The organism is Clostridium intestinale DSM 6191, assembly GCF_900130055.1.
In the GTDB taxonomy this organism is placed as follows: Bacteria; Bacillota; Clostridia; order Clostridiales; family Clostridiaceae; genus Clostridium_T; species Clostridium_T intestinale.
Genome location: NZ_FQXU01000006.1, coordinates 1 through 57,671, shown reverse-complemented (window position 1 = coordinate 57,671; position 57,671 = coordinate 1). Strand labels below are relative to the sequence as shown.

Below are 57,671 nucleotides of genomic sequence, written 5' to 3'. Positions count from 1 at the left end.
TATGGACTATTTTATTTTCTATTTAGTTAAATATAGATATAAAAGTTTAATAGTATTTTCTAAAGCTTCGCTGTGAGTTCTCTCCATTCCATGAGATGCATGAACTCCAGGTCCAATTAAAGCCCCTCTTATATTGTTTCCTCCATGAAGAGCTGCTCCAACATCTGATCCATACATAGGATAAATATCAACTACATACTTTAAGTTATTACCTTTAGCTAAATTCACTAAGTTAGTTACCATATTATAATCATAAGGTCCACCTGAATCTTTTGCACAAATAGAAACATCATATTCTGTACAGCTAAGGTCATCACCTATACATCCCATATCTACAGCTATCATTTCAGTTATATCACTTGGAATATATGATGAACCATGCCCAACCTCTTCATAAGTAGAAATAAATATTTTAGTAGTGTATTTAGGAACAATTTTTTCCCTGCTCATCATTTCAAGCAAGGTCATGAGACAAGCTACACTTCCCTTATCATCTATAAATCTAGACTTAATAAAGCCACTTTCTGTTATTGTTGTCTTAGGATCAATAAACACAAAATCCCCTGGACATATACCCAGTTTTTGAGTTTCTTCTTTATTAGTTACTCTTTCATCTATTCTTATATGCATATGCTCAGGATCTCTAGGTTTAGTTTTACTATCTACAAAAACATGAGCTGCTGGACTATCACTTAAAAAAGTTCCAGTATATATCTTGCCATCTCTAGTTCTTATACTACAATATTCACTATCTAAAGTTGGAACTGTAGGAGAACCTACCAAAGTAAACTTTAAAGTTCCACTGCTAGTTATTGATCTTACCATAGCTCCTAAAGTATCAACGTGAGCCGATAATCCAATTACCTTACCTTCTTCCTTACCTGGTACAGTGATAATTCCACAACCTTTATTAGTTGTCTCAAAATCATATCCAAATCCCGCTGCCCATTCCTCTATTACCTTCATAATATCAAAACAAAATCCACTAGGACTGTTAAACTCCAACAAAGTTTTTGCAGTCTTTAGCATATACTCTCTATCAATCGTTTTATCCATTGTTACCTCCAACTGTGTTACTATATTTACTTTTTATTATACCACTTCTATTTAGTAAGAATTTATTTTTCTTTTATACTTTTAAATTATAGTGAAATAGCAGGAATATCTTTTACTTTTTAAAATCATATTAAATAAAGCCTTGAACTAATCCTCTTGGCTTCCGCCTTCTTCCATAATGTATTTATAGTAGTGTTTTATTGCTTTTTCAACTATCGAATTAAATCTTGCATTGGCATTTGGATGAACAAGCTTCAATTGATTAATCATTACAACAATTGACTCCTTTAGACTAAAAGTCTTTTTTAATACAGCCTCATCATCTTTAATATCATAGTCTATCATACTCAACTTTCTATTGAATTGAAGAAATACTCCTTTTTTATCTTCACCATCATGTTCACGACTAACAACTTCCCCAGGATCAATTTGAAAATTTTTAACCGTTCTCCCATAGCTTTTCTCCCCATCATCCCAAGTACCCCCAACCGTTATTTTATCATTATTACCTTCCAATCCATCTGCTAATCCCTTTTTATCCTTGTTTAAATCTTCTTCCACCAATACTTCCCCCTATATTATTTATTTATTCTATATTATATGCCTCCACTATCTAATATAACTATATGGTTATTCTACTATACAGCTATTCCACTTTATGGTTATTCCACTATACAGCTATTCTACTTTATGGTTTGTCAACTTTATGGTTATTCCACTATACAGTTATTCCACTTTATGGTTTGTCGACTTTATGGCTATTCCACTATACGGTTATTCCACTTTATGGTTTGTCGACTTTATGGCTATTCCACTATACAGCTTAAAATTTAGTAGGATTATATTGAAGTTCTTTGCACTTCTACTGGATATAGGTTAAAAGGATTAGATTGAAGCTTAGGAACACTTCTACTGTAGATTTCAAAAAAAGTTGAAGCAATTTTTTTGAAGTGCTAAGTAAAAAATACTGACTACTCATTGATATGGTGTTTTTACATACAAAAATAGCCCTAACCTATAACTTCAATGGTTAGGACTAAAAGCTCAATTACTTATGGTACGGCTCACCGTATCCGTTGTAAGTGAGGTTTTTATCTATCATACAAACTACAATTTGTATCATTACTTGGATGAAAAGAATTCAATTTTTCAATCTAATAGTTTTATAAAACTATTAACTATACAAACAAATCATTCTATCCACCATTATTTTCGGTTAATTATAATAGCTGAATGGTCTGTAAACCCATCTTTTCCTCTAGTATCATCCACAATCTTTATGTTGTACGAATTCCATGAATCATCAGATATCAACGCATAATCAATTCTCGAACCTTCTTCTCCTTTTTTGTACGTATGATGATTATTGAGCTTATTATTTTCAATCCATAAATCTACCATACCTACAGATAACAATCTATTAAATAATCTTTTTTTCTCAGTGCCAGGAACATATACATTTAGATCTCCAACAATAACTATATCCTGTATTTTTCTATTAATCCCATAAAAATTTAAACACTTATAGGATACAATATTTTTAATCATATCAATTAAAGATTCCCAAAAATGAATAACAGATGAATCTTCGTATGCTTTATTGCCTGCAGGAGCATGTATTCCTATTATTAAATCTGTAACAATCGGATTTTTTTTAGTTCTAGATTGTAGCAAAAAAACTGTCCTATTCTTTTGTGATAATATAAAAGGTTGCAATTCTATATTCTCAATATTCTTTTCGTTTTTTACAATAGCTATTGTTTTAAAACGTGCAGTATCTGGATAATAAGGTGCTAAATACGTTAGTTCTTCATTCTTTAATTCTTCGATTCCTGAATTTGTAACTTCATGTAAAAAAACAATATCATCTTCACCCTGTAAATATTTATTTATAAATTTAATTGTATCATCGCAAATCTTCTGATTAATATTTAAAGATGTAATCAACTTTTATTCCTCCTCGTCCTAATCATTCACAAGTAAACTACTTGTGATAAAAAGATAATTCTCTTCTTCCTAACTAATTGGAATTTGTGAGTTTGGTATTATAAACATAATGTGAAGTTAGTTCAAGTGCATTTGCAAAAAATTATTTTTACGTTTCTCTTCTTCACGCAGACCTTCAAAAGTATGTATATCTAGCATATAAGTATTTTCACAATATTTTATAACAATATTTTTGATTTCATTTATGATTGTATAAGCACCATCTTCATTTAATTGCAAATCAATGATCGATTTACCACTATGTAAAAGTGGATTTCTTATATTTTTCCTCAAATCCTCTAAATACTTTACTAGCATAGTTTTTTCTGTTTGTGTATTGCAACAAAATGTAGCAATACGTTTGATTAACTTATTTCCATCATATGTGGTTGGGTAAAGCATATCCATAGCATCAAATATAGTAAGAATTGTTTGATTAGTATCCTGAAAGTAAATACTTTCTGCTATTCTATTTAAAGCATCACGGTTTGTAGAATATACTTCATCAGAACGTGAACCAAAAAAACAATTATAGAGTGTTTCAGAACAATCAGTTAATGATGGAATAAATGGGGTATTAGGCTCGATATATTCTCCATAAACACGTCCGGGAAGAAAATATATTTGGCTACTGCCTGGAGGATTGATATATGCAGCTCGGATTTTAGTATCATTGATTCCAACCTTAGACGGCAATATAGTATCTTTTTTTATTTCACTTGATAAAATTAAATAATTCAATGCTTTCTGTATAGTATTGCAAATAATATCGGAAAATTCACTGTAAAATGAAGAGCTAAATCCATTAGTTGGGCTCTTCCAATAAGATTGATTTTCAATTATTGCGAAAGGAGCATCAATGCTAATTTTTCGTAATAATGTTGTCAATATTACATCTACATCCCATACAGTAAATGACTTCTCCTCTATATTAAATTTTGAAAACAAATGATAGTTTGGGAAATAGCTATCTACTTTAAGTACTTTTTCATCTAAACCATATTCCAGGCAAAGTTCTAAGCCATGCTCATACACTTCATAAAACTCTTTAACTTTATCTTTACTATTAGCCGGCAAAAATAATGTTTCACCAATTTTTAAACAAGTGTCTATATTTAAATTATTCACTTCAGCAAAATAGTCACATTTTCCGAAAACAGTAACTGGCATTTCACTGATAGCGATATCACTATTAGGAGAAGAGTATAAAAATTCATTACACTTTTCGCATATTTTTTCGTCTAGTTCAGAAAAAGTCGTTGCACCAGATTTAATTGAAGCCATACAAAATTTAACAACAAGCAGGTACAAATTATCCAGTAAATTATATATTTTTTTCCAAGGAAGGATATCATATAATGATTTCCCTGCATGGATTATCTCAGTGCGAACTGTTTTGGAGTAAAAATAAAATTGTTGCGAAAGAATATCAAATTCATTTTGATTTTTGACAATGAAAGAGAGAATTCGTATCTTTTTAGTTTGGAAATTATATGAGGTGCTACAGTCTAGCCCTTCAATTGTTGAAAACAAATATGCAAAGCAAGTGTTTACATCATAAATCTGTATTGCCTTAAAAAGTCTATGCAAAATATTTCTATACTTGGTATAAACCTCATCTTCTCTAAAATGTAATAAAATATCATTTTCATCCGTATAGAATCCAGTAGCATCACATCCGATTCCTTCTGATAATTCATAATAAAGTTCTTTTCCTTTAATAATTTTATAGGATTCAAAATTGTCACCTAATACTACTGCTACTTTATTTCCTTCATAAAATCCAGGGGTTCCTATTACTTGTTCATGAAAGGCAAAAGTATTCAAAGATATTCTCAAACTATCCAGGGCGTAATCTACGGGTTTTATTAAGTAATCTACTAGTTTTATTGCATCTTCACAAGTATCTAACTCATCAATATGGTATATTGCAAAGCATTCATTGAATAAATCTAAAACATTTGATTTATTCACCAAGCTTATTGAATACTCCTTACTATTTATGAATATATTGCCGCTTTCATTTATGGCAATATTTGAACTTATAGTAATATTTTTTAGTACGACAGAATGCTCTATATGTAACCTTTCTATTGGAATAAGAATTAACAATATAAACACCTCTTCTTCCGAATCATCTCTGACTCTATTACGCACATATATAATAATTTATATTATTACAATGCAAACTAAGCTAAACCGTCAAATTCATGTTTATCTTTCACTTTAACCTTATTCTCTCTTCTTACTATAACATATTTTGTAAATACATTTCTACTTGTGATACGGTATTTTCGCCTATAAAAATAGCCTTAGGCAAGTCATATCAATACCTAAGGCTAAAAACTGCACTCATTTATGGTACAGTTCAGTTAATCATATTTTAAAATTATTAATCCACTAGCTAACTATCTATCAAATTCACTGTCTCAAAATTTGCTTTATAAAATACAGACCAATTATTGAAGACATAAAGTAATTCCTTTGCTTTGCATCAGCAAATTTCCATACCCTTTTCCTGCCTTACAAATTACTATTTAACTATATAATTTAATTCCGCATCATCTTACAATTATAAGTAAATTATATCACATTTATCCAACACCATATTATTCACTTTTAAGCAACCATTTGCTTCTCACTTAATTCATGTTTTGAGCAAAACTTTTTATAAACCTAGAGATCAGCAGTGAAAGGATTTAATGAAGCTGGGGAACGCTTCTACAGAGCATTAGTTAAAAGGATTAGACTGACGCTGAGAATCGCGTCTACCGAATAGCGGTGTACGCCTTTTCTTCCCTACGACTTTCCTTCTCTACTCCTCTACATCTTTCCTTCTCTATTTCTCCACGGCTCTCCTTCTCCACTCCTCTACATCTTTCCTTCTCTACTTCCCCACAGCTCTCCTTCTCTACTTCCCCACAGCTCTCCTTCTCTACTTCTCTACGACTTTCCTTCTCTACTTCTCCACGGCTTTCCTTCTCTACTTCTCCACGGCTTTCCTTCTCTATTTCTCTACGTCTCCCCTTCTCTACTTCTCCACGGCTTTCCTTCTCTACTTCCCTACAGCTTTCCTTCTCTACTTCTCCACAGCTCTCCTTCTCTACTTCCCTACGGCTTTCCTTCTCTACTCCTCTACAGCTCTTCTACTAGTTAATAGGATTTTATGAAGTTCTTAGAACTTCTACAGGGCAGAAGTCGAGAATATTAGATTTTTTCAACTTAAATCAAACTTTTTTCACGAAAAAACGCCACTTTTTTATTTATTGTTTTACTTATATAGTATAGGCAATTTTTAATAGGAAGGAGGTGACTATATTAATGGAAGCTAAAAAAGAACCTAAAAGCACTTCTTTAGTAATAGAACTAAAATCTGGAACAAATGATTCTGGAGCAGATACTTTCAAGAAAAAGAGCTTTTCTAATGTTAAGGTGGATGCACCTATAAACAATATATTAATTGTAGCTACTGCTATTGCATCATTACTTGATGCGCCTATAAGAAACATTATGCTAAATGAAGTTTCTATATTATCTGAAGCTTAGTATATTCTTAAAAATAATTTAAAAGGAGGGATACCAATGAATTATGTTCTTAGCCTTATATTTTTAACAGCAAGCGGAGATAAAGCAACTTTCTCTGTTTCTGATGTTAGACCTGACCTTCCTAAATCAGAAGTAGTTAAATTAGCTAATGCCATATTAGAGCAAAACATCTTCACCACTAAAAATGGAGATCTTGTGTCTCTATATTCTGCAAAATTGGATGAAAAGAAAAGTACTAAATATGAATTAGACTAATTCCTTTAAAAGATTTGAGAGGCTGAAATATTTCAGCCTCTCTTTTTACAAATTTTTAATTAGTCCCTATGGTTTTTTAATTCCTTATTTATAAGCTTTTTTAACTTTTCAAGAACAGCTTTATTACGCCTAATGGCAGTGCTATAATCAATGCATTTATCTTTAGCATAGGTTTTTAGAGTCTTTTTTTCATAATATCTATACCTAATTAGCTCAAGTTCCTTTTCATTTAATGATCTTAGAGCCTTTCTTAAAACCTCTATATTAAACTTTTCATATAAAATATCTTCTGGATAATCCATTTCATAAAATAGCACATTCTCTAGTTTTTCATCTATAATCAAAGTCTTTTTTCCATCTTTAAATTCACCTTTTTTAGTGGCTTTTAATAAATTTATAAAGTGATTGTTTATACATCTTCTTATAAAAGGAAAAAACTTTCCTCTCTTTACATCATAATCCTTGATGCATCTAAACATAATCTCATAACCTTCACTGACTTTATCTCTACGCCTATAGGAATTGATATGATACTTTTTAACTATGCTTCTAATAAAGTATTTAACGCTTCTAGCTAATTGATCTTTTGCCTCAATCTCACCATTTTGAACTCTATACACAAGCTGTTCTATATATTCATAGTCACAGTCATCTTGACTCATAAAATCACCTCAATTTTTTTTATCTTTTGCATAATTACTAAGCCTTTAAATCTTCTATTAGAGGGAGGTATTTTTTCACTATTTATTCAATTGGGAATAATTTTTACCTGAATAAATTTTCACTTGATATTAATATATATATGTCGAAATATAGAAATCCGTATGGTAAATATAGTTAAAAAGAAAGGTAGTAACGTCTAAAACTAGACTATTACTACCTTAAAGCAAATTTATATTTTTTTATAAATTAATCAGTTCATACTTTAGTCCTTTAGATACTCTATATATTTGAGTATCTAAAATATCACCTATCGAGTTGCCTATTATGCATAAAGCCTCATCAGAAGCATCTTCTTTTATGCCTATAAAGCTCTGCTTCTTAAACACATCTTTTCCTTCTTTATCTAAGCCAGCTTTATATTCCACTTCTAAAGAAATACGTGTTAATATGCTCTCTGTCATTTATATTACCTCCTTTCACAAAAAATGAAACTTAGTAATATAATATGTCTAAAGGTGGGGGATGGTGTGGGTTATTTGTTTTTGAAAGGTTGGTTGAGTCGGACTTAATTTGTGTATATTCTTCCAACAAACTATGCTTTAATAATCCACCTTTTGTAGTTCTTATTAAATATTTTCCTCCTCATATATCTTATCTCTTATAATTTTGAATTTTTTTATAGCATCATATTCATCATCATAAAAATCTTCCCAAAAACTAAGTGTAGCCCATTGTTTCGGCAGCAATGAATATGCTTCTTCGCTCTCAGTATGTAACACCCAATGTTTAGATAACTTATCGGATGTGATAATGAATAACTTTGATGGAATAATCTTTATAAGACCTTCATCATCTTCAAGTCTATAAAAAGCATAATCACCCATTGTTTTACCAAAAAGGGATATATTCACATTATAAAATTCTATAGCTAACACTATATATTCCTTATTAGGTGTAATATTAGAATATATTCTGTCACCTTCAATTGTTCTATTACTTATACATTTCACTTTCATAACTTACTCTACTTTCTATTTATTAAATTTTACTTTCATCTCAAATATAGATACTACTCCATTTTCTAAGTTTTGATAAAAGTGTACTTGGAAATTACCACTTGGGCTTCTAAATGTTTGAGTGGACATTTTTGCCCAACTACTTATAGAGCTACCATCAGAAGTTAGTGCTTGTATTACCTTAGGATTTCCCAACTTAATTCCTGAGATTATTGGCTGTGAATTCTTAACGACTTCTGGATGCAATCCACTCTTAGTAAAAACTGAACTAGCTTCTTGGTATGTTAATTGTTTATTCAATTTTACTGCATTAGCTGCATTGCTTGCAACGTTTTTGCCACTCGAAGATATCTTTTCAGCTGCTTTTTGAGTAGTAGTTGCAACCACCGTTCCTACTCCTATAATTGATGCATATGCAGCCTCAGCAACATATCCAAGCCCAGCTCCTACTAGAGCTCCAGCAACAGCTCCTCCAGCAACATATCTCCAATCTACTGACCCTGTTGACTTATATGAATATATAGCACCTGCTATCCCACCTACTACAGCACCAACTCCAGCTCCTATAATCCACCACGCTATATTTCCATTTGGATCTTCCATATTTACTGGATTATTCATACAGTATGCAAATACATTATGAGACAATATAGTACCTATTTGTCCACCTAGTGAATCAGCATTAATAAATCTTCCCCACTCAGGATTGTAATACCTACTCTGTAAATAATATAGTCCAGTTTCGTTATCATACCTATAACCTCTATATCTATATGGATTTTTAACTCCTATACTATCCTTTAAACTTCCTTCTATAGATACTAGTTTTCCCCATGAGTCATAGTTATAAGTTACTACTTGCGCACCTGTCTTATCTATTAAGCCTATTATATCACCTTGTAGATTTCTAATATAGTAATATTCATCTGTTTTGTAGCTTATTTTACTGATATAATCTCCAGAAGTTACTGCCCCATTAAGGTATGCTGTATTGCTATTAGTACTATTTTCATATTTATAAACTCCAACTGTCTCAGTAGGATTATTTAGTACCCATAAATATTCTCCTGAAGTCTGGGCTGCAAAGCTTATTTCTAGCCATTGGTTATCAGTAAAATTGACAAATTCCTTCTTCACAACTGGACTTGCTGAAATAGTAGTATTATAGTCCGTATTCCATTTGTATAAACTTAATGTTAGATTACCTATATTGTTACTCCAACTTGGGCAGTTTACACTTATTTTATCAAATAAATCAGTCGCTTTAAATTTCTCCGCTGCACTGTTTGTACCTGATAGCTGAACAGGTGTATGACTACCTACCTCTTCATACAGTTCACTGCTATTTCCTCCACCCAAGTTCATTGATACAAGATTGCCTGAAGTGTCATAAGTATAATATATTTTATCATTTCCACTTTCTTCATAGGTTACTTTATCCCCTACTAAGTGATATTTTGTTAGTACACCATTTACAGTTTTTTCTGTTCTTATTCCAGAATCATTATATTTATAAGAGATATTCTTACTGTTTCCACTTATCCCTTTTAACTGTCTTCCTCTTTCCCAGGTATAAGTATATCCACTATAGGTTGATGGGTTTCCAATAGAATCATAAGTTATATTACTTCCATTATAAGATGTTAATTTATCTTTCCAATTAGCATCTCCATAAGCATAAGCTACTGTATTAGTTACAGTTCCTGGAGTTCCAGTTGTGTAATCATATTCTCTTTTTGAGGTTATGTTTCCACCTGCATCATAGTTGTATATTATTGTTTTTCCTAATGCCTGATTGTCTTCTCTTATAAGCTCATTAAGTTCATTATACTGATATGATGTTGTTTTACTAGCTTGCTTTACCGTTGCAATATTACCACTTTTATCGTATGTGTATTCTATTTTATTTCCGCCATTATCTATTGAGGCAATTTTGTTAGTTGTAGTAGATACTTGATTCATGTTAACAATTCTTATTTGTAAGGCTTCCATTCTGATGCCTTGACTTTCTGTTCCCGCAAGTTCTCCATCCGAAACCCAATTTTGCCATCCTACATTTGTTACATGAGCTCTATACTGAACCTTGTATCCTGGCATATTAACTAGCTGTATCTTTATACCTTCTAACCTTAGTCCTTTGCTTTCAGTTCCACCTAGTTGTCCTTCATTTACCCAACCTAACCATCCAGAATTCTCTATGTGAGCTTGATATTTTATAGATGCTCCTGCTGGTTTGTTAACTAGGTTTATTTTTATACCTTCTAATCTAAGATTCTGTCCTGTTGTTCCGCAGGTCTCTCCTTCTTTTACAGCGGCTATCCAGCCTGAGTTTTCTATATGTCCTTGATAGGCAACTGATACATTATCTTGATTAGCTATATTTTTATAATCAATATCAGTTTTGTATTTTGATGAGAATGTTCCATCGGCTGCTACAGTACCAAACTCTTTATAATCTATACGTCCTAAGCTGTCATATTTATTAACTGTTTTTAAACTATTAAATAGTACCTCTGTAGGTCTATTATCTGAGTCATGTTTATAACTAGTTGCATAACTTCTACCTGATATTTTTTCAATAACTTTGTTAGTATTATTATTTGCATCATACTCATAACTTAATTCATTATTGTTACTATCTGTAGTCTTAGTCAGTCTATCAGCACCATCATATACATATCTATATTTAACATTATTAGTTATGTCATTTAAAAGTGCTAAATTTCCACTGTTGTCATAACTATATTCAGCGTATGGTGTCCCATTAGACTTTTTATTTGTTGCTCTTCCAATGTTATCGTAATCCGAACTTATTATGTTTCCATTACCATAAGTTGATTTAGTTAAATTTCCTGTAGAATTATCATAATCATTATCTATAAGAGTTTGACTTCCAACAGATACTTTATCAGTATTTCCTAAAGAATCATAAGTAAAATTATATTTTACCTGATCATTATTATGAGTAATACTTTTAAGCCTATCATTTTCATAGGTATAACTATTTTTATGAACTACTCCATCAGCCGTCTTAGAAACATCTAATAATCTGTTAAAAATATCATAGCTATATGATGTAACCTTTCCATTAGCATCGGTAGAATTAGTTAAAGTACCTTTAGTTTTATCATAATTATACTTAGTGGTATTACCTTCTGCATCTTTTAATTCACTAATAAAGTTTCCGTCATCTGTATAAGTAGCACTACTTTGAATAAATGTAAGCTTATCTCCTACTCTTGATGTTATTGGATTACCATACTTATCATATTGGAATGAATATACAGTATTTGTAGAAGTCTTAGCCTCTATAATGTTATTTTTCCCATCATATTGATAAGTAAATTTATTACCTTTTGGATCTGTTGCTTGAATTAAGTTATTATTACCATTGTATTCAAATTTACTATTTTGTTTGTTTAAGTCAACTGCTGATACTAAATTCCCTTTAGAGTCATATTGATAGGTCTCTCCAAACTCTTCTTTATATACTTGTATTCCATCAAACATAACCTCATTGGCATTATTAGAATAAGTTAAATAAAGATGAATTTCACTAAAATCGCTCTTAGCTTTTATTACGCCATTAGCATATTGCCAATTTTTAGAGTCTCTATTAAAGCTTATAGTTTCCCATTGAGCTCCACCTGGAATTATAAATGCTGGCTGAATAGCAAAAGTACCATGTGGAACGGCTGCTCCTTTAGCCCAACCACTTACTACAAATGTATCTCCAGCTTTTCCACTAATTTTTATCTCTTGATGTATACGCGTATCTTTACCTTGACGTCCAGTTAATTTAAACACGTGTCCATCAAGGTATGGCGGATGGTTACTGTCATCAATAGTTAGTCTAGTATCACTTGCTTCTGAAGTAGTTGCTCCTCCATTCATTGTGTCATACCAATAATCTGGTATTTTAGCTCCACCTGACATGTCCGCATTTTCAATTAAATTATATCTATTAGCAACAGTACCTTCTTCTAATTGAAGTGCATCGTAGTAAGCATTGCCTGATTCTTCTTGTAGCTCGCATCTTGCAATGACAAAATTATCAGTTGAATCTGATGGAAGAGTAAATGTAGTTTCTAATCTTGTCCAATCATTATTTCCAGTTAGAAACTTAGAGCGTATTGGAATATAGGTTCCAGTTTTATCTTTATAGTAAACAACTAAATGTGCACCCTTGCCCATAATATTAGATATATTAGCTGTTTTAACATAGGCTGAGAAAGTATAAGTTTTTCCTTTCTGTAGCCATACATTTTGATCTACATATCGGCTTCCAACATTATCATTTTTATAGACATTTAAACTGTTATTTCCAATATACTTTACGCTAGAAGTAAAACCACCACCACCAGTTCCACCTCCGCCTGAGGCAAAAGCAAAATTTCTACTAGTATTCTCAGCACTTCCATTATCAATAAAATTATTTACAGTTTTCTGTAGCTTTGACTCTAAAGTCATCTTATTTACATTAGTCCCATCCCCATACTGATAGGCTTGCGCATATCCTGCTGCATCTCTAATACTTATAGTTTTACCAGCATTATCAAACTGATAGTAATTTACATTACCTTTATTATCAGTAAACTTGGTACTATTAAAGCTGTATTCATAGGACATTGATGCTCCTACTGTACCATCTGTATTTCCTTCTGTAACCTTTTTAATTCTGTTAGGCGACTGAGAGTAATACTCGTAGTTCATTTTATAGCCATCTATATTAGTTACAGATGTTAAGTTATTTTGTCCATCATAATCATATACAGACTGCTTTCCATCTGCATAAGTAATCCACTTCATTATATTTGTATAATAGTCAAATCGAACTTTTGTATTATCAGGATAATATATTTCTTGAAGCATATTATGAATGCTATATTCAAGTCTAGTTGTTCTTCCCGCTCCGTCTACTACATATTTAAGTTTTCCATCATAATATTGAAGATCAATTTTGTTTCCATTTGAATCTGTTATTTCTTCCAAGTCTCCAATATTATTAAAAAGCAAGGCATTATTATCCTTATCCTTAATAGTAAAATTTCCATCTGAATTTTTTATTAAGGTTAGCTCGCCACCATATTCTTCTTTCATTTCCGTTCCAGTATCTTCAAAATATCTTCTAGTTCCATCCTCATCAATATATTGATAATACCATTTAGTGCCTATCTGCATGCGCTTAACTTTTTGACTTAAATTTAATCTCCAACCTGGTCCAAAGCCTATGTCTACGCCTCTATCGTTACTATTATATACATGCTTAATTACTGTTGGAAGTCTATTACCATTAGTAGAAACATCATCATGAACATGAATAACATTACCATTATAATCATTTATGTTAGTAGTTCCTGCTCTACCCACTGATTGCGAATGGTATGTCCATTGCGGCTGTAATCCAGAGTTATTTATATAGCTAAAATATACTCTTGGGTAGCCTATTGAGTTAGAGGTGTCTGAGGAATAATAGGTTGAGTGCCCTGATCTTTCATCATTTTTCTTTACACATAAACCATAATTATTTCCTGTAGTGTACCACTCTTTTGCTATATCTGTTATGTCCCAATATTGCCAGTTATCATTTGCATAGTTTTGATAATCTTTTATAGTCCAATCTATAGCTGGTTGGGTAGCCCATCTTAATCCAACATTATTCCAATCATTTGTTACTTTATGTACATCAATCTGTCCATCAGCACCACTTTGATTTGGTTCTTTTAATAATGATAACTTTGCATCTATTATCATATCTCCCATACTAAGCTGAGGTAGATTTACAAACTTTATAAATGTTCTAGTTGCTCCAATTTGAGGAGTATTTCCTACTCTTAAGTACATGTTAGTAGCTTTATCCTCTGTATCATTAGATGCTACAAATGTATCTCTTATATCTGAGGATCTTACAGATGATTCAAAAGATGGGTCTACTATAACAGGGTATTGTCTATCTTTTGAGTTTAACCATTCTTTATCCAACTCCAATGTAAGAACATATCCCTTTCCTTTTTTATCAAAAGAAAGTTTTACTCTATCCGTTTGCTCTCCTTTGGCATCTACCATAAATGGAGCTTGCATTCTCATTATTTCTTTTCCAGTATCTTTATCTGAAAGAATAATCTGATTATCTTTTAGTTCTGGTTTTAAATTCTTCATATTGAAGTTAAATGAAAACTTCTTTATATCAGTTGGTTTATTAATTATTATGCTTTCTTTGATGCTATCTGAAATAAGCTTGTACTCTAAATTTATATTAGGTTTAACTTCTTCAAATACTACTGATGATGTTGTTTTTATTAATGTTGCTTTTTTACTATTTTCAAGCTCTGCTTTCTCTTTTTTACTTAACTTATTTTCTTGCTCCTTTGTAGGTCCTAAAAGCTTGTTTACATCTTCATCCGTAGTTTCTTTTTTATTTACCTTTACATTTTTATCACTCTTTATGTTCCAAGAAACTTCGTATTTATCTTTGTTTATAGAAACTAACTTATCTGCATTAATGTTTTGCGCTATAGATATTTTAAAGTCATTACTTTTATTCTCTAAGACTTTATTGTTTTTACCTTTGTTTATTTCCTTATCTTTAGCTACTTTTTCAGTTGATTTACTATCAGTTTTTATCTCTTTGTTTTCAACTAAAATCTCTTTTTCTTTTGAAACACTTTCATCAGATTTTACTTGCTCTTCAACTGATCCCTTAGCTTCTTCTACTGCCTCTATAGAATTCTTACCATCATTACCTTCTATAGTTTTGCTAGTTGTTTCACTAGTAGATGCATCGCTAAAAATTGTAGCTTCTTTTAAAATATCATCCTTAGATTCAACTAACCCCTTAGCATCCTCTTTTTCTACTAGAGTATTATCAATATCTTTCCATTCTGAACCTTCCTTATAATGTACTGGATTATTGTACATCATTGCTACAAAGGTTCCATCATCCTTCATAAAGTGTTTAACATTTTCTTCTCTTTTTTCTACAAGTTCTCCTACAATAAGTCCGTCTGACTCAGTACCTTGCTCAGAACTTGATTCCTCAATGCTACTTGTACTTTTTTCTTCAGCAACCACCCTATAACTAGGTATCATAGTTGCAAGAAATGTCATTAGTATTGCTAAAGTCATCCCTTTGATATATTTTTGCATTTTTCGTCCCCCGCTTTGATAATACTTTAATTTTTTCACATAATTATCACATAATAATCGTATCATCTCTATATAAGACTAGAAAATAAGAATAATAACAAAAATTCCGACAACCAAATTTGTTTAAATAAGGAATATATACAAATGAAATTTCTTCTCTTTGCTGTTGTATCAATGCTTTCATAGAAATCTATAAATTAGGTTCTTATTTATTCTTATGGTATAGCCTTCCACTATTTATTCTAAAAAAATAGTTTATTTTAACTTTATTGTTCAAAGAAATAATTACCTTATTTTTTATTGATAGACCCATGAAAGTTCTTTTAGGAAAATCTATTAGTCTAATTTTATAAATGAAAAAGCACTGACTCTTTTGAATCAGTGCTTTTAAAAATATTCTAACATTTATAATATATTATCTACGTTTACCAAACCTGAAGTTTTGTTTACATCTATTATGAATACTATTCCTTTGCCAGGTTCATCTATATCAACTTTTTCTCTAATTGCTGTAACAACATCATTTGTTTTTGATTTTTCGATGAGTATGATGACTATTTCTTTTTCTGGTTCTATGGTCATTCCAAAGAATTGGCTGTTTTCGTGGACTCCAGATCCTCTTCCATTGACTATAGTTCCACCTTGTGCTCCAGCTAGTGTAGCGGCTTCTACAACATCTTCTGCATTTCCTCTATCTACTATGGTGAAAATAGCTTCATAATCATTTTTTTCCTTTAAATCTTCCATAGATCCTCCCTCTTGTTTTTCACTATTTGCACTACATACCCTTGATCCAAATACTTTGTTAACTTCAATTGAGAATAGTATTCCATGATTAGGTTTATGGAGAGCAAATTTTTTGGTTAGTACATCATGAACCTTATTTTCAATATCACTACAAGAAGCCATTAAGACTACTTCTTTTTTCACCTTATCTAGTCCTAATAGTTCTAGCATATGATTTTTTGCTGCTCCTTTTCCTAAAAATATGGTTCCGCCTGATACTCCTTCTTTTTTTGCTTCTTTCAATATTTTACTTCCAACTCCAAAGTTAACTATCGCTATAAACATTGAATACCCAGAGTTTCTTGGATTACTTACCATCTAACTGAACTCCCTCCTTCATGGTCTTACGTTTATAAATCAACCCTAAAATTTGTATGGCTATAAGTGGTGTTAATGCTACCATTGCTATTACACCAAATGCATCTATAAGAACATTTGCACTATCTATGGCATCTGCTGCCCCTTGTGCAAAGGCTAAAATGAAGGTTGCAGTCATAGGCCCTGAGGCTACTCCCCCTGAATCAAATGCTATTCCTACAAATATTTTAGGAACCTTATATGAAAGAATTATAGCTATTATATATCCTGGTAATAGATAGTATGCTAATTTCATCCAAGGTACCATTATCCTTATCATAGATAATGAAACTGCAATTGCTACTCCTATAGATAGTGTATATAATATAAATTCTTTCTTTATATGACCACTTGTAACATCTTCAACTTGCTCATTTAATACGTGAACAGCTGGTTCTGCAAATATAACTGTAAATCCTAGTATAAACCCTATTGGTATAAGAATCCAATTATTTTCTAATAAAGCTACTGCTCTTCCTATTTCGCTTCCAACTTCCATAAATCCTGCATTTACTCCAGTCAAAAACAAAACTAATCCAATAAATGTGTATCCCATTCCCTTTAGTATTTTCATAAATTTCTTTTTTGATAATTTAAAATATATTATTTGAAATATTAAAAATAGTACTACTAATGGTAATAAGGCTACTGCTACTTCTAATAGTATCTTTGGTATCTCATGTATATAAGGAGAAAGAATTCCATTTACAGCTTCATTATTATTATTAGAAAGTTCTGCTGAAATTTCAACTTTTGATATGATACTCATTATGAGTACAGATGCTATAGGTCCAATAGATGCTATAGCTACTAGCCCAAAGCTATCTTCTTCTGATGTTTTTTTCCCATTTACAGATGCTATTCCTAAACCTAAAGCTAATATGAAAGGAACTGTCATAGATCCTGTTGTGGCTCCTGCCGCATCAAAAGATATTCCTAAAAAACCAGATGAAGTAAAGATAGATAGTAATAATATTATCCCGTAAAGAATTGTTAAAATTTTAGATAAGGCTATATTAAAAACTACTCTTAATAAACCTATTACAAGTAGTACTGCTACTCCTAAAGAAACAACTATCAATAATACAGCTTGTGATACTGCTCCAGATGTAACTTCGTTTACTTGTTTTGCTAGTATTTGCAAATCTGGTTCTGCTATGGTTATAAAAAATCCTAGAACAAAACCAAATAAAACTATTATTGGTATTTTTTTAGTTTTTGTTAGTGTTGACCCCATTAAAGTTCCTATGGGTTGAATTCCTAAATCAGCACCAAATAAAAATATTCCTAATCCAACTATTATAAATACAGCCCCAATTAGAAATCTCCATATTAGATCTGACTCTATAGGAGTAATGGTAAAATTAAGTATTAACACAATTATAGTTATAGGCAATACTGATACTGTAACTTCTTTGAATTTACTTAAAAGCTCCCTCAAATAATACTCACGTCCTCTCTTAATTACTTTCGCATATATTTATATTGTAACAAAAAATTCATAATTGTTTTTTCATTAGAGAAGCCTTCTCATTAATTTATTTCTTAAATACTACTTCATACAGTACCATACTCAAGTTTTCACTTTATTTGTTTTTATATATTAATTCTAATAATAATCGCTTAAAGATAATATTTTAATAATATTTTCTCTCTAAATTAGTATTTTTGAAATAAAGTGAAAACTTATGTAATTTTAGTTGTCACTTTTATGATTTATCTCTAACTATAGGCATGCTCATACACCTAGGGCCTCCACCGCCTCTAGACAGCTCGTAAGATTCTATTTCTAAAACCTCCACGCCATTTTTTCTTAAAGCATTATTAGTTATATAATTTCTGTCATAACATATAACTTTTCCTGGAGCTACAGCTAAAGTATTGCTTCCATCACTCCATTGCTCTCTGTTAGCAGCTATCGGATCTCCATCTCCACATTTTATTAAATTAACTGTACCTAAATTAAGATGTTTTGCTAATATTTTTGCTAAATCATCATGTTCATATATGATTTTTATTTTATTATTTTTATCCATAGTTATACTATAAACATCTAGTGGTTCCTGTATTTGTGGATATATAGTGAACTTATCATAATCAACCATTGTAAATACTCTATCTAAATGTATATAGGCATCTTCTTTAGGTATATCAAAGGCTAAAATCACTTCAAAAGATTCTGATGATGACAGTAGTTTCTCTGCTAACTTTTCTATAGCTATTGGATGGGTTCTTTGACTTATCCCTATTGCAACTACTTTATCAGATAAGATTAATATATCTCCACCTTCTATGGTGTGTGCTTTTTGCCTATGGTACCACATCTCTGTACCTTTAAATCTTGGATGATATTTAAATATGTATTCAGGTAGTAAAACCTCCCTATCTCTCACTTTATTTGCCATTACACTTAAGGAAATTCCTTTTCCTACAGAGGCAAATATATCTCTTTGATAATATAAATTAGGAATAGGGTCTATGTAAAAAGGATGAGCATTTTTCACCATATTTTCGAGATTATTTGCTCTTTTATCTTGTATATCTCCTCTTTTTATTCCTCCAATACATTTCTTTATTAATTCCTCTGGTGAAAACTGATTTAAATATTCAAGGATGTTTTCTTTTAAGCCAGTTACATCTGCATTTCCTTCTTTCAAAAAGTCATCCAAAAATTCTTTTTTTATCTTATTATCTTTTAAGACCTCAGCCATAAGTTCTGTTATATAAAGAACTTCGACCCCTTCTTTTTTTAGAATGTCTGAGAATTGATTATGCTCTTTTTGAGCTTGGTTTATATATAAAATCTCGTTAAAGAGAAGCTGTTGCAGGTGTGCAGGTCCTATATTCTCTAACTCCGATCCTGGACAATGTAGTAAAACAGTTTTTAGTTTTCCGATTTCACTATAAACTGATATTCCATTTGTATTATTCATAATTAACATCCTTTCTATTGGATTTTCTAAAAATTAGTTTGCCAAGAGGAGAGTATATTATACAAATATATTTCGCCATTCCTAATTGTATATAAATGTATTTTCTATAAATATTTTGTATTTTTTTGTAACAACATAAATCTTTCGCTCATAATATATATCAAGATACTTTGTCTCATATCATTAAGCTTAATGATAAATTTATTACAGAGGAGGAAATTCAAAATGGCTAACGGTTCAGATTGTAATTTTGTAGCTCATATGGCTAGATATATAGGTGAAACAGTTACAGTATTCACAACAAGTGGAGGTTTATCTGGTCAAGGGTTTACAGGAGTACTTTTAGCAGTAAACCCAACTTTCATAAGGCTATTAAATGAAACAGGGGCTCCCCCAGCATGCCCTTTAGGTAGCGCTTGTGATGAGTATTATCAAATAAATTCAGGAAATAGCAATCAATGTTGCAACCATAATGGTAATAGAAGACCTTTTAATACTGGTGCAGTTAGTGATATACCAGTTGATAGAATAGCATCCTTCGTTCACAATGCAGTATAGTTTTAAATAAATCAGTTTACATTTTATTACCTTGGATTTAATATTTAACCAAAAGAAGGTGGAGAAAATAATTTATTTCTTCACCTTCTTTTATTGATATATAACTATAAATTTAGTATTATTAGAGAAAACTTTATATAGGAGGTGTAGAAAATGATATTAAGTACATTAATTATCTTTTTAGCCAAAATTATAGAAGTGTCCTTAACCACAGTTAAAACTATATTTATAACAAAAAAAGAAAAAACTATTGCTTCAATTATTGCTTTTTTTGAAATTATGCTTTGGTTAGTGGTTGTAAGCAGAATAATTGTTGATATAACTAGTTATCCAAATAGAATGATAGCCTATGCTTTAGGTTACGCCTTAGGACATTTTGTAGGCTTATCTTTAGAGGAAAGATTAAATTATGGGTTAGTAACTTTAGAGATTATTTTAAATAAGGAAGATGGCAATAAGCTTGCTCAATATTTAAGAGATAAAAAAATTGGGGTTACTGAAATAAAGGCCTATGGAAGAGTGAATGAAAAGCGTATACTCATGATTCATCTAAAAAGAAAAATAAAAAATGAAGTTATAGATTATGTTAAAAATAGTTATCCAGATGCTTTTATAACCATTAGGGATGTGGCTTCTTTATATGGAGGTTATGGAGTAAAAAAGTAGTTCTCAAAATAAATTGAGAACTACTTTTAAGGTTATATCTTATATTTATCCATATCGTCATTAAATTGTTCTGCTAACTGCTTAAACTCTTGTATACTCTTAGTAAGATTTCTAATATCTTCTGTATACATTAATACACTAGAACTTACTTCTTCTGATGCTGCAGTATTTTCTTCTGCTATAGATACTAGAGATTCAATCTTACTATATACTTCAGACATAGAGCCTGTCTCTTTTTCAAGTAGGTCTGAAGTTTCAATCATCTTATTTGCTACTAGGTTTATAGTTGTATTAGCACTATCACTATAGCTAACAGCTACATTTAATTTGCTGTTTTCTTCTTTTAAAACATCAAATTGAGTTCCTATGTCTGTTACTACATTATCTATTTCACCAATTATTTGATTTAAACTTCCAGTTATATCATTAACAGCTTGTTGTGATTGTTCTGCAAGTTTTCTAACTTCTTCAGCTACAACCGCAAATCCTCTTCCAGCTTCACCAGCTCTAGCTGCTTCTATAGATGCATTTAAAGCAAGTAAATTTGTTTGTTCTGCTATTGAAGATACTAATGATACGATTTGTGTTATTCCTTTAGCCTTTTCTTGTAATTCTAAGCTATTAGTTTTAACATTGCCGAATTCTACTAATACATCATTAAGCTTGTCTGATGTAGCTTTAGTGTTTTTATAACTATTAGTAATTTTAGCTACAGCATTTTCTAATTCACCTTTATTTTCATGTTCCTTTTTAGTTACATATACTATAGATTGAACACTATCTTTTAGCATAGCTACTGATCCTTCTATTTCAGAGGTTTGAAGTATTGCAGCATTAGCAACTTGTTCTACTACTCCACCAATTTCTTCTGAAGTAGAGTTCATCTTGTTAGCTATATTACTTACCTCGGCACTAAAGGTGTTAATCTCATCTGTAACTCCTTTAAATCCAACAAAATCTTCTGTAATTACTTTCTTATAATCTTTTATTAAATCATAGAATTTTTCATAGGAATCATTAGTTTCAAGATATAAATCATCCACATAATTATGTTGCTTAAGTCTTTCTAAATCATTGATTATGACCTTCATAGGTCTATGTAATATATAGTTGGCTACAAATGAACCAATTAAACCACTTGCAATTGAAGTGTATATAAGTAAATCTTTAGCTGTAAAATAAACTAATAAATTTAATATAGCAATTATAAGTGTTGATAAAATTGTTACCTTTGCTCCTACATCCTTTAGGAAACCAAAAGATAATATCTTATTTATTTTATAACTTTTCTTAACATATATATCATTTTCAAAAGTTAATTTTAATTTAAGATTATCAGGGGTTCTAGATATTTCTTCAGTACTTAATTTTTCATTAAAGTGCTTACTCGCTCCCTCTATTAATCCTTGAAAGTAATCAAACATACCTCTTTTAGAAGAATACTCAAATATAGCTTCTCTTTTAGATATTGGTTCCAAGTTTAATAGTGGCGGTTTTGCTCCTGGTATTCTTTTAACTACAATAACGTGAACATCATACATTGATTTTAAAAACGTATATAGATTTTCATGTTTAAAAAATGCTGGATAATCCTTAAAAAATGCCTTTATATTATCAACACCTATTTTTCTCCATAGTTCAGAAATAGATACCTTATTAGCCTGAGCTATATTAGATATTAATTTATTAATTATTGCATCATCTACATCTTCTAACGGAGAAAAAATCTTATGTCTGTCAAGTCCAGCAGAGGCTAAAGCATCTTCAACGCATTCTTTACTATACATATTACTACATGTTTTCATCCAGGTACTTACAACAGTTCCTTTCATTTTTCCACCCCTATTTTTATGAATTTTTTTATACTTAATTATATCACTAACTTTCTTATTACTCTACTTAATTCTTCATAAAATTATTTATTAATAATTATTATTGTTAAAATTATAATCTAATTTAAAGTCCCATTATAGCTGGGTTTGTAGAGGTTTTTCTTTTGCTTTTAAATACCATTTATACTTTTAATATACAATTTTATGGGTTTAAAAATAAAAAAAACCATACATTTCTCTGTATGGTTTATAATACATCTATTAATCTTGAAATAAATCAATAGCTCCCAGTACTACATGAGCTAATCCAAAGCCTAATACAGCTGTTTCTAACATTGGCACTATATCTCTTTTACCCATGCTGTGATGTCTTGCATCCATACAACGAGCTGCTATTGCTCCTGCAGTTACTGCGGTACCTAATGCTGTAGGAATTAATCCTTCTTTTATTTTATGATTTCTTCTGTAATTCATAATATATCCCTCCTTAATGTTTACAAACATATTGTGTCCATTAAGCATTTAGTTTTATTACATTTTTTACGTTCTATACAGATGAAATCATACCCACTTAAATTAATAATTTCTAAAATATAATATTTATTGTAATTATATTAATTCATTGGCTTTAATATATGGATTTCTGTATCTATTTTTATTTTGTGTGCTTTTTCCAAGGTTTATAGCCTTACTTGGACATATATTTATGCAAGCCATACAGTCTATACATTTTCCCGTCCATTTAGGATATCCTTCAACCATTTCTATATTATTTACTGGACATATTTTTTGACACATAGAACAAGATATACATCTTTCGTCAACATTAAAGTTTTTGTCTTTTTCTTTATAGGAATCTTTCCATAAACTATAAAACTTTTTGTGAATTAAAGAATATCTTTTTGGTAAGGCTTTTATTTCTTTAGCTTTTAGTGTTTTTATAAATTCTTGAAGCTTAGAGGTGTTTTCTTCTATAGCCTTTTTAGCTCTTTCTTCTGTAGGATTTTTACCCATTCTGGTATAGTTTGAAATATATTTTATTATAACTGAATTTTTTATTTCACCTTTATCCTCTAGAAGTTTATCTATTTCTATTAATGGAAAATTTGACTTACCTCCACCAGTAACCTCCACTGCAAATATATAGGCATCTTTGTTAATCTTTATTTTTTCTATAAAGTCTCTAACTATAATTGGCAGTCCATATGAATGTAGTGGAAATACAATTCCTATCCTATCTCCTTCATACTCAAATTTTCCTTCCTTCATAGCTTTAGGTATTGATATTATTTCACATTCATCTAATTCATCTTTTATTTGCTTTGATACATACAAGCAATTTCCCGTAGATGAAAAATAAAATATCTTATTCTTCATTATTACTCCTCCAAAATTCTTTTACCTGTTTATTTATAGAACTGTTATCTTTGACTACTTTAAAATCTCTCCAACCTTCTGGCATAAGTTTAATATACTTTTCAGTTAAAAACCTATCATCAATTAATAAAACTGCACCCTTATCTTCTTCTCTTCTAATAACTCTCCCTACAGCCTGCATCACTTTATTGATTCCTGGATAAACATATGCATAATCGTACCCTGTTCCCACTTCATTAAAAAAGTCTTTAATTAGATTTTGCTCAAAAGATAATTGAGGTAGACCTACCCCTACTATTATTGCTCCTATTAAGGAATCCCCTTTTAAATCTATCCCCTCTGAGAATATTCCTCCCATAACACATAAGCCTAGTTGTACCTTCTCCTTTGGTTTTTTAAACTTATCTAAAAAGTCTTCTTTTTCCATCTCAGTCATATTTTCTTTTTGAGGTATATATATAATTTCATCACTAAGCTTAGTTAAAAGTTCCTCTGCTTGCTTCATATATCTATAAGACGGGAAGAAACACATATAGTTACCTTTTTTACCTTTTACAAATTCTATTATCATAAGAAGTATCTTTTCTATTGTTGCCCCTCTATGTTTAAACCGTGTAGATATAGGCGCTATTAAGGTTAATAGGTTTTCTTTTGGAAAAGGTGAAGGTAAACTCATCTTATAGCTATTTTCCTCTCCTCCAAGAAGTTCTATAAAATAGCTACTTGGTGATAATGTTGCTGAAAATATAACCTTACTTTTAGCTCTATTCATTCCAGTTATAAGATTGTCTCTTGGATTAATACAATAAAGCTTTAAGATTAGTTCATTTCCATCAATAATAACTAGGCTTAAATAATTTTCATCATATAATTCACTCATATTTATAAAAGTATTTAACTCAAAGTAAACATCTAAAACCTCTTGATAATATTGAAAATCCCTATTATTTATTAGAAATTCATCACACTCTTTTAAATAGTCTCTAATATATTCGTATACCACATTAGGTTCTTCTGTTATAAACTCATTTTCGCCTTTCCCATCTCCCTCTTTTCTCAAAGCTATCAAAAAATTATTTATCTTATTTAATCTTCTTGTTAGCTTTTTTTCTCCCTTTAAAAGATTTTTAAGGTCCAAAATCTTTCTTTTACTTATAGCTGCTGAAAACATCTCTCTTCCTCTAGATACTAGATTATGAGCTTCATCTATTAAAAATATATAATCTTCTGTTCTTTCATCAAAAAATCTTTTTAAGTATACTCTAGGATCAAATGCATAATTATAATCCCCTATTATTACATCACACCAAATTGATATTTCTAAAGAAAATTCAAATGGACATATTTCATATTCCCTAGCATATTCTTCTATTTTTTCTCTTGTAAATTCATCTTCATTGTTAAGTATTTTAAATAAAGCCTCATTAACTTTGTCATAATACCCTTTTGCGTAAGGACATTCTTCTGTATTACATTTTCCCTCTTCACTAAAGCAGATTTTATCTTTAGCTGTTAAGGTAATGCTTTTTACTCTTAAATCCTCATTTCTTAAAATACTTATAGACTCTTCAGCTACAGTCCTTGTAATTGTCTTAGCTGTTAAATAAAATATTCTATCTGCCTGCTCTTCACCTAATGCCTTTATGCTAGGAAAAAGTGTTGATATGGTTTTTCCTATTCCTGTAGGCGCTTGTGCAAAAAGCATACCATTATTTCTTATGGTATTATAGATAACAACCGCAAATTCTCTTTGTCCTTGTCTATACTTAGGAAAGGGAAATGTTAAATCTTTAATGGAATTATTCCTTATCTCTTTCCACTCTAAAGTAAACTTTGCCCATTTTACATATTCATCTACTACACTGTTTACAAATTCCTCGAGCTCCTTAAGGTTGAACTCTTTAAGGAAGCTTTTTACTTCACTACTTTCTAGGTTTATGTATGTGAGTTGTAACTCTATGTTTTCTAAACTATTTTCTATCAAATACATATATCCATAAAATTTAACCTGAGCCCAATGTAGTAAGTTATCTTCCTCTTGTATATCAATTAAATCTCTAGTTGTACTTTTTATTTCATCTATAATTATCTTTTCATCTAACTCTATTATCCCATCAGCTCGTCCTTCTACTGTTAATACTATATCTTCTCTACTAAATACATGCTTTAAATAAACTTCTTTTTTATAGGTTTCATAGGTTTTGCTATTCTCTTTTTGTAAATATTGATGAGCTTTAGTTCCTTCTTGTGCCCTCTTGTTACCTGTATATCCGCTATCTATACTTCCTCTTCTTAAAATGAATTCAATAAGATTTCTTACAGATATTCTTAGTTCTTTTATATCCATGGTTATCCTCATTTAAGTATATTTGATCTGATGTCTAGCCACTGTAGCACTCCCATCCTCTATTAGGTCGGGAGCTAACAGTGGCACGACCCTAGATAAGTTCAACTAAGATTCAGTTGGAGATAAACCCTCCCCTGAATCAAGTTTCACTTGATACTTAATATTTTACCCTAAATAATAGCTATTAAAAAGGAAACGTACCAAAAACTTTTTGATACGTTTCCTTTATTAAAATTTATTCAAATCTCAGTGCATCAATAGGATTTAATTTTGATGCTTTATTGGCTGGATATATACCGAACACTACTCCAACTAAGAAGGAGAAAATAAATGCCCCTATTACTATGTTGTTAGAAATACTTACACTTAAATTAAAGAAGTTTTGAGCCACATAAGCACCTAAAAATCCTATTAGAACTCCAAAAATTCCACCTAGTGTACTTATTGTAGCTGCTTCTATCAAAAATTGTGTTAAAATTACTCCTCTTTTAGCTCCTATAGCTTTTCTTATGCCTATTTCTCTAGTTCTTTCTATAACAGAAACCAGCATAATATTCATTATACCTATTCCACCTACTACTAAAGATATTGCAGCAATTCCTCCAAGCATTGTAGTTAAGCTAGAAGTAGTTGAACTAGCAGTTTCTAAAAGACTTGTCTGATCCATTATTCTATAACTGTTTGAATTATTATTATATTTTTTATTAAGAAATAAAGTTAAATATGATATTGCTTCACTTACACTGTCTTTATCCGTAGCTTCTGCATAAAATGTTTTTACGGTTGTAGTTTGTAACAATCTTTGAGCTGTTTGTAATGGAATTATTACCCTATCATCACTTGAACCTGTAGCACTTGTTCCTTGGGACTCAAGAACTCCTATTATTTTAAACTCAATACCACTTATATACATTGTCTTTCCTACAACATTTGTTGTTGAAAATAGGTTTGTAGCTGTTTCTGAGCCAATTACTGCAACCTTATATCTATTCTCATCGTCATTATCATTAATGAATCTACCACTTGCAACTGCTAGTTTCCTTATATCTGCATAGTTAGCTGTTGAAGCTTCAAGTGTAGTAGTTTTAGATATTGTTCCTGCTTTCACATTTACATTTCCTTGACTTAATGCGGGAGCTATCTCTTTAATCCCTGGTTTAGTTTTTAATTCTTCAAGCTCCTCATTGGTAATTGCCTTAGTTCTATTTCCAGTTATACTAACTGTTATAAGATTGGTTCCAAGGCTTTCAATTTGCTCAGTTACCTGTTTCTTAGTTCCTTCTCCTATTCCTACTAAGATGCTTACTGAAGATATTCCTATTATTATACCAAGCATAGTAAGAAAAGATCGCATTTTATTACTCCAAACAGATGCTAAAGAAATCCTAATTAGTTTTGAAATTCTCATATGCTTATCTCACCTACTTTCCAAGTATCTGAGGTGATTATTCCATCTCTTACAGTTATCATTCTTTTAGCCTCGGCTGCTATTTCTTTGTCATGAGTTATTATAATTATTGTATTACCTTCTTTGTTTAAATCTTCCATCATATTAAGAACTTCTCTTCCTGTCTTACTATCTAAGGCTCCTGTAGGTTCGTCTGCAAGTATGATTTGAGGTTCTGTTACCAAGGCTCTGGCTATTGCTACTCTTTGCTTTTGACCTCCTGATAATTCATTAGGCTTATGCTTTAAATGAGTTTCTAACCCAACTTTTTTTAAAGCTGATAATGCTCTTTGTTTTATTTCGCTATTGCTCATTCCTAAGTACAAAAGAGGTAACTCTACGTTTTCCAAAACATTTAATTTAGGTAATAAGTTATAATTCTGAAATATAAAGCCTATCTTTTTATTTCTTATCTCAGCTAATTTTGAATCACTGCATTTTGTATTTAATCCATCTAATATATATTCTCCACCACTTGGTGTATCTAGGCATCCTATTATATTCATAAGGGTTGACTTACCTGCTCCAGAAGGCCCAACTATAGCTACATATTCACCTTTATTAATACTTAAGTTAATATTGTCAAGAGCCTTAAATTCACTGCTTCCCATTGAATATATCTTATTTATATTATTCATATTAATTACTTCAGATTTATTAGTGTATTTATTCATTACCTCGCCTCCTTAAGGTCTTTGTCCCCCTGATGAAGTTCGCCCACTATTCATTGAGCCGCCTCCTAAGGAACCTCCCATTGAGCCTCCCATTGATGCTCCTCCAAAGCTGCTTCTCTCACTTCTATTAGTGTTAGTTGATGTAGTTGTTGTTGGCAAAGTAATAAGTAACTTTTCTCCCTCTGTTACTCCACTAACTATTTCTACATAACTCTCATTTTCTAGTCCTGTAGTAATCTCTACTCTTTGCCCTCTTGACTGAGCCCCTTCACTTTCACCAGATGAACTTGAAACTGTAACATATTTCTTGTCACTTTCTTTTGTTACTGCTTCAACTGGAACTACTAATGCGTCCTTTTTACTTTGTATTGCTATGGTAATATTAGCGTTCATACCTACCTTAATTCCTGTAGGTTCCTTTATGCCTAAAGTTACATCATAGGTAGTTACATTATTGTTGCTTGTACCCAATTGTGCTATAGCCTCAACAGTTCCCTCAAAGCTCTTATCACTTATTGCATCAAACTTAACTGTAGCTGTTTGTCCACTAGTTACTTTAGCTATGTCTAATTCATCTACAGCTACCTTAACTTTTATAGAATTTGGATCTATTATTGTTAAAACTGATTTAGATGCTTGTACATCATCCCCTGTGTTATAAGTTTTAGCAACTACAACTCCAGATATTGGGGAGGTAACTGTCATTTTATTATAATTAGCTAATGCTTTTTCATACTGCTCTTGGGCATTAGTTAATTGTGTTGTGTCTGCTGTTGAACTATTTTGAGCACTTTCTAATGTCTGTTTTTGTTTATCTAAATTATCTTGTGCAGTTTGAACTTTAGCCTTTAGTAATTCATCTGTGGGATTAGCTTGTAGCGCTTTATTCGCGGAGTCTAATTGAGATTGAGCATTTTTAACAGCAGTTTGTGCTTCAGATATTTTTGATGCTCTTTGAGCATTAGTGTTAGCTATTGCTGTTTCTTGTTTTGTTACATTACTTTTAGCTGTTTCTAAAGCATTTGCAATATCTTCACTATATGCTACAAAGAGAGTATCTCCTTTATTAACTGTATCTCCTACTTGAACATTTAAATTTTGTATAACCCCCTCATTACTAGGAGTTACCTCTTTAGAAGTCCCTGCAAATGCACTTCCTGTTCCTTGTATATTTACTGATAAGTCCATTTTAGATGCCGTCGCAGTTATATATCTACTACTTGCTGCTACAGCTTTATTAGTACCAAAAAATTTCTTATACCCAAAAATTCCTCCTGTAATAACTGCTACGGCAAGTGCTGCTACTATTAATGATTTAATTAATTTCTTTTTCACAGTAATTCCTCCTAAATTATTTATTGTTTATAATTCCGTTTATTATTTTTTAATCTATACCTTAAATCCAGAGGTTATTTTGCTTAACCTTCTAGACATTTCTAATAAATCTTCTGTGGTTTTCTCTATTCCATTCATAGTTTTAAGTTGTTCTTCTATACTAGAGCTTATGTTCTCAGTTCCTGATGCTATTTCATTTGAGGATAAAGCTATGTTATTTATTGCTTGCTCTATCTCTTTTGTGCTTTCCACTTGTTGAACATTTGCTTTGTCTATTTGCTCTATTTCTACAACTATTTCATTAACATTTTTAATGATATTTTGGATACTTTCACCTACTTCAGATGCCTTTTCAACACCTTTTGCCACTCTTTCTTCTACCTGATTTACTGAAGTTACTGCCGACGCTGATTTTAACTGATTGTCCTTAACCAATTCATATATGTCTCTAGCTGCCTTACTACTTTCATCTGCTAATTTTCTGATTTCGTCTGATACTACATTAAAGCCTTTGCCAGCCTCTCCAGCCCTTGCAGCCTCTATTGCTGCATTTAATGCTAATAGATTTGTTTGCTCTGATATTGATGTGATTATTTTTATAATATCTCCTATTTTTCTTGAGGAATAATCTAGCTCATTTATTATCACTGACACCTCTTTAGATGAACTTGCTATATTAGTAATTGAAGATACTATCTCATCTATTTTGTTAGCTCCATCCTCTGCTGATTCTTTAACTTTTTTACTATTATAGGCAGTCTTTCTACTTGCATCGGAAGCCGCTTCTGAAAATCTTGCTGCTTCTGAAAGCCCTGCAGTTGTTTCTTCTGCTGATGCCGCCCCATCTGATGCTCCTCCACTTATATCTACTACAGTCTTAGAAATCTCTTCTAAAGACTCTGTGGTTATTGCTGTTGCTTTACTTAGTTGTCCACTTGAAGACTCTATAACCTCAGCAGAACTAGCTACTTCTTTAATAATTGACTGTAATTTATCCATAAACAAATCAAAACTTTTACTCAATTGTCCTATTTCATCTTTACTTTCATAATTAATCCTTTGAGTTAAATCCCCATTGCTTTCTGAAACTTCTTTTAGCTTCCCAGTAACCTTTTTTACTGGCACAATTATTAATCTTATTATTACAATTGATAATAAAAGAGAAATGACTATACATATTACAACTATAGATATTAATATCATTACTGTTTTTTTATAATCAGCTTTACTATCCTGATAAGTATTCTGTGCTTCTAAAACATGATTGTTTATAACTTCATCAAAAGATTCAACTAAGGCTATCTTCGCCTCATCAAAAGCCTGCATATTATTAGGTGCTCCTCCAGCTCCATCTTGAGATTCTGGTGGAATTTGTCCTTCTAAATGTGCTCCATTTTGCTGAATAAGACCACGTTGTTCTGCATTTTCAACAAATGTGTCCTTGGCTGCAATAAATGCGTCATAATTACTAAATAAACTTGAAAAATCCTCATCATCTTTATACTCAAGTAAGGCCTCATCTATATCAGATACCTTAGTTGCTATTGCATCTTTTATAGTTTTCTTCTCATCGTCATCACTTGCATCCATTAAAGAATTACCTTCATACCTGATATACTCAATATCTGATTTTATATTTTCTAATTTTATAATTGGAGCAACTCTTTGTTCATTTAATTCCATAATTTTATTGTTTAATACTGTCAATTGTTTTACTGAAGTCACTCCTATTATGGTCAGGAATATTAAAAAACTTATAGATAACAAACTAATTTTTTGTGTCAATTTAACATTTTTGAAAAAATCCATTCTTTTCTCCTCTACTAAGCGCGTTACCTTCTATTTGCCAGGTTTTAAATCATACAATTCTATAGAATTCCCTCTACCAAAACCCTGATTTAATGTCTTATTTCCAGTGGTTGAAGTTTTAGAGTTATCCCACTTACTTTCTGGAACCAATACACCATTTTCTTGAACCCAAGACATAATTTCATTATTTCCACCTCTGCCTTGGCCACCAGTTATGACATATCTTATTTCTCCTTTATTCACCAATTCTTTAAACTCATCTAAAGTTAATATATGATCAGAGCCACTAAATCCTCCTAGAGTCATTACAGATTCACCTGTATTTATGATTATTTGTGAAGCTGTACCAGTAGCTGATTGTACTGCAACCAAATATTTTTCACTGGTTATATTGGATTTAAGGTAATCTACAAGCTTAGTTATATCTTCATTACCTTCTAAGGTATTTCCCATTCCTATCTCCTCAGTTCTCAAACTTAACCCTGCCGAAGGAAATGTTCCTGACATTTTATAAAACATTGTAGTTGATGACCAAACTAATGGTGTTATTAACAATCCTATTACCGATATTGATACTACAATTTTGTCTATTATTTTTTTATCATTATTTCTTAGTAAATTTAGTGCAATTAAGACTACCGAAGATACACCTGATAAAACAAATACTGTTATAGCTAATATTTTGCTTATATTATCACTACTATAATAAGAGAGGATTAATAGTTGAACCCCTGCATTAATTATAAGAGCTCCTGGTAAAAACCATGCTTTCCAACCTCTATCCTTGTAAAGTTCCCACATAGATGTAGCACCTATACCTGTTAATGCTGCTATAGGGGGTGCAAGCATAGTTAAATAGTATGGATGAAATAACCCTGTTGTAAAACTAAAATATATAAATACAGGTACTAACCAAACAAACCATAGTGTTAATCCTAATTTCTTTTTGTTATCTAACTTTAAGTTTAATTTCTCCTTTATAGCGGCTGCTATAAAACCTATTAATGCTAATGGAAATAACCATATTATTTGATCTGACAAACTGTTGTTTTGAAATAATCTTGTAATACCAGCTCCCTCTGAGCCTCCCATATTACTCGCTTGGCCACCACCAGCTCTCATGTTACCAAATCCCATACCTCCTTGAGATCCACCTTCTCTTTGAGGCATATTTCCACTTGAACCATCTGGTGCTTTACCTTCACCCATATTTCCTTCTCTTTCTGGATTACCTTGCATCATTTGTCCATTGGTTCCTTGTGGCGATTGAGGCTTTTCACGATCTCCATTTGATGAATAATTTCCTATTTGTGCTTCTTGCCCTCTATCCATACCATCTTGAGGATTCATTTCACCAAATCCACCTTGTCCACTTCTATTTGAACTTCCAAGGCCAAGTCTTTCTAATCCGTTATGCCCTATTATTAATTCCATAACCGTATTATCTGTACTACTCCCTATAAATGGTCTATTCTCTTCTGGAACTAAATCTACAATAAAGGCCCAACTCAAAGAAGTTATTAAAAGAACTATGGTTCCTAATACTAAATGTCCTATCCTCTTTTTCCATGAAACTGCTGTAGATAACAAATATGTTATATATAAAGCAGGTACAATCATGTAAGCTTGAAGCATTTTTATATTAAATCCTATACCTACAAGAACTAAGCTTAAAATTAATAGTTTTAAATGTCCTTTTTCTGCCGCTATTGATAACACCCAACATGCTAAAAGCAAAACTAATACTAAAAGATTATCGTTTGTATTATTTCTACTATCTGCTACAAAAATTGGCGTTATAGCAAGACATAAAGCTGATATTAAAGCAGCTGGAATCCCGAAAGATCTTTTTACTATTTTATAAATAACCCATACTGAGATAACTCCTGCTAAGGCTTGAGGAAGAATTATACTCCATCCGCTATACCCAAATATCTTTGCTGATAATGCCTGTATCATAAATCCTAAAGGTGGTTTATCTATAGTTACAAATCCCGCTGGATCAAATGATACAAAGAAGAAATTCTTTAAACTCATCGTCATGCTTTTAACACCAGCGGCGTAGTACTCATTCCCATAACCTTCAATACTTAAATTAAATAAACTTAAAAATCCTGATAATATTAAGATTGGCACAAGCAGAATTTCGTTTTTTGATAGCTTTAACTTTCTCATTTATTCTTTCCCCCTTAGGTGATTCCTTACTTATTTCATATTTCAAATTATAGCCACTAATTGTAATGCTATTATCAAATAATTATGTGAAATTTGTGTGATGATAGACCTTAGAAGAACTCAACTTATATATTGTCCCTGTTTATATTCTCTATTTCTTTATTCACAGCCCTATTAAAGTTAAAAATTTAAATATTATTGTACAAGTGTACAGACGTACACCTGTACACTTGTATAATTGTAAAATTATACATTTTTCTATTTGTACAGTTGTACAATTGTACAAACGTACAAATAAAAAAGGCTTAAGTATCTTTGACTACTTAAACCTTTTTTACTAAATTGGATATTTAATTATAAAACTTACTCCATTTTCTCTATTAACAGCTTTTATACTTCCACCATAAAAATCTATTATCTTTTTGGATATGGCTAATCCTAGTCCAAAATTTCCCGTTTTATCTTTATAGAGTGTTTCAAATATATGTTCAATATTATCTTCAGATATATTCTGTCCATCATTATAAAGCTCTATAATTCCATAATTTGCTTCTCTTTTAAGCTTTACTCTCATCTGGCTTTTTGCATATCTCAATCCATTTTCTAATATATTTTCAATTGCAACTTTAACCTTTTCTTTATTACCTTTAATTATAATCCTATCAAGGTCAAGATCCCAATCAAGGTTACTATTTACAACTTCAAACCTATTTATTATCTTTAAAAGAACTTCTTTTAAATCAAATTCTTCATTGTCAATATTATTTCCTAAAACATAATCTAATGTATTAAGATATAATAACTGCTTTATTTTTTTCTCTAAGCTAATTGCTTCTTCTTTTATTATTTCTGCTGTTTTTTCTACTGAATCTATATAAACACCATCTATAATAGCCTCTGCATGACTCATAATAACCATTACAGGTGTTTTTAAGTCATGAGATATACTTTGAAGAAAAGTTTTTTCTTCCTCGTCTATTCTCTTTAGTTCTATCTGCATCAGATTCATGGCCTTTGCCAGTCTTCCAATCTCATCTTCACTTTTAATTATTATAGGCTCTTTCCAATCTTTCTGCGCTATTCTTACTGTATGGTTTTCTAATTCCTTAAGTGGTTTTGATATACGATTTGCAACTACCTTAGCTGTAAAAAAACCTATTCCAATAAATATAAGTCCTATAAACATAACTATGTATATTATTATATTATCTTCACTATTTGGCGTAAAAGATATTAAATATTCATTTTCAGAGGTATTTGTTTTAATAGAACTTATTACAAATATATATTTTCTATTATTAAAATACTCCTTAAATTCACTTTCAGTCATATCTCCTTTAGCAAAAGTAGCCATCCACTCTCTAAATCCCTCATCCTTTATTCCAGGGGGTACTATCCCCCTATTTCCTTCATTTACATTTCCTTCGTTTTGAGGGAAGAATTTTTCAGAAATCTTTCTTACACTTTGTATCTTTATATCTCCAGAACTACTCACCTTAGCAATAAAATGTTCACTTCCTCTTAGGTTTCTTAATTCATCAAACCTGTTAGGTTGAATAAAGTTTTCGCTATCAATTATTGCATCATGAAAAACCTTTAAATCTTGCATCTTATTGGCTTCATTTATGGTTCTGTAGGCAACTAAATATACTATTGAAATACTACATATTATAACTAAAATTACTGCTGTAAATGTAGTCCATATTCTCATTGTTAATGATTTAAATCTTAATTCCCTCATGACTTATATACCAACTTATATCCATAGCCATACACAGTCTCTATATTTAACTTATCAACTTTTTTTCTTAATCTTCTTATAGTATCATCAACAACTCTATCTGAACCAAAATAATCGTCTCCCCAAACATTTCTAAGTATTTGGTCTCTAGATATTAAGATGTTTTTATTTTCAGCCAGATAACTAAGTAATTCAAACTCCATTTTAGTTAATTGAATCTCTATTTCCCCAAGGAAAACTGTTCTTTGCGTTTTACTAATAACATATTCTCCTATGGTTATTGATAATTCTAATACTCGCTCTTTTTCATCACCATAAATTCTCTCCATAAGTTTATTAGTTCTTATAACTAACTCCCTAGGTAAAAATGGTTTAGATAAATAGTCATCACTTCCTAGCTCAAGACCAACAACTCTATCAAGCTCCTCATTTCTTGCTGACATAAATATTACCGGAGTATTTTTATTATTATCTTTTATCTTTTTTATAAGTTCATACCCATCTGCTCCTGGAAGCATTATATCCAGTATCCATAAATCTGGCATATCCTTTATTTTTTGCAGAGCACTATCTCCATCCAAAAATGTTGTTACTTTATAACCTTCTAGCTGTAGATATCTTTCTAATAAAATATTTAAACTCTTTTCATCCTCAACAAGATATATTATCTTATCCATTATTATCACCCCAGAATTTATCTTATTAAATTACATTTTTATTCTAACATATAAATTTCTAATCATTTTAGATATATTATGTGAAGATTATGTGTTTTTCATTATTTAGCTCTACATATTTATCTCTAAAAAAGTCATATTGTCAAATTTATGATAATAATATCACACATTGTCGTTTAATTCATATTATATATTGCAAAAGAGACTAAATTTATCTAAAAGGATGTGCTTATTTTGAGTAATGAATTTTATATTGATAGCACTAATAATGAAATAGTAGATCCATCGAATCCTGATACTATTCCTAAGTTTACAGATAAACTTCCTCGTCCACCTGTAATGAGACCGCTTATAGAAAATGGGAATGTATATTATGAGATTGAAATGAAAGAAAGCTATCATTCTTTTCATAAACAATTTCCTCTCACCTATATATGGGGTTATGAGGGGATTTTCCCTGGACCTACAATAGAAGCTGTAAAAGATAAATCAATATGGGTACGCTGGATTAATAATCTTCCTTCAAAGCATTTTTTACCTGTAGACCGCACTCTTCATGGTGTTTCTGATTCTCCAGAAGTAAGAAGCGTAGTTCATCTTCATGGTGCTAATGTTGACTGGGAAAGTGATGGCCATCCTGATGCTTGGTTTACAAAAGATTACACCTTTACTGGGAAAACTTTCAAGAGAAAGGTTTATAGATATACCAATCACCAGCCTGGTACCTTAATGTGGTATCACGATCATAGTATGGGTATAACTAGATTAAATGTTTATGCAGGTCTTGCTGGACTTTACATTCTTCGTGACCCACTTGAAAAGAGATTAAATATTCCTAAAGGTAACTATGAAATCCCTTTGATGATTCAAGATAAATCCTTTAACAAGGATGGTTCTTTATTTTACCCAGATTCACCACCATTCCCAGTGGATGTAAAACCATCAGTAGTTCCTGCATTTTTAGGTAATACAATTGTAGTAAACGGTAAAGTATGGCCTTATCTCAATGTTGAACCTAGAAAGTACAGGTTCAGAGTTATTAATGGCTCAAATACCAGAGGATATACCCTAAGTTTATCTAATAAACAAAACTTTTATCAGATTGGTACAGATGGGGGATTGCTACACCATCCTGTTACACTGGACTCAGTAGAATTAGAACCAGCTGAAAGAACTGATATAATAGTTGATTTTTCTAACTTAAAGGGAGATACTATTACACTAAACAACGAATCTCCAGATCCAAACATTAGCGTAATAATGCAATTTAGAGTATGTCTACCTTTAAGAGGAGAAGATAAGACTGAAATTCCTCATGAACTAACACCACAAAGTCATTTAACTGAAGACTTAGCTGATAATTCTAGAATATTGACATTAAGTGCTTCAACAGATCATTATGGTAGGCCTATGCTTATGTTAAATGATCGTATGTGGAGTGATCCAACAACTGAAAAACCTGAATATGATAGTATAGAGATATGGAATATATTAAATTTAACTACTTTTCCTCATCCTATTCATATTCATTTAGTTCAATTTAAAATATTAGATAGGATTCCTTTTGATGTTTCTTTTTATCAGGAAACAGGTAAGATTAAGTATACTGGACCACCAGAAGCTCCTAGAGACTTCGAAACTGGCTTAAAGGATACTGTTAAAGTTTTTCCTGGAATGATAACAAGATTAATCATGCATTTTAAAGATCATGCTGGGGATTATGTATGGCATTGTCATATATTAGAGCATGAAGACCACGATATGATGAGACCAATTAGAGTATTAAAAGACTCTATAGCAATAGAATAACTTTTTAAGTAAAAGCCACTATAAAATTATAATGACTCAGACTTTTAATTTTACTATAATGTAAAAAACCTTGGAAGATACTTATTGTAGTATCTCCCAAGGTTTCTAAAAATTAAACGTAGTGAAAATTTAATCTTATAGACCTAATAAACCTATCCAATATCCAATTATGCCTACTGCGAATAATCCGAAGATTAACCATATTGGACTTACTTTTTTCTTTAATAATCTCATGCAAAGGAATGTTAATCCTAATGCTAATAATCCTGGTAATAAAGAATCTAAAACACTTTGAACAGTTGTAACTGTTACTTCTCCAGCAGCATTAGTAACTCTTGAAAGTTCAAATGGAACCTTTATAGATGTCCATCTAGCAACTAAAGCACCCATTATGAATAATCCAAGTATTGAAGCTCCTTCAGTTAATTTTTGTAGCTTATTACCAGCTAGATCTTTAACTATGTTAGCACCAACTTGATATCCATAAAATTGTGTAATCCATCTAAATCCTAAACGAACTACATTCCATAAAACGAAGAATAATATTGGTCCAAGTAAGCTACCACCAGTTGCTATTGAAGCTCCTAATGCAGCAAGTACAGGTCTTAAAGTACCCCAGAATATTGGATCACCAACTCCTGCTAAAGGTCCCATTAAACCAACCTTAACTCCGTTTATAGCTCCATTATCTATATCTGCACCATTAGCTCTTTGCTCTTCCATTGCACAAGTAACTCCTAATATAGGTGATGTTACAAATGGTTGAGTATTAAAGAACTCTAAGTGTCTCTTTAAAGCATCTTTTTGTTCCTCTTTAGTTGTATATAACTTCTTAAGAACAGGATTCATTGCATATGCATATCCTATAGCTTGCATTCTTTCAAAGTTCCAAGAACCTTGATGAAAGTTTGAACGAAGGAATACACTAATTAAATCTTTTTTAGTTAATTTTTTTTGTTCACTCATTCCTATTTCCTCCTCCTTCTTAATCTAACACATCATCATCAAAGTCATCACTTGCAGATGCAACTTGCACTGCTCCATTATACTTTGGTGATAATTGTAGATATAGTAAAGCTAAAATTGTTCCTAATATACCTAGAGCTACTAGATTATAGCTTGAGAATGAAGCTACAACAAATCCTAAGAAGAACATAGGCATTAAGTGTTTAGCACCCATCATGTTTATAACCATAGCGTAACCAACTACAACTATGAATCCACCTGCAACTTGAAGTCCTTTTGTAACAACATCTGGAATTGCATTTAGCATATTTGTTACTTGATCTGTACCTGCAAACATAGCAACTATTAATACTGGTATAGCTACACGAAGTGCTTGGATAACCAATCCACCTAAATGACACATATCTACTCCAGCAAAGTTAGCTTCTTCAGCATATTTATCAGCTCTGTGTTGTAAACCAACTGATAAAGTTCTTGCAAATATTGTTAAAACTTGACCAGCAGCAGCTAATGGTATAGCAATAGCTATTCCTTCTGCAATGCTTTGTTTAGAAACTATTACTAAAATTGTGGATATACAGCTAGCAAGTGCAGCATCTGGTGCCATAGCTGCTCCTATATTCATCCATCCTAAAGCCATTAATTCTAATGTTCCACCTAATATAATACCGGTTTTCATATCTCCTAATATAAGTCCTATAATTGTACATGATATCAAAGGTCTGTGTGTTTGGAATTCATCTAGAACTGAACCAATACCTGAAATACATGCCCATGCTACAACAAGAATAATTTGTAAAGCATTCATAATTTTCTTCCTCCCATTTCTTTAATTCTTTAATTGTTTAATTTTATAGTGGTAATTTATCTTTTAATAGAACCTTAGAGTCAGATGCAACAACTCTTATTTCTAATTCTATTCCCTTTTTGTTTAACTCTTTGAAAGATGAAATATCTTGATCATTTACAGAAATTGCTCCAGTTATTTGTTTCTTTCCTTCTTTAAATGACATTCCTCCAATATTTACGCTTTCAATACCTACTCCAGCTTCAACTAAGCTTAAAACATCTGTAGGATTAGTAAATAATAATAAAGCTTTAAAATCATTTTTAGGGTTATTGTATACTCTTATAGCTTTATCAACGTTTAAAACATGTGCTTTTATTCCTGGAGGAGCTACTTGCACTAATAATGTACTTCTAAGCTCATCCTTTGCTACCTCGTCACTTACTACTATTATTTTTTCACACCCAGTTACCTTCGACCAAACTGTTGCTACTTGACCATGTATTAATCTGTCATCAATTCTAGCTAAAACTATTTTCATAATTATAGAACCTCCTCATCATCATCGTTAATGTTTTTATTTATTATAAGACCTTCTTTAAATGGTCTAATGGACTCTTTACCTGAATTCTCAGCTATCTTTACAAGCTCACTTATAGAACTAGATGTTCTCGCTCCAAATACCTCAAGTAACATAGGTAAATTTACGCCTGTAACTATATCCATATTTTCATTTTCTACAACTATCGATGTAGCTGCATTAAATGGGCTTCCTCCAAAAAGATCTACTAAAAATATTAACCCATTCTCTATATCTAAAGCTTTTATAGCTTCACTATACTTTCTAGTTAAATCTTCAGTTCCTTCTCCTGGCATAAAGGTTATATAATCTACATTTTCCTGTTTTCCAAAAATCATTTCTGAGGACTTAACTAACTCTTCAGAAAATCTTCCATGGGTTGCAACAACTACTGCTGGCATAACCGCTCCTCCTTTTAGAACTTTATATTCTTATTTTATATACTAATCTATTTTGTATACGTTATTTATTATAGCAATATCCATGCCAAAAAAAGTGTATCAATGAATGTAAGCCATTTCAACTAAGAAATATCACTGCTTTGATACTTTCTTATGATGAAAAATACATTTTGATACACTTCTATTTATAAGCTAATACACTTTTCTTATTTTTTCTAATACTGTATCAAATTATTTCACAAATATGATACACTTCATCTTCTGTTAGTATTATTCTGAGACTATCTTCGAATACTTTCACTGCATTTTTAACAGCATCTAAACAATTTGCAGTAAAATTCTTTTCTCCTCTATAAGTTAGCCCTGAGTTTAATACCATTCTTTCTATAGCACAAGCAACATGTATTATTAATCTAAGCTGTTCTGCATTAGACAAATTTTTATTTAAACCTTCTTCTAACAATCTAATGAAATCCATCAAAAGTCCTATAATCTTTTTAGGATTAAGATATGTTAAATACTCTTCTAAATTTTCTTCACACAATTCTCTAATTAAAAGACTCCTGCTTTCCTCTTCTCTAACTTCAACACCAGATATTATTCCTCTTAATACATTTGCACCACTTCCACCTATAAAGGATTCAAGTGAAATAAATGGTATATCTTTACCTACGTTTTTAACCCCTACTATAGCAATAACATTTTTTGTACTCTCAAGATTTTTTACATTTTCTTCTGCACCTTTTATACCTATAGGGATAACCTCTATTTCTTCAACTGAAATATCTTCAATTATATTCTTCACTATCTCTTTAAGTTTCTCTGCTGTTCCAACTCCAGAAGAACATACAGTTATAACTGTTTTTGGTTTTGAAGAACCTTGTTTATTAGCGTTAGTATTTATAATGTTACTATATCCATTAAATTCTCTTAATGAAAAATATATTTCATCCAACTCTTCTGAAAATAAATGTCCTTTTCTAACAGCTTCTATAACTAAAGGAGTAGACACCATATCTAAAGTTCTAGTTTTTATATTTGTCCTCTCCTGTATTATCTGCCCAAAGGTTACTAGAGAACCCATGTCTACCATTAGAAGTACACCTTTTCCTTCGTTCATTTCAACAACTTTTTCCGTAACCTCTTCTAATATACTTTGTGGGCTAACATCAAGTGGCATATCTACAGCTTCAATAGGTCCTTCTTTTCCAAGTAAGTCTACTGCTACATTAACCATACTTAAGGCAGTGCTACTACCATGAGCAATTACTAATATACCTACTTTTTCACTAATAACCTTTTCTTCTTCTAAATTCTTTAATAACATGGCTAAATATATAATTTCTATTTTAGGGACTTTAACTCTAAATTTGTTTTCTATTTTATTCGCTATATCCTCTGCAACTACATACTCCTGGCCATCTTCATCTATGGAATAACCCATTCTATCTATTTTTTCCTTTGTTAGATGATCATCAGCCCTTTGTTTTAAAAATACACTTAAATGCAAACTTACAGCATATACGAATCTTTCCCCATATGTTACATTTAGCCTATCTTCAGTAAACTTTTTTATATATTGTGTAAATTCAAATACATCATTATCTACAATAGATAAAAGTTTCTCTTTTACATTATTATCTTTTCTAATTTTTTTGTAGAAAGTTTTTAATTGTGCATCGATATCTTTCATGACCAAATCATGAATTACTTCTTTATTCATACCTTCATTTTTAAGAATTTCAGATTTATCTTCTATAATTCTATATAAATTAAATGGAAGCTCATAATCATCATTTTTTAATAAACTAATCTGACCCTTAGGACTAATAATCATATTGTTATCTATAATAGATGAAATTTCTTCGAAATCCTTCCTATTATCAGAAATGACAAAAAGCCCTTTTTGAATATTAGGAGGTATGCTTTCAATATTAATTTCTATTGCGTCTCCCGATTCTAAACTATTTAAAAATGCAGTTGCACATATTAATTGTATATTCGACTTTAGCTTACCTATGTTCCCCGTATAAGAACTACCAATCAAGGCTTTTATAACTTCCCTAGCTACTATAACCTTTTTATTTACTCTATTGGCTTCAGCTGAAAACATATGTTTTATAAGTTCCAATCTTTCTTCCAAGGGTCTTTTCTGAAGTGATGGTATTGTAATTGTTACTGGGATTCTTCTTAAAAAAGTTGCTAATAAGGAAGACTTAGGTTCTTCAGTAGTTGCTCCAATAATAAGTACATTTGCCCTTCTTTTTCTATCGCTTTCTCCTAATTTATTATAAGTTCCAGTATCCATAAAGTAGAATATCATTTCTTGCCCTTCTGGACTTAATCTATGAATCTCATCTAAAAATAATATTCCTCCATCTGCCTTTTCTACAATTCCTTCTTTTTCTGTATCTGCACCTGTAAAAGCACCTTTAATATGTCCAAATATATGAGAAAGAAGTAGTTGAGGATTATTTCCATAATCCGCACAATTAAAAACTATAAAGGGTGCATTATCTTTAAATCTTTTAGAGAATTTAGCATAGTTAAACATCATATTTGCAAATAAAGTTTTTCCTACCCCTGTTTCTCCTAGTATTAATGTATGTAGTCCATTTGGAGGATACATTATGGCTGCCTTTGATTGATTTATAGCTTGTTTTAAACTCCCCTCAGCCCCTATTAGGTAGTCAAAAGGTGAATTAGTCATCTTACTTTCTTCACCAAATAGTTCACTAAGCTCTCGTATCTCCACTTGTCTCTCAACTATTTCTACATTTAATAATTCCTCTAACCTTCTTTTGCTGAAATATTTAACAGGTCTTTCTTTGATCTTAATCACTAAATCGGATTTATATAATTCATTTAATTCTTTACTTACATTATTCCTTAATATATCTAATCTATCTGCTATCTCTATTGCAGAAAACCCTTTAATTTCTTTAAAGTCTTCTACAGTAAAGTCTTTAGTTTCATTCATTAAAAAATTATAGATTTTATCTATTCTTTTCATTGTTTCACTGATCACTTCCTTCTAATTGGATATACTAATAATAGCATTAATTCCAAAAAAATAAATCCTCAAAATATCGAGGATTTATTGAAATTTATTTTTCATTATATTCATTTACTATTTTCTGTACTAATTTTTTAATAACACTTGCTTGCGCAATCAAAGATAATACTAATAAAAATATCTTTATTCTTTCTTCATCTTTGTCTTCCAGATTTAAATCTTTAACTATATTTTCTAATTTTGAATCATGTAATACTGATGAGTTTTTTATATCATTAAAACTTTCACTTTGTATATCTGAAAATATTTTATAAGCAGACTCCCAGTCAATTATATCATCTGCTCTAAGATTTATTTCATTAAATGCTAGTTTAAATACCTTTTTTATTTCCTCTGTAGTAAGTACCGGTCTCATATAACTAAGTAATACTAATTGTGCTAAATGAACTTTAGTATATCCTCTTTTTTTTCCATCTTCAGGCTTAGTTATAACTTCACTTTTTATATAGTTCTGAACTATATTATTTGTATATTTATCGTCAACAAATTTATCATTTAAGTAATCTATAACTTGTGATAAAAATAAATCATATTTAGGTAAATCATCATAAGATATCATATTATTTTTAGACATCTCTTCTGCCAACTTCGCAATGTATTCTTCATCAAATTTTTTTTCATCCATAAGAGCACCTCCACATTTAAATCCACTATATCTGTTATTATATAGTATACCAAAACTCTTTACAAGTTATCATCAATTTATTAATAATATTTTATTTTAATAAATCCTTATTTTAAGACCCTTAGAGTTACAATCCACAGTTATAAACAAGTTATCAACATATATTGTGGATAACTTCAAGAATTATGTGAATATAAATTTATTACATCCATTTTTATCCACATAATTCACATTTACCCTGTGGATTATCTGTTTATTACTTGTGGAACACCTGTTGAATAGTTAGCTATTTATCAACATTTTTCTCTAATATACTTTTGTCAATATAAATACTTCAACAAATAATTTTTTATAAAACATGAGTTTTTATATTTTTTTAATATTTTAATTATAATAATAAAAAAAATTTATATATATTGTAATGAATTGTATAATAAATTGTTACATAAAATAACTATCTTAGTATTATTCGTCAAACTAACTAATTATTTATTTATATTTCTGTAACTTATACTTTTTATTGACATATAATATATAGAATCATTGTTAATATAATCCTTATTTTATATACACTTTCGACATATAATTTTTATTTATGGTAAGTTATTACTTTTTTATCACAGAAATTTAATTATCTAAAAATATTATTATTTTTCTTATATCTAACTATATTATATCCCTAAAACCCTTATAAATACTTATTTTATTCATTTCATCTATATAATATTATTACCATTTATTTGAAAACTATACTATTGACATTTCAATTATTTGGTATTATATTAATCTTAGATGTTATTTAAGTAAGAAATTTGTAAATATTGCAGTTATTTAGAGAAAATGTATTGACTTTAAATTACATCTTTGCTAATATTAATATACGAAATGTCGAATGTTGTAAAACGAGGAGGAAATTTATATGAAATCAACAGGTGTAGTAAGAAGAGTTGACGAGTTAGGAAGAATAGTTATTCCAATAGAGCTAAGAAGAACATTAGATATCGCTGAAAAGGATGCTCTAGAAATATATGTAGACGGTGAGCAAATCATATTAAAGAAATATGAGCCAGCTTGCATATTCTGCGGAGATGCAAGAGATGTTACTAACTACAAGGGAAAAAATATATGCAAGAACTGTATGGCTGAATTAAAAAAATAATTAAAATTATTTTTAATCCATAAATAAATCAATATGTATATATGGTTAAAAAAGCACTTCAACCCCAAGAAGTGCTTTTTTTATTATAGATCAGTTGAATATTTATATACTTCTGACTTAGGCATACTTCTTTCTTTAGCCACTAATTTAATTGCTTCTTTTTTACTATATCCTCTATCTACATAAAGTATTATATGCTCTTCCACTGTAGTATTTTCCCATTTAGCCTTTTGTTCTAAGTCTATTTCCTCTTGACTTTTTCCTTCAATTACAACTACAAACTCTCCCCTTGGGTTATTTGTATTAAAATGCTCTATAACCTCTGAAATTAATCCACGTACTATTTGTTCATGAAGTTTAGTTAATTCCCTACAAATAGCCACTTTTCTATCTCCTAATTCTTCATAAAGAAAGCTTAAGGTATCTTTAATTCTATGAGGAGCCTCATAAAATACTAGTGTTTCTTTATGGTTTTTTATTTCACTAATTAATACTCTTCTTTCTTTATTTTCTCTAGGTACAAAACCTCTAAAAGTAAACTTAGTTGTATCTAAGCCTGAATTAACTAACGCTGTTATTATTGCAGTCGCCCCTGGTAATACTTCAAATTCAACCTCTTCTTCTATACATCTTTTAATAATCACACTTCCTGGATCAGATATCCCTGGAGATCCAGCATCACTAACCAAAGCTACAATTTCTCCACCTTTTACTCTATTTATTATCTCTTCTGATTTCGTTAATTCATTATGTTGATGATAACTTATCAGTTGTTTTTTGATATTAAAATGGTTAAGAAGTTTTATTGTTTGTCTAGTATCTTCAGCCGCAATAACATTACACTCTTTCAAAACATCTAATGCTCTTATAGTTATATCCTTTAGATTACCTATTGGCGTAGGTACTATATATAATTTACTCATTATCTTTCTCCCTTCCATATATACGGTCTATTTCCTCGCTATAGCCTCCACAATCATTATATACATATAAAGGTGCTTCCCACTTAAGAAAAGCCCCTCCATCCCTCTGTGCCTCAATTAACACTATATTGGGAGGTTTTTTAGTATTTGGATGAATCATTCTAATTCTTTTAGGTTCTATTTTATGCTTTCTCATCAAACATAAAATATCTGCCAATCTTTCTGGTCTATGTACCATATATAATTTGCCATTATCTTTTAGTAAAATCCTGGCGCCTATTATTACATCCTCTAATGAGCATAAAATTTCATGTCTAGCTACAGCAAGTTTATCACTGCTATTTATTATTCCTGAAGAATTAAGTTTGTATGGGGGATTTACTGTTATAACATCAGCTTTCTCTATTGTTTTCATAAGTTTTATATCTTTAATATCCCCTTTAATAAACTTTACTTTCTCCTGTGCATTATTTATTTCTACGCTTCTTTTTGCCATTTCGACAAATTCTTCTTGTATTTCAATACCGAGAATACTCTCAGGAGACTTTTTCCCATATATTACAAATGGTACTATTCCTGTTCCAGTACAAATATCAATTACTCTATGCTTTTTTTTTACTTCTGCAAAATTAGCTAATAGTACCGCATCTATCCCAAATCTAAAGGCTTTCTTTTTTTGAATAAGATGAATTCCATTAAGCTGTAGGTCATCAAGGGTCTCATCATCTTTAATAAAGCTATTTATATCCAAATTCATCACACTCCAAATATCTATTACTTATCCATTATAAAGATTAATTATAAAAACTTCAAAAAAAATTAAGAGGATGTTTTAAACACCCTCTAAAATAAACTATATTCTATTTCACTCTTCTAGCTGTGTAGAAGGACCAAATATTTGATACTTTAACTACATCTCCTGTTTGAGGAGCATGAATCATTTGACCTCCTCCTACATATATACCTACATGATGAGAACTAGTAAAAACCAAATCTCCTACTTGAAGGTTAGAATAACTCACTGGAGTTCCATTACCCATTTGAGCATCTGTATCTCTACCTATAGATATACCTGCTTGTCTATATACGTATTGAGTAAATCCTGAACAATCAAATGAATTAGGTCCGGTTGCCGCCCAACGATATGGCATTCCTAATTTACTATATGCTATAGAAAGAATTGCTGAATCCGATGCAGATCCCGCTCCATCACCTCTACTTAAAGTTGGTGCTGTTTTTTGCTGAACTAAACTTTTAGCTTTTTCTATTAAGTCAAATAATTCACTATCAGCTTGTGAACTTTTAACATTCTTTCTTAGAGATCTTAATGTTGTTATCGCATTATTTAGATCATCAACTGAACTACTTGAATTATTTACTATATTAGCAAAAGGCCTATATAGATTTCTTTCAACTGTAATTAAATCATCTGCTATCTTATCATATTCTGCTTTAGCTTGATCAACATAAACTTGTTGTTCTGCTTTTTTAACATTTAGTTCTTCTAATTTTACTTTATTATCTTTATTTAAATCTTCAAGTTCTTGAATCTTAGTTTTCAACGTCGCAATGTGTTCATCATATTCTTTTTTCTTTTCATTAAGCTCATCTATGATTTGCTTATCTAAGCTCATTATCTTACCAACTGCCTGAGCCTTAGAAACAAAGTCTCCTAAGCTATTAGCACTTAATAAAAGTCCTATGTAGCTTTCTTGTCCACCTGATTTGTATAGAGCTCTCATTCTAGCTCCAAAAACCTCTTCTTTTTCAGCTAATTCTTTTTGACTTTTTTCAATTGCTTTTTTAGTATTATCAATTTCTTTATTTGTATTTGCTATCTTAGTATTATTTTCCTCCATAGCTAACGCTATTGGTTGAATTTGTGCATCTAATTCATCTACTTTATTCTTTAACTCCGAATACTTACTTTTTGCATCTGCCGCCTTTGCACCCTTTTCGTTAAGTTCCTGCTGTTGCTGCTCTGTTAAAGGTTCTGCCCATACTTGTACACCTGTTCCGAATACTAGCGAGGCTGCAAGTAAAGCTGATATTGCCTTCTTCTTCATAAACACCTTGGCATTACTAAGCGAATAAGTAATACCTTCCCCCCTTCAATTAATTAGTAAACTGTTATAAGTATAACACTTTTCCTATTTACAACCAATCCCAATTCGTCCAACAATTAAAATTTTACAATTTATTAAAAACTGCCACAACCTATCCAACATTAAAGTTGTCAGATAAAATGTTTACAGTCCATTGTATTTGTAAATACAAACATGTTGTGAACAAAATATTATTAGTTGTTTTACCTATTATAATTCTATGCTCCATATAAGTATATTATAATATTTAGTTAAATATCAAGCGTAAAGTGCTACAAATCAAAAGACCTTGCTTCTTAATACATAAACAAGGTCTTTAATTATTTATTTATATTTAGCACTTAGTCTTCCTTGGATTAATCCGGCTGATATCATAATTACAGCATAAGCTCCCACTATGTACAATGAATACTCTTTAAAAAAGTAATCAACAACCCCTAATAGTACACCTATTCCCCCTAAGCATAAATTAAAAAACGCATTAAATCTAACATAAGCTGTTTTATCATTAGCGATACTTGCACTCTCTATAATACCTCTTACTTTTTTACTTAACAAAATGCTTGTTCCTAATATTAGAAACCAAAGGCTTGCTAGCACCATGATCACAGTAGTTCCTCTCATAGCAATTTACCTCCCTTTATTTTATAAACTAAAGGTATTATATACACTGTATAAATAAAAGTAAATACAGTCTTAGAATATTTTAATTAAAATTATTGACATCTTTAAAGAAACTATTTATAATAATCTATGTGCTACGGGGTGTAGCGCAGATGGGAGCGCGCGTGGTTTGGGACCATGAGGTCGCAGGTTCAATCCCTGTCACCCCGACCAAAAAAAAGAATTGCTTAGGCAATTCTTTTTTATATAACAATACTTCTTAATTTACTTATTACATCTAAAATATCTTCTATAGTTTGCTCATAACTCTTATTTTTTTCCTGTAATGACATATTGGTTGCATTTAAAGCCTCTTTAAGTTTTTTCTCCTGTGCCAAAAATCCTTCTACTGAGTTAATATATATTTTTAATTCTTCAGTTCTGCTTTTAAGCTTTTCTATATCACTAATAATACTACTAACTTCCTTTTTTAGTCCTTCAACACTATCATCATCATTTACTAACTCATCGTTATAGTTATTCCCATCATTATTATCATCAAGTTTTATAGGTGCTATCCCCTCTTCTGAGTAGCTTGACTCTATTTCCTTAACTAACTCTAACACCTTTATTCCATAGTCGTCTAAAGGTGACCAATTTCCCGATAAGTCTTCTATATATTTTGCTTTACCTAATAAATAAGGAAAATGTCTAGGATCCCTACTTATTCTTTTTGGATAAATAACTCCTCCTGCATAAAGTCCTAAATGATCCAAATGAGCCTCAACACCACTTGTCCAATTGTTAAATGTTGCATATCCCCCATTTTCATCATTTATATCATTACTTATCCTTAATCCACATGGATTCTTATACTCGTTCTTAAAAACACCATTAAAAGTTCCTAAATTAGTTTCTATAGCACTTTGTGCATATGCTACTACTGGATTTACTCCAGACTCAATAGATGTATTCCAATAAATTTCTGCAAGTGCAATAAACTCCTCTGTAGCTCCCTTTTTTCTAGCCCATTGAAATGCTTGATATTTTGTTGCAGTAGATGTTGATATTATAGGGGTTTTCGAATTAATAACTATGTCTTCATCGATTCCCATAGAAATTTCTTCTCTTCCAATATGTCTAAGAAAACCATTAGCTATAGAAAGTGCTATTTTGTCTCTAAAGTAATCTTCTTTAAGCAATGCTTCTTCTTTTGAGTTACTAATGAAACAAGTTTCTACCAAAATTGCTGGCATTTCAGTTTCTTTTAGAACCGTAAAATTAGCAAACTTTACACCTCTATTTTTTAAACTAACACCAGAGACTATCTTATCTAACACATTAGTAGCTAACCTCTCGCCTTCATCACCTTTAGTAAATGTATAAACTTCCGTTCCCTCAGCACTATCTACACCCGAGCTATTAATATGAATACTCATAAAACATCTAGCTTTATTTTTATTAGCAATTTTAGCTCTCTCTTCTAAAGTCACATATCTGTCATCATTTCTAGTCAAAATTACAGATATCTGTTTCTTATCCAAATACTCTTTAATCTTATTTGCAATGTATAAGGTTAAAGATTTTTCTACCAAAGAGCCTTCTCCTCTAGCCCCATAATCTGATCCTCCGTGACCCGGATCTATAACTAAATCTACCATATCCACCTTCCTAAATAAATTACTACATATAATATATATTTTGTAACTTACATAATTATTTCACTTCTTCCTTATCAGACATAATATTTTCATAATATTTTTCGCTTTTCGAAGCAGCTACACAAAGGCTCCAAAACATAAGTATTAAAAATATATAAATTCCTATCAATATTTTCATAAGTTTTCTCTCCTAAAATCATAATAGTTATAAATAATGGTTAATCTAACAAATAGAAAAGTTTTCTAAATTAGTATTTACACTTAGGAGGAATATTATGAAAAAAATTTACGAAGACTTATTTAAAGAATTAGTTAAATCCTATTATGATGGAAATTTTAATTCAACCTTAGAAAATATAATGAATTCTCCAAACTTTGATAAGATTGAAGCCATGTCTGTAATCTCTTCATTATGTGGTGTCGAAGTAAAAGCTGATGAAAACTTTATTTATAATCTAAAAAAAGCTATTACAAACTATAAAGTTAGAGAAAAGATAATTGAAAAAGTTTCCTCTTGTTCTAGAGATTGTACTTCTGAAGCTGGTGAGAAAACCAAGTGTCAAACCGCCTGTCCCTTTGATGCTATTTTAGATGATCCAATAAAAGGAACTACTTATATAGACACCGATCTTTGTACTGACTGTGGCATATGTGTGGAAGCTTGTGATAGTGGTAAATTTATAGATAGGATTGAATTTATCCCCATAATAGATTTACTAAAAAAGAACAAAAAAGTAATAGCAGCTGTTGCTCCTGCAATATCTGGTCAATGGGGATCTGATGTAACAATGGACCAATATAGAGCTGCTTTTATAAAAATGGGATTCTCAGACATGATAGAAGTTGCTTTTACAGCTGATATGTTAACCATAAAAGAAGCTGTAGAATTTAATCATCACGTTAATAAAGATGGTGACATTATGATAACCTCTTGTTGCTGTCCTATGTGGGTTGGTATGTTAAAAAAAGTATATCATGATTTAGTTAAAGATGTTTCCCCTTCTGTGTCTCCTATGATTGCAGCAGGAAGAGTTTTAAAAGACTTGAATCCAGATGTTAAGGTTGTATTCATAGGTCCTTGTATAGCTAAAAAATCAGAGGCTAGAGATAAGGATATCTCAGATGCTATTGATTACGTGCTTACCTTTGAAGAATTAAAAGGAATATTTGAAGTTTTAGATATTAGACCAAATGAACTTCAAGGAATCCCTTCAATAGAATATGCTTCAAGAGGAGGAAGATTGTATGCAAGAACTGGTGGAGTTTCAATAGCTGTATCAGAAGCAGTTGAAGAACTTTTTCCTGAAAAACATATAAAACTAAAAACTGCTCAAGCTAACGGGGTAAAGGAATGTAAAGAAATATTAGAAAAAGCTAAGTCTGGAGAACTAGATGCCAATTTTATAGAAGGAATGGGTTGTGTTGGAGGATGTGTCGGTGGCCCTAAAGCCCTAATTCCTAAAGTGCATGGTAAAACCTCAGTTGATGAATTTGCCTACAATTCAGCCGTTAAGGTAGCTACTCATAGCGATATTATGAAAGAAGTTTTAAGTAAGGTTGGTATAGATTCCTTAGATGATTTTAAGAGTAAAGAAAAAATTAAAATCTTTGAAAGAGAATTTAGCTAAACTGTTTCATTAATGCAGTATATAGAGTTTGATATGCTGCATTAAAATTTATTATGATATTGAACTTAATAACTTTCTAATATACTATAAAAATAACATTAGGAATTTGGGGGAGATATATTTGTTTAAAGATGTACAAGCTGCAATATTTGATTTAGATGGAACTCTTATAGACTCAATGTGGATTTGGGATGAAATTAATATAACTTATTTAGAAAGTAAAGGAGCAAAAAGACCTTCTGATTTAGAAGAAAAAATAAATCATTTAAGTTTTAAGCAGACCGCTCAGTATTTTAAGGAGAATTTTAATCTTAAAGAATCTACAGATGAAATAGTTAAAGAAATTAATGATTTAGCCTATGATAATTATTTGAATAAAGCCAGACTTAAACCTGGAGCTAAAAAATTATTAAGCTATTTAAAATCTAATGGCATTAAACTAGCTCTTGCTACTTCAAATTCATCGCCTTTATTAGATATAGCTTTAGAAAGTAATGATATTAAGGATTTTTTTGATAACATCACAACTACGAATGAGGTTACTAGAGGAAAAAACTTTCCTGATGTATATCTTTTAGCTGCAAAGCGTTTAGGTGTGACTCCAGATAAGTGTATTGTTTTTGAAGACATCCCCGCTGCTGTAGAAGGTGCTAAGGCTGCTGGAATGAAAGTTGTAGCAGTATATGATGAACATTCATCTAAGCATAGGGAAAAACTTATTAATAGTGCTGATAAGTATATTGAAGATTTCACTGAATTAGCTGTATAAAAAAAGCAGGAGATTTTAAAAATCTCCTGCTTTTATATTATTAATCTTCTTTTTCATTCATTATTCCTAGTGAATCAAATATCATAAAGCTTACACTTAAAATCATGGCAACTATAGTAGCTAGTCCCATTCCTTTTAATTCTACAGCTCCTAATTTTACAGTTATACCACTTAATCCTATTACAAAAATTACTGATGTTAAAATTAAGTTTCTTGACTTAGCAAAATCCACACCTTTTTCTATAAAAGTTCTTAAACCAGATGTAGCTATAGTTCCAAATAGAAGTAAACTAACTCCTCCTATTACTGGTACTGGTATACTACTAATTAAAGCTGATAGCTTTCCTGAAAAACCTAACACTATAGATATAAGACCAGCTCCACATATAACATATACACTATAAACTTTAGTTAATGCCATAACCCCTATGTTTTCACCATAAGTTGTTGTTGGAACTGAACCAAAAAATCCTGATAAAGCTGTTGATAATCCATCTCCAAGAAGCGATCTATGTAGTCCTGGATCTTCAGATAAATCTTTTCCAACTATACTACTAGTTACTGCTAAATGACCTATATGCTCAGCTACTACTACAAAAGTTGCTGGTAATATTGTCATTATTGCTGTGAAATCAAATTTAGCTATGTTAATATCCGGTGTTACAAAGAAACTTGCTTGTCCAAGTGTTGTAAAATCAACTAATCCATTAGCGTATGCTGCAATATAACCTACCACAACACCTATTAATATAGGAATAACTTTTAAGAATCCTCTTAGTAATACACTACTTAAAATTACTGCTGCTAAAGTTATCATAGATACTAATATCCATTTAGGATTAGAAAACTCCGGATTATTAGATCCACCTACTGCGAATCCAGCCATATCTGCTGCTGTTGGTGCTAATTCTAATCCAATGATTGTAACTATAGCTCCCATAGCTGCTGGTGGGAATAATTTGTTTATCCAACCTGTTCCTGTAAATTTAACTATTATAGCAATTGTAGCAAAAATCAAACCTGAAACGACAAATCCACCTTGTGCATGTTGGAAGGTATACCCTTCACTATACAATAGAAAAACTGGTGCAAGATATGCGAAACTAGATCCTAAATATGCAGGTATCTTCTTTTTAGTAAGGAATGCATATAATAATGTACCTATACCGTTAAAAAATAATACTGTCGCTGGATCTATTCCAAAAAGAATTGGTACTAATACTGATGATCCAAACATTGCAAATAAATGCTGGATACTTAAAGGAATTGCTCTCTTTAGTGGCACACTCTCATTTACATCTACCACTGATACTTGTAATTGTTCATTATTCATTTGTTTATCCCCCTTGCTAGTCTCTCTGGACTAAGTTAAAAGCTTTTATAACTATAACATCTTTTATATTATATTTCAACATATTATGACTAAAATAATTTAGTTATAATCTCCCAATGATTAAATTCTTTAATATTTTTAATAAAAAACTCTAGATCTTAACAATCTAGAGCGATTTTGTTATTTTCTATCTATAGTATACTTTGTACTTAATTCTCCAATTAAATCAAAATATTTCTTTTGTTGAGTCTCTTGAAGTAATTGATTTACAACTCCATCCTTAACTTCTTCAAAATCTAAATCTTTACCAGCATTTTTAGCTTCTACCTTTATCAAGTGATATCCAAATTGAGTTTTAACAGGTTCAGTTACAACGCCTATCTCTGATGCAAAAGCAGCTTCTTCAAACTCAGGAACCATCATTCCTCTTGAGAATGAACCTAAATTACCACCTTGTTCCTTAGATGGACATGATGAATACTGACTAGCAGCTTCTTCAAATGTTACGTTATTTGATTCTATTTCTTTTTTAATTTTATTTGCTTCTTCCTCTGAACTTATTAAAATATGTTTTGCTGTCACATTTTCTGGTTCTGAAAACATACTTCTATTTTCTTCATAGTATTTTAAAGCTTCATCATCAGTAACAGTTACTTCTGATATTACTTTGTTAATAACCATTTGAGTTAAAAGTTCTTTTTTAAACTTTTCTACTTCTGTTTCAAATTCTTTAGTTTTATCTAAAGAAGCTTCTTTTCCAAATTGGAACATTAATTCAAACGAAATCATTTGTTCTAATAATTGTTTTTTACCTTGCTCTGTTGCAAACATCCCTCTTCTATCTTGAGGATACTTTAAAATAGCTTGCTGTAAATCCATCTCAGTTATTTCATTACCAGCTACAACTGCCAAAACTTTATTTTCCATACATAATCTCCTTTATATATAAACTTAACACTCTAACATAATAACACATATAAGAAGATTAATACACTAAAGAACTCCATATTATCGTTTAACTTCCTTTTCCTTGATGATTAATAATAATTATTATATAATAAAATTATATAATTAGGAGGTAATAATTATGTCAAAAATAGAAATTGGAAGTCTAGCGCCTGACTTCATATTAAAAGGATCAGATGGAGAAACACATAAACTAAGTGATTATCTTGGGAAAAAGGTTGTTCTTTATTTCTACCCAAAAGACAACACTCCAGGATGCTCTACACAAGCCTGTGACTTTAGAGATAGTATACCTACTATAACTAACGAAAATGCTGTTGTAATTGGTATAAGTAAAGATAGTTTAGCCTCTCATGATAAATTTATTGCTAAATTCGGATTACCATTTTTATTGTTAAGTGATGAAGATAAAGAAGTTTGTGCGCTATATGATGTATTAAAAGAGAAAAATATGTATGGAAGAAAAACCATTGGCATAGAAAGAAGCACTTTTTTAATTGATGAAAAAGGTATTCTAAGAAAAGAATTTAGAAAAGTTAAAGTAAAAGATCATATTAATGATGTTATAGAAAGCTTAAAAAAACTGTAGGAATATTAATTCCTACAGTTTTTTAATTACTGATTTTATATTCTTATTTTTATATTTTTTATATGAAGAGAAGGCCAGAGATCCTAATACTCCTAAAACTCCACCTAAAGAAAATCCAAACATAACATTGTCTACAACCACACCAATCAATACACCTAGACCCGCACCTAATGCAATTCCTTTTGCTAAATAATCATTTTCTTCTTCAGTTAAAGAAATCTTGTTAAAAACCTCCTTCATAACCTCACCAACCCTTTTATTAAAATCTTATTATTGATTATTATATCCTCAATATATTAAGATTTTCTTACATTCTGCTTAAGGTAATATTAAATATACTTAAATTTTTATTTACATCTAGTTAATATATTTTAAAAAACAGAAACAAAAAATCACAGCTTTCACTGTGATTTTATCCAACTTGTAAACATTAACTAGTCAATGTTAATTATCGGAGTTTTGATAGAGTTTTTACCGTTAACTCAAGAGAAAAATATAAGCCTAGTTAATACTAGGCTTATGGTGGCTCGAGCAGGAATCGAACCAGCGACACGAGGATTTTCAGTCCTCTGCTCTACCGACTGAGCTATCGAGCCATAAAATACTTTACTTAAATATTATATGGTTATCAATAAATTTTGTCAATATATTATAATTATTGATTTATTAAAAGTTTTTTATACAGAAAAAAATCAAAATATTTCTCGGGAAATAAAAGATTTTATCTGATTTTGACATATAAACATTTCAAACAAAAAAAGAAACTACTACAATTTGCATTGTAATAGTTTCCTGTAAATAAATTATTTGGCGACTTCCTACTCTCCCACACAGTCTCCCATGCAGTACCATCGGCGTAATAAAGCTTAACGATCCTGTTCGGAATGGGAAGGGGTGTTACCTTTATGCCATTATCACCAAATATTTATGAAAGAATTTTGTTCTTTCAAAATTGCACACAAGTTCATTTAATAATATATATTCCAGTTAACTATTGGTCAAGCCCTCGATCTATTAGTATGAGTCAGCTAAATATGTTACCACACTTACACCTCTCACCTATCAACCTTGTGTTCTTCAAGGGATCTTACTAGATTACTCTATGGGAAATCTTATCTTGAGGTGGGCTTCACGCTTAGATGCCTTCAGCGTTTATCCCTTCCCGACTTAGCTACCCAGCTATGCTCCTGGCGGAACAACTGGTACACCAGAGGTCAGTCCATCCCGGTCCTCTCGTACTAAGGACAGCTCCTCTCAAATTTCCTACGCCCGCGACGGATAGGGACCGAACTGTCTCACGACGTTCTGA

Annotated in this window: 46 protein-coding genes, 2 tRNA genes, 2 rRNA genes and 1 pseudogene; 10 read left to right on the top strand and 41 right to left on the bottom strand. The window is 30.8% G+C overall.

The window, feature by feature from the left end:
* Positions 1 to 18: 18 nt before the first annotated feature.
* The 5 genes and pseudogenes from BUA92_RS09525 to BUA92_RS09500 form a co-directional block, all read right to left on the bottom strand.
* Entirely contained in the window at positions 19 to 1,056 is a 1,038-nt protein-coding gene (locus BUA92_RS09525; protein WP_073019007.1) for a M42 family metallopeptidase, read from the bottom strand.
* Between the two features lie 147 nt (positions 1,057 to 1,203).
* Positions 1,204 to 1,617, bottom strand: a complete 414-nt coding sequence (locus BUA92_RS09520; RefSeq protein WP_073019005.1) for a hypothetical protein — start codon at positions 1,615 to 1,617, stop codon at positions 1,204 to 1,206.
* Between the two features lie 645 nt (positions 1,618 to 2,262).
* Complete coding sequence (locus BUA92_RS09510) at positions 2,263 to 3,003, bottom strand: exonuclease/endonuclease/phosphatase family protein (protein WP_073019001.1); 741 nt, start codon at positions 3,001 to 3,003, stop codon at positions 2,263 to 2,265.
* 117 nt (positions 3,004 to 3,120) lie between these two features.
* Positions 3,121 to 5,154 (bottom strand): hypothetical protein, encoded by a 2,034-nt coding sequence (locus tag BUA92_RS09505; RefSeq protein WP_073018999.1) that lies wholly within the window; start codon positions 5,152 to 5,154, stop codon positions 3,121 to 3,123.
* A gap of 292 nt (positions 5,155 to 5,446) precedes the next feature.
* Positions 5,447 to 5,521, bottom strand: a pseudogene (locus BUA92_RS09500) (hypothetical protein); the annotation flags it as partial.
* An 842-nt stretch (positions 5,522 to 6,363) separates the two neighbouring features.
* Between BUA92_RS09500 and BUA92_RS09495 the strand changes: the two are divergent.
* Both BUA92_RS09495 and BUA92_RS09490 read left to right on the top strand, forming a co-directional pair.
* Entirely contained in the window at positions 6,364 to 6,588 is a 225-nt protein-coding gene (locus tag BUA92_RS09495; RefSeq protein WP_073018997.1) for a DUF1659 domain-containing protein, read from the top strand.
* Between the two features lie 36 nt (positions 6,589 to 6,624).
* Complete coding sequence (locus BUA92_RS09490) at positions 6,625 to 6,843, top strand: DUF2922 domain-containing protein (protein ID WP_021803632.1); 219 nt, start codon at positions 6,625 to 6,627, stop codon at positions 6,841 to 6,843.
* Positions 6,844 to 6,902: 59 nt separating this feature from the next.
* Here BUA92_RS09490 and BUA92_RS09485 read toward each other — a convergent pair whose 3' ends face one another.
* The 7 genes from BUA92_RS09485 to BUA92_RS09455 all read right to left on the bottom strand — a co-directional run bounded on the left by BUA92_RS09485 (position 6,903) and on the right by BUA92_RS09455 (position 19,744).
* A complete protein-coding gene (locus BUA92_RS09485; RefSeq protein ID WP_073018994.1) occupies positions 6,903 to 7,505 on the bottom strand; it encodes a sigma-70 family RNA polymerase sigma factor in 603 nt (200 codons plus the stop codon).
* 240 nt (positions 7,506 to 7,745) lie between these two features.
* Positions 7,746 to 7,967 (bottom strand): DUF1659 domain-containing protein, encoded by a 222-nt coding sequence (locus BUA92_RS09480; RefSeq protein ID WP_073018992.1) that lies wholly within the window; start codon positions 7,965 to 7,967, stop codon positions 7,746 to 7,748.
* Positions 7,968 to 8,132: 165 nt separating this feature from the next.
* Entirely contained in the window at positions 8,133 to 8,522 is a 390-nt protein-coding gene (locus tag BUA92_RS09475; protein ID WP_073018990.1) for a hypothetical protein, read from the bottom strand.
* A 15-nt stretch (positions 8,523 to 8,537) separates the two neighbouring features.
* A complete protein-coding gene (locus BUA92_RS09470; protein WP_073018987.1) occupies positions 8,538 to 15,668 on the bottom strand; it encodes an RHS repeat-associated core domain-containing protein in 7,131 nt (2,376 codons plus the stop codon).
* A gap of 405 nt (positions 15,669 to 16,073) precedes the next feature.
* Entirely contained in the window at positions 16,074 to 16,772 is a 699-nt protein-coding gene (locus tag BUA92_RS09465) for a P-II family nitrogen regulator (RefSeq protein WP_073018985.1), read from the bottom strand.
* Positions 16,762 to 18,252, bottom strand: a complete 1,491-nt coding sequence (locus BUA92_RS09460; RefSeq protein ID WP_073018983.1) for a DUF1538 domain-containing protein — start codon at positions 18,250 to 18,252, stop codon at positions 16,762 to 16,764. The genes BUA92_RS09465 and BUA92_RS09460 overlap by 11 nt, the downstream gene beginning before the upstream one ends.
* A gap of 268 nt (positions 18,253 to 18,520) precedes the next feature.
* Positions 18,521 to 19,744 (bottom strand): arginine deiminase, encoded by a 1,224-nt coding sequence (locus BUA92_RS09455; RefSeq protein ID WP_073018981.1) that lies wholly within the window; start codon positions 19,742 to 19,744, stop codon positions 18,521 to 18,523.
* A 225-nt stretch (positions 19,745 to 19,969) separates the two neighbouring features.
* On the opposite strand from BUA92_RS09455, the gene BUA92_RS09450 reads away from it, so the two are divergent.
* Together BUA92_RS09450 and BUA92_RS09445 are read left to right on the top strand one after the other, a co-directional pair.
* Positions 19,970 to 20,302, top strand: coding sequence for an LSm family protein (locus tag BUA92_RS09450; RefSeq protein WP_073018980.1), 333 nt, complete (start codon positions 19,970 to 19,972; stop codon positions 20,300 to 20,302).
* 153 nt (positions 20,303 to 20,455) lie between these two features.
* Positions 20,456 to 20,968, top strand: a complete 513-nt coding sequence (locus tag BUA92_RS09445) for a DUF2179 domain-containing protein (protein WP_073018979.1) — start codon at positions 20,456 to 20,458, stop codon at positions 20,966 to 20,968.
* Between the two features lie 32 nt (positions 20,969 to 21,000).
* On the opposite strand, the gene BUA92_RS09440 is transcribed toward BUA92_RS09445, so the two are convergent.
* The 11 genes from BUA92_RS09440 to BUA92_RS09390 all read right to left on the bottom strand — a co-directional run bounded on the left by BUA92_RS09440 (position 21,001) and on the right by BUA92_RS09390 (position 36,382).
* The gene (locus BUA92_RS09440) at positions 21,001 to 22,800 is read right to left on the bottom strand and encodes a heme NO-binding domain-containing protein (protein WP_073018978.1); all 1,800 of its coding nucleotides are present in this window, start codon (positions 22,798 to 22,800) and stop codon (positions 21,001 to 21,003) included.
* A gap of 261 nt (positions 22,801 to 23,061) precedes the next feature.
* Complete coding sequence (locus tag BUA92_RS09435) at positions 23,062 to 23,274, bottom strand: hypothetical protein (RefSeq protein ID WP_021803645.1); 213 nt, start codon at positions 23,272 to 23,274, stop codon at positions 23,062 to 23,064.
* A 135-nt stretch (positions 23,275 to 23,409) separates the two neighbouring features.
* Positions 23,410 to 24,177 carry an EFR1 family ferrodoxin gene (locus BUA92_RS09430; RefSeq protein WP_073018977.1) on the bottom strand — a complete coding sequence of 256 codons (768 nt, stop codon included), beginning with the start codon at positions 24,175 to 24,177 and terminating at the stop codon, positions 23,410 to 23,412.
* The gene (locus BUA92_RS09425) at positions 24,167 to 26,524 is read right to left on the bottom strand and encodes an ATP-dependent DNA helicase (protein WP_073018976.1); all 2,358 of its coding nucleotides are present in this window, start codon (positions 26,522 to 26,524) and stop codon (positions 24,167 to 24,169) included. Before BUA92_RS09425 ends, BUA92_RS09430 begins: the two co-directional genes overlap by 11 nt.
* Before the next feature lie 235 nt (positions 26,525 to 26,759).
* Entirely contained in the window at positions 26,760 to 27,932 is a 1,173-nt protein-coding gene (locus BUA92_RS09420; RefSeq protein WP_073018975.1) for an ABC transporter permease, read from the bottom strand.
* Positions 27,929 to 28,645 carry an ABC transporter ATP-binding protein gene (locus BUA92_RS09415; protein ID WP_073018974.1) on the bottom strand — a complete coding sequence of 239 codons (717 nt, stop codon included), beginning with the start codon at positions 28,643 to 28,645 and terminating at the stop codon, positions 27,929 to 27,931. The genes BUA92_RS09420 and BUA92_RS09415 overlap by 4 nt, the downstream gene beginning before the upstream one ends.
* A 12-nt stretch (positions 28,646 to 28,657) precedes the next feature.
* Positions 28,658 to 29,980 carry an efflux RND transporter periplasmic adaptor subunit gene (locus BUA92_RS09410; protein WP_073018973.1) on the bottom strand — a complete coding sequence of 441 codons (1,323 nt, stop codon included), beginning with the start codon at positions 29,978 to 29,980 and terminating at the stop codon, positions 28,658 to 28,660.
* Between the two features lie 54 nt (positions 29,981 to 30,034).
* Positions 30,035 to 31,789 (bottom strand): methyl-accepting chemotaxis protein, encoded by a 1,755-nt coding sequence (locus tag BUA92_RS09405; protein ID WP_073018971.1) that lies wholly within the window; start codon positions 31,787 to 31,789, stop codon positions 30,035 to 30,037.
* A 30-nt stretch (positions 31,790 to 31,819) separates the two neighbouring features.
* The gene (locus BUA92_RS09400) at positions 31,820 to 33,964 is read right to left on the bottom strand and encodes a glycosyltransferase family 39 protein (protein WP_073018970.1); all 2,145 of its coding nucleotides are present in this window, start codon (positions 33,962 to 33,964) and stop codon (positions 31,820 to 31,822) included.
* 337 nt (positions 33,965 to 34,301) lie between these two features.
* Positions 34,302 to 35,705, bottom strand: coding sequence for a sensor histidine kinase (locus BUA92_RS09395; RefSeq protein ID WP_073018967.1), 1,404 nt, complete (start codon positions 35,703 to 35,705; stop codon positions 34,302 to 34,304).
* Positions 35,702 to 36,382, bottom strand: a complete 681-nt coding sequence (locus BUA92_RS09390) for a response regulator transcription factor (protein WP_073018965.1) — start codon at positions 36,380 to 36,382, stop codon at positions 35,702 to 35,704. The genes BUA92_RS09395 and BUA92_RS09390 overlap by 4 nt, the downstream gene beginning before the upstream one ends.
* 234 nt (positions 36,383 to 36,616) lie before the next feature.
* On the opposite strand from BUA92_RS09390, the gene BUA92_RS09385 reads away from it, so the two are divergent.
* Complete coding sequence (locus BUA92_RS09385) at positions 36,617 to 38,191, top strand: multicopper oxidase family protein (RefSeq protein WP_242950129.1); 1,575 nt, start codon at positions 36,617 to 36,619, stop codon at positions 38,189 to 38,191.
* 135 nt (positions 38,192 to 38,326) lie between these two features.
* Here the strand turns inward: BUA92_RS09385 and BUA92_RS09380 are convergent, their stop codons facing one another.
* The 6 genes from BUA92_RS09380 to BUA92_RS09355 all read right to left on the bottom strand — a co-directional run bounded on the left by BUA92_RS09380 (position 38,327) and on the right by BUA92_RS09355 (position 44,626).
* A complete protein-coding gene (locus BUA92_RS09380; RefSeq protein ID WP_073018963.1) occupies positions 38,327 to 39,157 on the bottom strand; it encodes a PTS system mannose/fructose/sorbose family transporter subunit IID in 831 nt (276 codons plus the stop codon).
* A gap of 19 nt (positions 39,158 to 39,176) precedes the next feature.
* Positions 39,177 to 39,965: a PTS mannose/fructose/sorbose transporter subunit IIC gene (locus tag BUA92_RS09375; RefSeq protein WP_073018961.1), complete on the bottom strand. Its 789-nt coding sequence runs from the start codon at positions 39,963 to 39,965 to the stop codon at positions 39,177 to 39,179.
* Between the two features lie 43 nt (positions 39,966 to 40,008).
* Positions 40,009 to 40,485 (bottom strand): mannose/fructose/sorbose PTS transporter subunit IIB, encoded by a 477-nt coding sequence (locus BUA92_RS09370; RefSeq protein WP_073018958.1) that lies wholly within the window; start codon positions 40,483 to 40,485, stop codon positions 40,009 to 40,011.
* A 2-nt stretch (positions 40,486 to 40,487) separates the two neighbouring features.
* Entirely contained in the window at positions 40,488 to 40,925 is a 438-nt protein-coding gene (locus BUA92_RS09365; protein ID WP_073018956.1) for a PTS sugar transporter subunit IIA, read from the bottom strand.
* Positions 40,926 to 41,151: 226 nt separating this feature from the next.
* Entirely contained in the window at positions 41,152 to 43,938 is a 2,787-nt protein-coding gene (locus BUA92_RS09360) for a sigma-54-dependent transcriptional regulator (RefSeq protein ID WP_073018954.1), read from the bottom strand.
* A 94-nt stretch (positions 43,939 to 44,032) separates the two neighbouring features.
* Complete coding sequence (locus BUA92_RS09355) at positions 44,033 to 44,626, bottom strand: DUF1836 domain-containing protein (RefSeq protein ID WP_073018952.1); 594 nt, start codon at positions 44,624 to 44,626, stop codon at positions 44,033 to 44,035.
* Between the two features lie 919 nt (positions 44,627 to 45,545).
* Between BUA92_RS09355 and BUA92_RS09350 the strand changes: the two genes are divergently transcribed.
* Positions 45,546 to 45,785: an AbrB/MazE/SpoVT family DNA-binding domain-containing protein gene (locus BUA92_RS09350; protein ID WP_021803662.1), complete on the top strand. Its 240-nt coding sequence runs from the start codon at positions 45,546 to 45,548 to the stop codon at positions 45,783 to 45,785.
* 83 nt (positions 45,786 to 45,868) lie between these two features.
* Here the strand turns inward: BUA92_RS09350 and rsmI are convergent, their stop codons facing one another.
* The 4 genes from rsmI to BUA92_RS09330 all read right to left on the bottom strand — a co-directional run bounded on the left by rsmI (position 45,869) and on the right by BUA92_RS09330 (position 49,437).
* Positions 45,869 to 46,708, bottom strand: coding sequence for a 16S rRNA (cytidine(1402)-2'-O)-methyltransferase (gene rsmI / locus BUA92_RS09345; protein ID WP_242950127.1), 840 nt, complete (start codon positions 46,706 to 46,708; stop codon positions 45,869 to 45,871).
* Positions 46,701 to 47,465 carry a tRNA1(Val) (adenine(37)-N6)-methyltransferase gene (locus BUA92_RS09340; RefSeq protein WP_073018948.1) on the bottom strand — a complete coding sequence of 255 codons (765 nt, stop codon included), beginning with the start codon at positions 47,463 to 47,465 and terminating at the stop codon, positions 46,701 to 46,703. The genes rsmI and BUA92_RS09340 overlap by 8 nt, the downstream gene beginning before the upstream one ends.
* A gap of 103 nt (positions 47,466 to 47,568) precedes the next feature.
* Entirely contained in the window at positions 47,569 to 48,774 is a 1,206-nt protein-coding gene (locus tag BUA92_RS09335; RefSeq protein ID WP_073019463.1) for a C40 family peptidase, read from the bottom strand.
* 363 nt (positions 48,775 to 49,137) lie between these two features.
* Positions 49,138 to 49,437 (bottom strand): hypothetical protein, encoded by a 300-nt coding sequence (locus tag BUA92_RS09330; RefSeq protein ID WP_021803665.1) that lies wholly within the window; start codon positions 49,435 to 49,437, stop codon positions 49,138 to 49,140.
* A gap of 137 nt (positions 49,438 to 49,574) precedes the next feature.
* Here BUA92_RS09330 and BUA92_RS09325 point away from each other — a divergent pair.
* Positions 49,575 to 49,650: transfer RNA gene (locus BUA92_RS09325), tRNA-Pro, on the top strand.
* Between the two features lie 29 nt (positions 49,651 to 49,679).
* Here the strand turns inward: BUA92_RS09325 and BUA92_RS09320 are convergent.
* Positions 49,680 to 51,077: an N-acetylmuramoyl-L-alanine amidase gene (locus BUA92_RS09320; RefSeq protein ID WP_073018946.1), complete on the bottom strand. Its 1,398-nt coding sequence runs from the start codon at positions 51,075 to 51,077 to the stop codon at positions 49,680 to 49,682.
* A gap of 55 nt (positions 51,078 to 51,132) precedes the next feature.
* Complete coding sequence (locus BUA92_RS23730; RefSeq protein WP_278329721.1) at positions 51,133 to 51,255, bottom strand: hypothetical protein; 123 nt, start codon at positions 51,253 to 51,255, stop codon at positions 51,133 to 51,135.
* Between the two features lie 97 nt (positions 51,256 to 51,352).
* Between BUA92_RS23730 and BUA92_RS09315 the strand changes: the two genes are divergently transcribed.
* Positions 51,353 to 52,705: a [Fe-Fe] hydrogenase large subunit C-terminal domain-containing protein gene (locus tag BUA92_RS09315; protein ID WP_073018944.1), complete on the top strand. Its 1,353-nt coding sequence runs from the start codon at positions 51,353 to 51,355 to the stop codon at positions 52,703 to 52,705.
* A gap of 121 nt (positions 52,706 to 52,826) precedes the next feature.
* The gene (locus BUA92_RS09310; RefSeq protein WP_073018941.1) at positions 52,827 to 53,474 is read left to right on the top strand and encodes an HAD family hydrolase; all 648 of its coding nucleotides are present in this window, start codon (positions 52,827 to 52,829) and stop codon (positions 53,472 to 53,474) included.
* 40 nt (positions 53,475 to 53,514) lie between these two features.
* Here the strand turns inward: BUA92_RS09310 and uraA are convergent, their stop codons facing one another.
* Positions 53,515 to 54,807, bottom strand: a complete 1,293-nt coding sequence (gene uraA / locus BUA92_RS09305; protein WP_073018939.1) for a uracil permease — start codon at positions 54,805 to 54,807, stop codon at positions 53,515 to 53,517.
* 180 nt (positions 54,808 to 54,987) lie between these two features.
* Entirely contained in the window at positions 54,988 to 55,734 is a 747-nt protein-coding gene (locus BUA92_RS09300; protein WP_073018937.1) for a peptidylprolyl isomerase, read from the bottom strand.
* Between the two features lie 160 nt (positions 55,735 to 55,894).
* Between BUA92_RS09300 and bcp the strand changes: the two genes are divergently transcribed.
* Entirely contained in the window at positions 55,895 to 56,362 is a 468-nt protein-coding gene (gene bcp / locus BUA92_RS09295) for a thioredoxin-dependent thiol peroxidase (RefSeq protein ID WP_073018935.1), read from the top strand.
* Positions 56,363 to 56,374: 12 nt separating this feature from the next.
* Here the strand turns inward: bcp and BUA92_RS09290 are convergent, their stop codons facing one another.
* From BUA92_RS09290 to BUA92_RS09275, 4 genes are all read right to left on the bottom strand, one after another.
* Complete coding sequence (locus BUA92_RS09290) at positions 56,375 to 56,602, bottom strand: hypothetical protein (protein ID WP_073018933.1); 228 nt, start codon at positions 56,600 to 56,602, stop codon at positions 56,375 to 56,377.
* Positions 56,603 to 56,882: 280 nt separating this feature from the next.
* Positions 56,883 to 56,958: transfer RNA gene (locus BUA92_RS09285), tRNA-Phe, on the bottom strand.
* 209 nt (positions 56,959 to 57,167) lie between these two features.
* Positions 57,168 to 57,284 (bottom strand): 5S ribosomal RNA (rrf, locus tag BUA92_RS09280).
* 72 nt (positions 57,285 to 57,356) lie between these two features.
* Positions 57,357 to 57,671: ribosomal RNA gene (locus BUA92_RS09275) — 23S ribosomal RNA — on the bottom strand; the annotation flags it as partial.

Coding starts and splice junctions, on each gene's coding strand:
- BUA92_RS09525 (WP_073019007.1), bottom strand. CDS start 1,056: ATGGATAAAACGATTGATAGAGAGTATATGCTAAAGACTGCAAAAACT.
- BUA92_RS09495 (WP_073018997.1), top strand. CDS start 6,364: ATGGAAGCTAAAAAAGAACCTAAAAGCACTTCTTTAGTAATAGAACTA.
- BUA92_RS09490 (WP_021803632.1), top strand. CDS start 6,625: ATGAATTATGTTCTTAGCCTTATATTTTTAACAGCAAGCGGAGATAAA.
- BUA92_RS09485 (WP_073018994.1), bottom strand. CDS start 7,505: ATGAGTCAAGATGACTGTGACTATGAATATATAGAACAGCTTGTGTAT.
- BUA92_RS09480 (WP_073018992.1), bottom strand. CDS start 7,967: ATGACAGAGAGCATATTAACACGTATTTCTTTAGAAGTGGAATATAAA.
- BUA92_RS09475 (WP_073018990.1), bottom strand. CDS start 8,522: ATGAAAGTGAAATGTATAAGTAATAGAACAATTGAAGGTGACAGAATA.
- BUA92_RS09470 (WP_073018987.1), bottom strand. CDS start 15,668: ATGCAAAAATATATCAAAGGGATGACTTTAGCAATACTAATGACATTT.
- BUA92_RS09465 (WP_073018985.1), bottom strand. CDS start 16,772: ATGGTAAGTAATCCAAGAAACTCTGGGTATTCAATGTTTATAGCGATA.
- BUA92_RS09455 (WP_073018981.1), bottom strand. CDS start 19,744: ATGAATAATACAAATGGAATATCAGTTTATAGTGAAATCGGAAAACTA.
- BUA92_RS09450 (WP_073018980.1), top strand. CDS start 19,970: ATGGCTAACGGTTCAGATTGTAATTTTGTAGCTCATATGGCTAGATAT.
- BUA92_RS09445 (WP_073018979.1), top strand. CDS start 20,456: ATGATATTAAGTACATTAATTATCTTTTTAGCCAAAATTATAGAAGTG.
- BUA92_RS09440 (WP_073018978.1), bottom strand. CDS start 22,800: ATGAAAGGAACTGTTGTAAGTACCTGGATGAAAACATGTAGTAATATG.
- BUA92_RS09435 (WP_021803645.1), bottom strand. CDS start 23,274: ATGAATTACAGAAGAAATCATAAAATAAAAGAAGGATTAATTCCTACA.
- BUA92_RS09430 (WP_073018977.1), bottom strand. CDS start 24,177: ATGAAGAATAAGATATTTTATTTTTCATCTACGGGAAATTGCTTGTAT.
- BUA92_RS09425 (WP_073018976.1), bottom strand. CDS start 26,524: ATGGATATAAAAGAACTAAGAATATCTGTAAGAAATCTTATTGAATTC.
- BUA92_RS09420 (WP_073018975.1), bottom strand. CDS start 27,932: ATGAGAATTTCAAAACTAATTAGGATTTCTTTAGCATCTGTTTGGAGT.
- BUA92_RS09415 (WP_073018974.1), bottom strand. CDS start 28,645: ATGAATAAATACACTAATAAATCTGAAGTAATTAATATGAATAATATA.
- BUA92_RS09405 (WP_073018971.1), bottom strand. CDS start 31,789: ATGGATTTTTTCAAAAATGTTAAATTGACACAAAAAATTAGTTTGTTA.
- BUA92_RS09400 (WP_073018970.1), bottom strand. CDS start 33,964: ATGAGAAAGTTAAAGCTATCAAAAAACGAAATTCTGCTTGTGCCAATC.
- BUA92_RS09395 (WP_073018967.1), bottom strand. CDS start 35,705: ATGAGGGAATTAAGATTTAAATCATTAACAATGAGAATATGGACTACA.
- BUA92_RS09390 (WP_073018965.1), bottom strand. CDS start 36,382: ATGGATAAGATAATATATCTTGTTGAGGATGAAAAGAGTTTAAATATT.
- BUA92_RS09380 (WP_073018963.1), bottom strand. CDS start 39,157: ATGAGTGAACAAAAAAAATTAACTAAAAAAGATTTAATTAGTGTATTC.
- BUA92_RS09375 (WP_073018961.1), bottom strand. CDS start 39,965: ATGAATGCTTTACAAATTATTCTTGTTGTAGCATGGGCATGTATTTCA.
- BUA92_RS09370 (WP_073018958.1), bottom strand. CDS start 40,485: ATGAAAATAGTTTTAGCTAGAATTGATGACAGATTAATACATGGTCAA.
- BUA92_RS09365 (WP_073018956.1), bottom strand. CDS start 40,925: ATGCCAGCAGTAGTTGTTGCAACCCATGGAAGATTTTCTGAAGAGTTA.
- BUA92_RS09360 (WP_073018954.1), bottom strand. CDS start 43,938: ATGAAAAGAATAGATAAAATCTATAATTTTTTAATGAATGAAACTAAA.
- BUA92_RS09355 (WP_073018952.1), bottom strand. CDS start 44,626: ATGGATGAAAAAAAATTTGATGAAGAATACATTGCGAAGTTGGCAGAA.
- BUA92_RS09350 (WP_021803662.1), top strand. CDS start 45,546: ATGAAATCAACAGGTGTAGTAAGAAGAGTTGACGAGTTAGGAAGAATA.
- rsmI (WP_242950127.1), bottom strand. CDS start 46,708: ATGAGTAAATTATATATAGTACCTACGCCAATAGGTAATCTAAAGGAT.
- BUA92_RS09340 (WP_073018948.1), bottom strand. CDS start 47,465: ATGAATTTGGATATAAATAGCTTTATTAAAGATGATGAGACCCTTGAT.
- BUA92_RS09335 (WP_073019463.1), bottom strand. CDS start 48,774: ATGAAGAAGAAGGCAATATCAGCTTTACTTGCAGCCTCGCTAGTATTC.
- BUA92_RS09330 (WP_021803665.1), bottom strand. CDS start 49,437: ATGAGAGGAACTACTGTGATCATGGTGCTAGCAAGCCTTTGGTTTCTA.
- BUA92_RS09320 (WP_073018946.1), bottom strand. CDS start 51,077: ATGGTAGATTTAGTTATAGATCCGGGTCACGGAGGATCAGATTATGGG.
- BUA92_RS23730 (WP_278329721.1), bottom strand. CDS start 51,255: ATGAAAATATTGATAGGAATTTATATATTTTTAATACTTATGTTTTGG.
- BUA92_RS09315 (WP_073018944.1), top strand. CDS start 51,353: ATGAAAAAAATTTACGAAGACTTATTTAAAGAATTAGTTAAATCCTAT.
- uraA (WP_073018939.1), bottom strand. CDS start 54,807: ATGAATAATGAACAATTACAAGTATCAGTGGTAGATGTAAATGAGAGT.
- BUA92_RS09300 (WP_073018937.1), bottom strand. CDS start 55,734: ATGGAAAATAAAGTTTTGGCAGTTGTAGCTGGTAATGAAATAACTGAG.
- bcp (WP_073018935.1), top strand. CDS start 55,895: ATGTCAAAAATAGAAATTGGAAGTCTAGCGCCTGACTTCATATTAAAA.
- BUA92_RS09290 (WP_073018933.1), bottom strand. CDS start 56,602: ATGAAGGAGGTTTTTAACAAGATTTCTTTAACTGAAGAAGAAAATGAT.